The sequence below is a fragment of the Steroidobacter gossypii genome (genome assembly GCF_016801985.1).
Lineage (GTDB): Bacteria > Pseudomonadota > Gammaproteobacteria > Steroidobacterales > Steroidobacteraceae > Steroidobacter > Steroidobacter gossypii.
In genome coordinates, this window is sequence record NZ_JAEVLS010000001.1 from 342,628 (window position 1) to 400,298 (window position 57,671).

Sequence of the window (57,671 nt, forward strand, 5' to 3'; positions counted from 1 at the left end):
TTGCGCACCTCCAGCTCGCGCTGGCGACGCTTGCCATAAGGAACGTCTTCGAGAGTGATCAGACCGTCCACCATCGTGTGTTCCGGGTGGTACTCCCCCCGCCGACCATTGGTGAGCAACAAGGTGCAACAGCCGGCCGTCGCCGCGTGGGCCTGCAGTTCATGAATGAACTTCCGGAACTCTCGATCCGAGGTGCTGGTTTCCTCGACCGCGATCAGGCCGTCGAGAATCAGGATGGTCGCCTCGTGCGCGCGCATCTCTCGGCGCAGCAGATCCATCATTCCCTTCAGGCCGTTCTCTTCCAGCACCCGAAACGCGCTGATGTAGTACACGTACTTGGGAATCAGACGGCCATCGTAGAAGCTCATCTGTTCCAGATGCTGGAGCATGCGTGCGTGGTTCTCGGCCAGCAGCGTCACGAACAGCGCGCGCTTGCCCTGGCGGGCATGCTGAAAGCAGATCTGGTTGGCGAGAATGGTTTTGCCGGCGCCGGGCGTACCGCGCACGATGTAGACGGCGCCTTCGAAAAAGCCGCCCTTGAGCACCTCGTCCAGACCCGGCACGCCGGTGGCGATCCGCTCCAGTCCCGTGTCCTGATTCGTGTCTTTGTTATTCACGTGACCGTGAACCCTCCTGAGCCAAGCATGTCAGCCGAGTTTACCGTGTGGCGGTGACATCGCGGGGCAACCGCATGATGAACGTGGAGCCCACACCCGGCTCGCTCTCCAGCTCCAGCGTGCCGGCCTGCGCCTCCACCAGCTTGCGCGACAACCACAACCCAATGCCGAAACCGCCGCTGCGCGCTCCGGATGCCTGCTCGAAACGCTCGAAGATCCGCTCGCGATCGGCGGGCGCGACACCGATCCCGTGATCGACTACTCGCACCATCACCCATGCCGGATCGCTGGCCACGTGGACGGTGACCGGCTCGCCGTCGCCGTAGCGAATCGCGTTGGAGACCAGATTATCCAGAATCTGCTCGGTGGCGAGCCGATCCCAGGTGCCGGACACCGGCGGGTCGAGCTCACAGTGCAAAGTCGAGCCGGCCCGCGCGGCGAGCGGTTCGTATTTGCGCACGCAGTCGCTCACCAGCTCGCATAAGTCGAAGGTGCTGGGCTCGAGACGCACGGGCCCCGCATTGAGTCGCGTGATTTCGAGAAGCGCGGTGGCGCGCTGAACGTAGTGGTCGACGGCTTGCGATAACAGCTCCAGGCCATGGAGCAAAGCCGGCGAGACCTGCTCGCGGCGCGCGCGGGAGACCAGCAGCTGCACTTGCCCGACGATCGGCGTCATGGGATTGCGCAATTCGTGAGCTGCAATCGCAATGAACTCGTCCCGAGCCGCAATCGCCGCACGCAACTCTTCTACGAGGCGCTCGTTGTCCGCGGGGGGCAAGGGCGTGGTCATCCCATATGATCGTCCGGAAAATCGTGCGCGATTATAAGCAGCCCCTTCCGCAGCGCGCGCGATTTTGTGGGTAGTCATTCGCTGACAAACATCGGCTAAAACAGGAGACTTGTCGGCGCTCATAGATAAGAATCGCGCTTCGACCAGACGACTCGAGTACCGACGATGCTTTCATGGCGACTGTGGCTTCATGCCAGTCGGACCTTTTGGTGCCTGCTTCCGCTTCTACTGCCCAGCCTCGGCGTTGCTGCCGAAACATACGCTCGATGCGAACAGCAGTTTGCGCCGCGCAGTGGCGAACCCGGCAAAGACGTGATGTGGGTGGCGACCATCGACTCGGTCGTCGATGCGATGCTCCGCGCAGCCCGGGTCACCGACAAAGATCGCGTGATCGATCTGGGTTCGGGGGACGGCAAGATTCCGATCGCGGCGGCGAAACGATTCGGCGCCCATGCGCTGGGCATCGAATACAACCAGCAGCTCGTCGAGCTCGCCCGCTGTTATGCCCGCGTCGAAGGACTCACCGGCAAGGTGCAGTTCGAGCAAGGCGACATATTCTCGACCGACTTCAGCCACGCAACGGTGCTCACGCTATATCTCGGACCGACGGTCAATCTCAAACTGCGTCCGAAGCTGTTGAGCATGCGACCGGGCACACGCATCGTCTCAAACACCTTTGACATGGCGGACTGGCAGCCAGACGAGCTCATCGAAGCGGATGTCGGCAATACTCGCGCGTTCCTGTGGATCGTGCCGGCGCGCGTCGCAGGCGACTGGAAGTTCACCGAGGTCGGCGGCTCGGACTCGTTCACCGTCCGGCTGCAGCAGCGCTTTCAACAACTGGAGTCGTCGCCCGCCGCGCAATCGCGGCTGGCCGTGCAAGGCGGACGGCTGGTGGGCAATCGGATGGAGATGGTGGTGCAGGGACTGGAGTCCGATCCCACGACCCTGACGGGCGAAGTGAGCGGCGACCGCCTGCTGCTCGCGACCACCAAAGCCCGCACGCTGCGACGCTACGTGGGCGCGCCGATGTAACAAAATGTCACAGCTCGGTCGGAAGCGGGGGGCCGATGAGGGCCTCTCACCCAGTCTTGTCCGCCAAATACAAAAGCCCGCCTTCGAGGGCTTTTTGGATCTGGCGGAAAGTGAGGGACGACACGAAGTAGCTCCCTGTACTTCGCCCTTCGGGCGACCTGAAAGTCGTGCAAAACGACTGTCCTGCCCCACATGTATTTACATGGGTCGGACCCTCGGCGCGGGGTTGTCGATGCCTCACCGAGCCCGCCATACAAAAAAACCCTCTTACGAGGGTCCTTTGATATGGCGGAGAGTGAGGGATTCGAACCCTCGATGGGCTTTTGACCCATACACCCTTAGCAGGGGTGCGCCTTCGACCACTCGGCCAACTCTCCGGCGCGGGACTGCCAGGGCGTGACGCCCCAGGAATGCTATTCGCAAACGGGGGCTTCTGGCCCCAGGTCCGCGAAGGCCGGCAAGAATACTGGCCGTGGCCCGTGAGGTAAAGGGTCCGAGCGCGATGCAGTGCATCTGCTCATAGTCTCGCGGGAGTGGCGGGCCACGTCACCCCGCGAACAGAACGGTAACGAGCTACGAACTCAGGAGCCCGCGCCGGTGATGGGACGCTTTGCCGCGCCACCGCCCGCCGCCTGTTCCTCACGCTTGATGCGCTCGTAGATCTCTTCACGATGCACGGCAACCTCTTTCGGCGCGTTCACACCCACACGCACCTGATTGCCTTTGACGCCTAGGACGGTCACTGTGATGTCGTTACCTATCATCACGGTCTCACCGACGCGCCTTGTCAGAATCAACATGGTTCGCTCCTTGCTGTCAGCCGAATGATCAAGTTGCGTTTGCCGGCGGTGGAATCACCGCCCTCCCACAGCACTCGCACTTTTCATTCAAATCGAGAGTAGGTCAGCTGCTCGGGTAATGGGGATCGGGATTTCCCTGAATATCGAAATTACCCTCACAAGAGTGACAATATATTTTTTAATATGTTCGCACTATTTAAACTTGAGTGCGACCCGAATTTTCCCCAGTATCAAAAAAATCATACTCATGAGTTTTCAGCCGACATAGCGCGGCAGCCCGACGAGGCGCGGAGTAGACCAGCTTCCCTGCGGCCGTGCAGTTCGCGCAATCACTGTTGACAGTTTCAGGCGGATTTTGCCGCAACTTTGGACTCGATCCAGTTGGCGACGCCGGCCAAAGCGGTATCGAGTTGCGTGGGATCGTTGCCGCCGGCCTGCGCCATGTCGGCGCGGCCGCCACCTCGCCCGCCGACCTGTTGCGCGACAAAGTTAACTAAATCTCCCGCTTTCACCCTCGCCGTCTGATCCGCCGTCACACCCGCGATCAGCACGACTTTGTTCCCTTCCTGCACCGACGCAAGCACGATGGCCGCGGAGCGCAGTTTGTTCTTCAACTGATCCACGGCGTCACGCAGCGCCGGCGCATCGGCTCCGTCGACGCGCGTGGCAACTACTTTCAAACCACCGACGTCGACCGCAGTGCTCGACAGGTCGTTGCCTTGTCCACTGGCGAGTTTGGACTTGAGCGCGGCGACTTCTTTCTCCAGCTTGCGGCTGCGATCGAGTAGCTGCCGGACTTTGTCCTCGACGTCCTCGCGACCTGCTTTCACCAGCGAAGCCACGTCACGCAGCACGCGATCCGTCTGCGAGATCCATTCGTACGCGCCTTGACCGGTGACGGCCTCGATACGCCGAATGCCCGCGGCCACGCCACCTTCGCTGACGATCTTGAACAAACCGATTTCGCCTGTACGACTTACATGAGTGCCGCCGCACAGCTCGGTGGAGAAGCCGCCGAAGCTGAGCACGCGCACCTGGTCGTCATACTTCTCGCCGAACAATGCCATCGCGCCCGAAGCCACGGCATCGTCATACGCCATCAACTTCGTCTCCGCCGCCGAATTGGCACGGATCTCCGCGTTGACCATCTCTTCGATCTGCCTCGACTCTTCTGGCGTCAGCGCCGCGAAATGTGCGAAGTCGAAACGCAGTCGATCGGGCGCGACCAACGAGCCCTTCTGAGTCACGTGAGTACCGAGCACCTTACGCAAAGCCGCGTGCAGCAGGTGTGTGGCCGAATGATTGGCCATTGTCGCGCGACGCCGCTCTACGTCGACACGCGCCTCGATCCGCGCGCCGACGCGCAGTTCGCCAGAACTTACTCGACCGACGTGCGCGAATGCGCTACCGATCTTCAGAGTATCGAGCACCTCGAACTTAGCTCCGTCGCCGAGCAACTCACCAGTGTCGCCCACCTGCCCCCCGCTTTCTGCGTAGAAGGGCGTGTGGTCGAGAATGACTTGCCCTTCTTCGCCTGAGCGCAGCACGTCGACGCGCTCTTTGCCGCGGAGGATGGCGACGATCGTGCCGCTGCCCTGGACGCTGTCGTAGCCACTGAAGATGGTCTTGTCGTCCAACGAAATGCCGGCGCGCAGATCGACGCCGAACTTGCTGGCGGCACGGCCGCGCTCGCGCTGCGCTTCCATCGCGGCTTCGAATCCTGCTTCATCAATCGTGAAGCCGCGCTCACGCGCGATGTCCGCAGTGAGATCCAGCGGGAAGCCGAAGGTGTCGTAGAGCCGGAACACGGTTTCGCCGGGAATCTGCTTGCCCTGCAAAGAGCCGATCGCCTGATCCAGCAAAGCCATGCCTTGCGAGAGCGTTTCCGCGAAGCGTTCTTCTTCTTGCTTGAGCACGCGCTCGATCTGCGCTCGCTGCGTGCGCAGTTCGGGATAAGCCTCGCCCATCTCCTTTTCGAGCGCGCCCACCAACGTGTAGAAGAACGGCTGCGTTTGGCCGAGCTTGTAACCATGGCGCACGGCGCGGCGAATGATGCGACGGAGTACATAGCCGCGACCTTCGTTAGCGGGGTACACACCATCAGCCACGAGGAACGAACACGCGCGAATGTGATCCGCGATCACGCGCAGTGAGCTCGAGGACAGATCCTTGGTGTGAGTCGCTTCGGCGGCGGCCTTGATGAGGTTGACGAACAGATCGATCTCGTAGTTCGAGTGCACGCCCTGCATCACCGCGGCCGTGCGCTCGAGGCCCATACCGGTGTCGACCGAGGGCTTGGGCAGCGGAGTGAGCTTGCCCTCCTCCGAACGCTCGAACTGCATGAACACCAGATTCCAGATTTCGATCCAGCGATCGCCGTCCGCGTCCGCCGAGCCCGGCGGGCCGCCCGGAATGTGCGCGCCGTGATCGTAGAAGACCTCAGTGCACGGACCGCACGGGCCCGTCTCGCCCATTTGCCAGAAGTTGTCCGAGCCGCCGCCCGACTTGTCGCCGATGCGCACAATGCGATCCGCGGCCACGCCGACATCCTTGTGCCAGATGTCATAAGCCTCGTCGTCGGTGTGATACACCGTCACCATCAATCGCTGCGGATCGATGCCCAGGTACCGCTGGCCGGTGACGAACTCCCAGGCAAAGCGAATGGCGTCGCGCTTGAAGTAGTCGCCGAAGCTGAAGTTGCCCAGCATCTCGAAAAAGGTGTGATGCCGGGCCGTGTAGCCGACGTTCTCGAGATCGTTGTGCTTGCCGCCGGCACGCACGCAGCGCTGTGAGCTGGCGGCGCGGCTGTAGTTGCGCTTGTCCTTGCCTAAAAAGACGTCTTTGAACTGCACCATGCCGGCGTTGGTGAACAGCAGGGTCGGGTCGTTCCCCGGCACCAATGAGCTGGAGGCCACCACCTGGTGGCCACGCTCACGAAAAAAATCGAGGAACAGCGCGCGAAGTTCGGCGCTCGACAGGCGCTTGGCAGTCATGAGAAACCGTCAGGATTGATCCGGATCGAATCCTCCGCCCGGATCGAAGTCCTTTTCCGGCTCGTCGTCCACGTCAGGATCGAACTTCAGGGCGGCGCGGATCTGATCGCTGTGAAAACCGCGATATTGAAGGAACCGCGCCTGCTTTGCACGTTCAGCGGCGGTTTTCGGCAGCCCCTCGCCGAACTTGCGCCGCCGAACCTCGGCCGCCAGCCCGTTCCAGTTACGGTCGGTGGCGCCCATCTCCTGCTGGATCTGGTCGTCGGCGACGCCCTGCTGCCGCAGCTGCGCCCGGATGCGCACCGGGCCCTGGCCGCGGCGGGCATGGTGGTGAACATAATTGGCGGCGAAGCGCTCGTCGGAAACCCACTTTTTCTTGCCTAGCTTATCCAGCACGGCCTCTATGCTGGCCTCGGGGTAGCCCTTCGCGGCCAGCTTGCGCTTCAGCTCCTCGGTGGAATGCTCACGGCGCGAAAGCAAGCGCACCGCCGCAACTTCGACTTCCTTGTCCCGCTGCCTGGCGCGCTCGACTTGCTGTTCGGGGGTCAGCTCCGCTTCGACCTCGGGCAGGCCCGAGGCCTCGAACAACTCCCGCGTGCGGTTGCTCTTAGACCGCCTCACCCTTCTCGGCCTCGCCGCGCTTGGCCGGCAGCAGCTTCTCGCGGATCTTGCTCTCGATCTCGCGAGCGATGTCCGGGTTCTGCGCCAGGAAGGTGCGTGCGTTTTCCTTGCCCTGGCCGATGCGCTCGCCGTTATAGCTGTACCAGGAGCCCGATTTCTCGACCAGGCCCTGCGCCACGCCGATATCGATGATCTCGCCATTCCGCGAGATGCCCTGGCCGTACATGATTTCGAACTCGGCTTCGCGGAACGGCGGCGCCACCTTGTTCTTGACCACTTTGACGCGGGTCTGGTTGCCGACCACTTCCTCGCCATTCTTGATGGCGCCGATGCGACGGATGTCCAGACGCACCGAGGAATAGAACTTGAGCGCGTTACCGCCGGTGGTGGTTTCCGGATTGCCGAACATCACGCCGATCTTCATGCGGATCTGGTTGATGAAGATGACGATGGTGTTGGAGCGCTTGATGTTGCCGGTGAGCTTACGCAATGCCTGCGACATCAGGCGGGCCTGCAGACCGACATGCGCATCGCCCATTTCGCCTTCGATTTCCGCCTTGGGCGTCAACGCGGCGACCGAGTCCACCACGACCACGTCGACCGCGCTGGAGCGGACCAGCATGTCCGTGATTTCCAGAGCCTGCTCGCCCGTGTCGGGCTGCGAGACCAGCAGTTCCTGCACGTTCACGCCGAGCTTGCCGGCGTACACCGGATCCAGCGCGTGTTCCGCGTCGACGAACGCAGCGGTGCCGCCGGCGCGCTGCGCCTCTGCGATGACCTGCAAGGTCAGTGTGGTTTTGCCCGAGGATTCCGGACCGTAGATTTCGATGACTCGACCGCGGGGCAGGCCGCCCACGCCGAGCGCGATATCCAGACCCAGCGAGCCGGTGGAAACCGCCTCCACATCGTAAGTGGCGCTGGCGTCGCCGAGACGCATCACCGAGCCCTTGCCGAATTGCTTTTCGATCTGGCCGAGCGCGGCGACAAGCGCCTTCTTGCGATTTTCTTCCATCGGATGACCTGCCTGATTGATTGCTTCAGCTTCCAAGCCAGTATTTTACAAACCTGAAGCTCGAAACTGGGGAATATCTGTATATTTGCACAGTTATTCCTGTTATGCCACTGCCGGAGCGTGCTAGGCAGGAGTCAGCGGCTCATTCACGCTCGAGGGGCCAGCGGTTCAGCACCGAATACTGCGAGCCGCGGGCGTCGCGCACCGATTCGACCAGCGCGAAATCATTCACTTGCTGGCGGAGAACCTCGATCTTTTGAGTCGGGCGGCTGCGCGGCAGGTCGCGCGCGAGCGTGATGTGCGGTCGGAATTCCCGCTCGTCTTCGCGCACGAAGTTGCTCAGATGGGCACGTAATCTGGTGGCCAGATCGATCGCCGCAGCCGGCGGCGTGGACGAGGTGAGACACAACAATCTGCGCCCCCATGCCTCGACACCATCGAAGCTCAGCTCGAACGCGGGGCTGCCGGCGAGCGGCGCGGCCGCTTGCTGAACGACGTCGAAGTTCTCGGCCGGGACCTCGCCAAGAAACAGCAGCGTAACGTGCAGGTTCCTCGCCGGGATCAGCCGCCCGCCGCTGGCTAGGGCAATCGCGTGCGTGGCTGTCTCGATTTCAGCTCGAAACTGATCGGTGGGCCACAACGCGAAAAACAATCGACGGTGCCGGGCAGGGTCCACTTCATGGCTTCCGCTGCAGCTGGCTCAACTCGCGCAGTGCTCGCGCCACGGACTGACGGCGAATGGCTTCCCGATCCCCCGTGAATGTCTCCAGCGCGACGCGAGTTTCGATTTCGCCATTCTCCTTCCACGCCCAGGCGAACCAGACTGTGCCCACAGGCTTGCCCGGCTGCGCGCCCGCAGGACCGGCGATGCCCGTGACCGCGAGAGAGATGTGCCCGCCGAGCGCTTCGAGCGCGCCGATCGCCATTTCGCGGGCAGTCGCTTCGCTCACCGCGCCGTGCGAAGCCAGCGTCGAAGGGCGCACGCCGAGCAGGGACTGCTTGAGCACGTTGCTGTAGACAACCACACCGCCGTCGTACCATGCCGAGCTGCCGGCGATATCGGTCAACAACTTGGCCACCCAGCCGCCCGTGCACGACTCGGCCGTGACCAGGCGCCGCTCGGCGTCCAACAGGTCCGCGCCGGCCTGGGTGGCCAGGCGCATCAAATCCTCATCGTTGTTCATGCCATGCATGCTTCAAGCTCTCGGGGATCAACGTCAAGCTGGGCATATCCGGATTCGCGCAGGCACAATTCCGTTCTTAAGCGTCACGAGCCAAGCACCCCGCGATGTCCGCCGCCCTGGAAACACATACCCCGTCCATGCAGCAGTACCTGCGCCTCAAAGCGCAGTACCCGAACGAGTTGCTGTTCTATCGCATGGGCGACTTCTACGAGCTGTTCTTCGAGGATGCCAAGCGAGCCGCGCGCCTGCTGGATATCACCCTGACCGCCCGTGGGCAATCGGCCGGACAGCCCATTCCCATGGCCGGCGTGCCGTATCACAGCGCCGAGTCGTACCTGGCGCGGCTGGTCCGCCGCGGCGAGTCCGTCGCCATTTGCGAACAGATCGGCGACCCGGCCAAGTCGAAAGGACCCGTGGAGCGCGCGGTGGTGCGCGTGGTCACTCCCGGCACGGTCACCGATGACGCGTTTCTCGATGCGCGCCGGGACACGTTGCTCGCCGCTCTGTATCGGGAGGGTCAGCGTTTCGGAATCGCGTGGATGGAATTGTCGAGCGGCCGTTTCAGCGTGATGGAAGCCGCAGGCGAGGAAGCGCTCGCCGCCGAGATCGAGCGGTTGAAACCGGCGGAACTGCTGATTCCTGAATCATCCGCGCGCGACGGCATCAACATTTTCGTCCGCGAGCGGCCGCAGTGGCACTTCGATTTGGAAACATGCACTCGGCTGCTGTGTGAGCAATTCGCGACGCGCGATCTGTCTGGCTTCGGCTGCGCCGAATACTTCCTCGCGATTCGTGCGGCCGGCACGTTGCTTCAGTACGTTCGTGACACGCAAAAAGCCGCTCTGCCTCATCTTCGCGGGCTGCGCACTGAAGAGCGCAGCGAGGCCGTGCTGCTCGACGCCGCGACTCGTCGCAATCTCGAGTTGGATGTGAGCTTGACCGATCGGCCCGAGTGCACCGTCGCTGCCGTGCTGGATGAAACAGCCACTGCGATGGGCGGCCGTGAGCTGCGTCGTTGGCTGCATCGGCCGCTGCGGGACCGCGGCGCTGTCGAACTGCGCCTGCAGGCGATCTCGACGTTGATCGAACGCGCGTTGTACACGCCGCTCCACGATGTGCTCAATCACGTCGGCGACATCGAACGCGGCCTCGCACGAGTTGCGCTCAAGAGCGCTCGTCCGCGCGATCTGGCGCAGTTGCGCGACGCGCTCGGCAGACTGCCCGACTTGCAGCAACTGCTCGCGAACATCGATTCTCCGCTGCTGCGCGAGCTTGCTGCTCAAGCCGGTACTCATCCCGATCTTCATGACGTGCTCAAACGCGCCATCGTTGAGACCCCTCCCCCCATTCTGCGCGAAGGCGGCGTCATTGCGCCGGGCTACGACGCCGAGCTCGACGACCTGAAGCGCATCAGCGAGCACAGCGATCAATACCTGGTCGAGCTCGAAACGCGCGAACGCGAGCGCAGCGGCATCGCGAATCTGCGGCTTGGTTACAACCGGGTGCAGGGCTACTACATCGAGATCAATCGCAGCTTCGCCGACAAGGTGCCGCCGGATTATCACCGCCGCCAGACGGTGAAAAACGCCGAGCGCTACATCACGCCGGAGCTCAAGGAGTTCGAGGATAAAGTGCTCGGCGCACGCGATCGGGCGCTGGCCCGGGAGAAACAACTTTATGACGAGCTGCTGGATCTGCTGATATCTCGGCTTGCCGAGCTGCAAGCCTCGGCGGCGGCGTTGGCGGCGTTGGACGTGTTGTCCAATCTCGCCGAGCGAGCGGTGACTTTGCGATATGCGCAACCGGAGCTGTCGGACGATCCGGTGTTGCAGATCACCGAAGGTCGCCATCCCGTGGTCGAGCGCTTCATCGATCAACCGTTCGTGCCCAACGACCTCGACCTGCACAACTCGCGTCGTATGCTGGTCATCACCGGCCCGAACATGGGCGGTAAATCGACTTTCATGCGCCAGACTGCGCTCATCGTCATTCTCGCGCGCATCGGCAGCTATGTGCCCGCCAGGGCTGCACGAATCGGGCCCATCGATCGCGTGTTCACGCGCATCGGCGCGTCGGACGATCTTGCCGGCGGTCGGTCGACATTCATGGTCGAAATGACCGAGGCAGCCAACATTCTCAACAACGCCACCAACAATAGTTTGGTGTTGATGGATGAGATTGGCCGCGGCACCAGTACCTACGACGGCTTGTCCCTGGCGTGGGCTTGCGCGAATCACATCGCTCGTTCCGTGCGCGCGTTCACTTTGTTCGCCACGCACTACTTCGAGCTCACATCGCTGGCGCAGGACCTGGACAACTGCTCGAACGTGCATCTGGATGCTACCGAGCATGGAGAGAAACTCATCTTCCTGCATACGGTGAAGGAAGGTCCCGCGAATCAGAGCTACGGGCTGCAGGTCGCGGCGCTCGCCGGCGTGCCGCCGAAAGTGATCAACGCCGCGCGCAAGTATCTGCACGAACTGGAGCGTCGCTCCGCTGCGGCCGCTCAGCAGATGAAGCCTCAGCAGGAGTTGCTGCTCGAATTCCCCGAGGACGAGGAGGAAGAGGAACACGCCGCCATCGCCGCTCTCCGCAGCGCCGACCCGGACTCCATGACGCCTCGCGAAGCGCTCGACGCGCTGTACAGATTGAAGAAGTTGGCCATGGAAAAGGGGAACTGAGACAAAGATGGAGCGCTGCCGCTCTTATCCTGTGACGTCGAGCTGACGCATCGGCGTCGCCGGAGTGACCTACCGGGACGTCACCGCCGAAACATCCCGCTACGCAAGAAACATCGAGCCTGCTCAGCCACCTCAGTGGAAAACAGCATGCCGGTATGTGAGATCGACAGGACGATGTGATCCTTGGCTCCAGGCAGCTTGGTCTCCTCCACCAGCACCGTGCCGTCATGATCGGCGTTCAGGTCGGCGAACAAGCGCCCGAGGCCCAATCTCATGGACCCCGCGATCACGCCAATCTCACGATGGCCGCGCCATTCGCGCGGCGCGCAATTGATACATTCGGCATTCACCGCCGCGCCGAGGATCGCGCGCCCGAAGGGAACGACGCGCGCCACACCCTGCGCCGCTTTCGAGCCTTGTGACGGCGTCCCCAGCAAGACCGCCCGACCCGGCGGCAAATCGTCGGTGACCTCCAGGGCGCGCAGGATCACCAGCCCACCCAGACTGTGACCGACGAAGTGCAACTCCGGAACATGCTGCGCACGAGCGAAATCCAATAGCCCGCGCACGTGATCGTTCATCGAGCCGCTCACGGTCGGATACGAAAACGAAGCGACACGAAATTGACCGCCGGCCTCGAGCCGGTGTTGCAAGATCCGCAGCTGAAAGCCCGACATCCACAGTCCATGCACCAGTACGATGGTGGCAGGCTCGGCTGCCGCGCGCCGTTTGGGATCGTTGTTCAAGTCGCCATTGCCCTTGAAAGCCGTGACAAGCTATGGTCGCAGCGTGCGCCGACCGGGCGCAACACAACCGACAATGAACACGGGCACTCTGGGGGACTCATGCAGACAGCGATGACGCGAACGGGCAAAGCGAGCGCCGGGCTCGCGACCGCCTGCGCGCTGCTCGCAACGTCGACGGGTCTGGCGCAATCCACCCCTCCGGCTAAAGTCGAAGCGCCGGCCGAAGATTGGCTCCAGCTGTTCAACGGCCGCGACCTCACCGGCTGGACGCCGAAAATTTCGCAACACGCGCTCGGCGAGAATTTTGCCGATACCTTCCGGGTGCAAAACGGCGTGCTCCAGGTGCGCTATGACAAATACCAGAAGTTCGACGGGCAGTTCGGCCACCTGTTCTACCGGACGCCGTATAGCTATTACCGACTGGTGATCGAATATCGCTTCGTCGGCGAGCAAGCTCCGGGCAACCCCGGCGCCTGGGCGTTTCGCAACAGTGGCGTGATGCTCCATTCACAAGATCCGCGCACCATGACGCGCGATCAAGATTTCCCCATTTCCATCGAAGCGCAGTTCCTGGGCGGTAAGAGCGACGGCAAGCCGCGCACTACCCTGAACGTTTGCACGCCTGGCACCGAAATCGTGGTCGATGGCAGCCTGTATCCAGAGCACTGCCTGAACTCCACCTCCAAGACCTTCGATGGCGACCAATGGGTGCGGGCCGAGATGCTGGTGCTGGGCGCCGGCCAGATCACCCACATCATGGATGGCCAGAAAGTGCTCGAATACAGCCTGCCGCAGTTCGGCGGCGGTGTGGTGAACCGTCACGATCCCAAGGCCCAGCCCACCGGCGAACTGATCGAAGGCGGCTACATCGCGCTCCAGAGCGAATCGCATCCGATCGAGTTCCGCAAGGTCGCGCTGCTGAATCTGGCCGGTTGCATGGACAGGAATGCCAGCAACTATCGCCCCTACTACGTGAAATCCGAGCCGTCGACGTGCCAATATGCACGTCCGGCCGCCACCCCCTAACTCCCATCGAGCCTCGCAACGCCATGTCCAGACCTCTCCGCACGGCAGTTATTGGAACCGGTTTCATCGGCAGAGTTCATGTACGTTCTGCACGGCTGGCCGGCGCTGAAGTGGTGGGTGTCGCGGCCTCCTCGCCGGAGCGCTCGGCGCAAGCGGCGAAGGAGCTCGCCGTGCCTCGCAGCTTCGCCTCGGGCCTGGAAGCCGCGCGAGACAAGGACGTGGATGTGATCCACATCTGCACGCCCAACTCGCTGCACATGGAAGTCGCCAAAACGGCGTTGGAATCGGGCAAGCACGTCGTGTGCGAGAAGCCGCTCGCGACTTCGCTGCAAGACGCGCAGATGCTCACCGAGCTCGCCAACAGCAAGGGCCTGATCGGCACCGTGCCTTTCATCAATCGCTATCACCCCATGGTGCGTGAGGCGCGTGCGCGGGTGCAGGGCGATGAGACCGGCAAGTTGTACCTGATCCAGGGCTCGTATCTGCAGGACTGGCTCATGCAGGCCGGCGACACTAACTGGCGTGTGGATGCTACGGCGGGAGGCAAATCACGCGCCTTCGCGGACATCGGATCGCACCTGTGCGACCTGCTGGAGTGGATCACGGGCGAACGCTTCACCTCGCTGATAGCGACGCTCGGCACACCCATCGCGCAGCGCTCTGCCGCCGCAAGCCGTGTCGCATTCCAGGCCGCCGGCGAAGTGAAAGAAACAAAGTCGGTGGATACCGAAGATGTCGCCTGTCTGATCCTGCGCACGGATCGCGGCACGCTCGCATCCCTGACCATCAGCCAGGTTTCCGCGGGCCGCAAGAACCGTCTCTGGTTCGAGCTCGACGGCGCCCAGCAAAGCGTCATGTTCGATCTGGAAAGCCCCGAGCAGTTGTGGATTGGCCGCCGCGAAGGCATGACGCTGCTGGTGCGCGATCCGTCGCAAGGTTCGCCCGAGCATCGCCGGCTCGCATGGCTGCCAGCGGGACACGCGCAGGGCTGGGGCGATTGTTTTGAAGCATTCGTGCGCGATTCGTACGCCGCCATTCGTGGCGAATCTCACGTTGGCTTGCCCACGTTCGCGGACGGCGCCCGCTCCATGAGCATCGTCGAAGCCGTGCTGCGTTCCTCGGCCAGCAATCAATGGACGCCGGTTAACTAATAAACAGGTCACGAACAGGAGAGATGAGCATGATCACCCGTCGCAGCTTTCTCGAGGGCAGCTCGCTTGCTGCATTGGCCGCCATGACCGCCGGCCGCAGTTTTGCCGCGGGCTCCGGCACTGGCCCGCTGGGTCGCCCCATCGGCCTGCAGCTGTACACCGTGAAAGAAGAAGCCAATCGGGATCTGCTCGGCACGCTCAAGAAGCTGCAGGCCATCGGCTACCGCGAAGTCGAGACCGCGGGCTTCTATGGCAAGTCTGGCAAAGAGATGCGCAAGATCCTCGCCGATCACGGCATGACCGCGCCGTCCGCGCACTCCAGCATGGGCGAGATCCAGAAGAACATGCAGCAGTTGGTCGATGGCGCGGCCGAAGTCGGCGCCAAGTATTTCATCTGCGCGTTTCCGGCACGGCCGGGCGCAGCGCCGTCCGCCTCCATCGCCAAGGACATCACCCTGGATGACTGGAAGTGGAACGCCGAGCAGCTCAACAAACTCGGCGAGGCCGCGAAAAAAGTCGGGCTGCAGGCCGGTTATCACAATCACAACATGGAATTCCGTTCCTACGACGGCGTGATCGCATTCGACGAGTTGCTCAAGTGGACCGATCCGAAGCTCGTCACCATCGAGCTGGATCTCGCCTGGGTGGTGACGGCCGGCCTCGATCCGACCCGCTATCTCAAGCAACACGCCGACCGCATCTCGCTGCTGCACGTCAAGGACGTGCGCAAGGACGCGGTCACTACGGCGGACGAGCTCAAGTCGCAGACCGTCGAAGTCGGCCGCGGCAAGATCGACTGGAAGCGCATCTTCGCCGCCTGCGATCCGCAACATCTCAAGCACTACTTCGTCGAACAGGAAAACTTCACGGGCCCGACCATCGACGCCGTGCGCGCGAGCTTCGAGTACCTGAGCACGCTCAAGGCGTAACGTAGTCGTGGAATCATCGGCCAGGTGATCAAAGGAGCATCCTTATGTTGTTCAAGAATCCGACTTCGCGTCGGCTCGCAGCAGCGTGCGCCGTTACCCTGGGAGCGGCTTGTCTCATGACCGCCAACGCCGATGAATCCGCGAGCGGCAGCGGCGAATGGCAGCCGCTGTTCAACGGCAAGAACCTCGATGGCTGGAAGCACGTCGGCCCGGGCGAGATCGTGGTGGAGAACGGCGTCCTGAAGACCGTCGGCGGCATGGGCCTGCTGTGGTACACGCGCGAGAAGATCGGCAACGCCGTGGTGCGCATCGTGTACAAGGCGCCGGATGACAACGGCGGCGGCAACTCGGGCGTCTTCATTCGCATTCCCGAGCCGCCCACCGAGCCGTGGATGCCCGTGAACAAGGGCTACGAAGTGCAGATCGACGATAGCGACGACGACTGGCATCGCACTGGCGTGCTGTATTCGTTCACCAAGACCCTGGCGCAGCCCCAAGTGCACGAATGGAACACGATGGAAATCACCATCGAGGACGAGCGTACCGTGGTGACGGTCAACGGCACCAAGGTGACCGACTTTCGCGAAGGCGCGCCCGTGCCGGAGAAGAAACAGAAGCACGAGCCGGATCGGGGCAAGCGTCCGGCCAGCGGCTACATCGGGCTGCAGAATCACGGCGACAAGGACACGGTGTACTTCAAGGAAGTCAGCGTGAAGAAGTTGAAGTAACGTCAGCTTGGCTATGTAATCCATTAGCTTCGAACTCCAAGCCATGGCAAAGCGCGACCCGGCGCCGCAGCGGCGGCGCTCGGGTCATAAGGGGGACTTTTGAATCCGATCACTGCTCGGCTCAGCGTCATGATGTTCCTGCAGTTCTTCATCTGGGGCGGCTGGTTCGTCACATTGGGCACCTTTCTCGGCGCCGCCTTCTCTGCATCGGGCGGAGAGATCGGGCAAGCGTTTTCCACGCAAAGCTGGGGCGCGATTCTCGCGCCGTTCATCATCGGCCTGATCGCCGACCGCTACTTCAACGCCGAGCGCATCCTGGGCGTGCTGCATCTGATCGGCGCGCTATTGATGTACCTGATGTACAACTCCAGCGACTTCGCCTCGTTCTATCCCTATGTGCTCGGCTACATGATCATTTACATGCCGACCCTGGCGCTGGTGAATTCCGTGTCGTTCCGTCAGCTCAGCGATCCCGCCGCGCAATTCGGCAAGATCCGCGTTTGGGGCACGATCGGCTGGATCATTGCCGGCCTGTTCATCAGCACGGTCGGCTGGGATGCGCAGCAAGCCGTGGCAGCAGGCGCGCTCCGTAACACGTTCCTTCTGTGCAGCATCACCTCGCTGATCCTCGGCGTGTACAGCTTCACCCTGCCCGCCACGCCGCCCGTCCGCGTCGAGAATCAGAACGTGGTATCCCAGGCGCTGGGGCTGGATGCGCTGAGCTTGCTCAAGGACCGGAATTTCGCCGTGTTCGTGGTGTCGTCGGTGCTGATCTGCATTCCTTTGGCCTTCTATTATCAGAACACCAACCTGTTCCTCGCCGAAATCGGCGTGACCAACCCCACCGGCAAAATGACCATCGGTCAGATGTCCGAAGTGTTGTTCATGCTGCTGCTGCCGGTGTTTCTGAATCGCTATGGCATCAAGAAAACATTGCTCATCGGCATGGCCGCCTGGGTGCTGCGCTATGTGCTGTTCGCCTTCGGCGCGCAGGATTCGGTGCTGGTGCTGCTGATCGGCGGCATCGCTCTGCATGGCGTCTGCTATGACTTCTTTTTCGTGTCCGGGCAGATCTACACCGACTCCAAGGCGGGCGAGCAGTACAAGAGCTCGGCACAGGGGCTGATCACGCTGGCCACCTACGGCCTGGGCATGCTGATCGGCTTCAAAGTGGCCGGCCTGATCTACGATCAGTACACGCTGGCGAGCGGACACGACTGGAAGGCCATCTGGCTGATCCCGGCGGCGCTGGCCGCGGCCGTGTTTGGATTGTTCGCGCTTGCTTTCAAACCCGAGTCGATCCAGCGCAGCGGCGCATAATCGGCATTCGACATTATTCAAGAGCCCGCCGTGTCCTCCAGTCGCGCCACTTCGATCCGCCAGGTCGCCCGCCAGGCCGGCGTGTCGATTGCTACCGTCTCCCGCGCCTTGACGACGCCGGACAAGGTCTCCGACAAGACGCTGAAGAAGGTGCTCGCGCAGGTCGAGCGCAGTCGCTACAAGCCCAACTTGCTGGCGCGCAATTTCCGCAGCAAGCGGGCTTTCTCCGTGGTCGTGCTGGTGCCCAACATCGCCAACCCGTTCTTCGCTGAAATCATTCGCGGCATCGAACAGGTGGCGCAACAACACGGCTATGCGGTGTTGCTGGGTGACACCGAAGGTCGGGAAGATCGCGAGGCTTACTATGTCGGACTGGTCGAAACGCGACAGGCCGATGGTTTGATTCAATTGCATCCGCGCCTGCCCAAGGCGGCGCGCGGTGCGAACGGCGGGCTGGAGATTCCGCTGGTCAACGCTTGCGAATACATCGAAGACGCACCCTGCCCTCGCGTCGGCATCGATAACGCGGCGGCGGCTCGTGAGATGACCAAGTATCTGCTCGACCTCGGACATCGGCGCATCGGCGTCGTGCTCGGCCCGGATTCCAGCCCTCTGACCAGCGACCGACTTCGCGGCTACAAGCTCGCCTTGCGCGCGGCGAAGATCGCTGCAGACGACGCGCTGATCGCGCAGGGAGATTTCACGATGAGCTCGGGCAGCGCCGCCGCCGAACGGCTCTTCAAGGCCAAGCAGCCGCCCACCGCCGTCTTTTGCTTCAACGACGAAATGGCGCTGGGCGCGATTCGTTTCCTGAAAAGCACTGGCCGCTCGGTGCCGCAGGATGTGTCCGTGGTCGGCTTCGACGACATCGAGTTTGCGAGCTTCTGCGATCCGCCGCTCACCACCATCGAACAGCCCACCCGCGAGATCGGCAACAAAGCCATGTCGCTGCTGTTCGAGATGCTGAACGGCGGCAAGCTCGAACCGGCGATGCATACGTTGCCGATCAAGTTGATCGTTCGTGACAGCGCGGCGCCACCGCCGCGTCGCTGAAGAGTTCGAGGCAAAGCCAATGGGAAGTGAGCCATGCCGCTGATCGATACTGCAGGACTACAGAAGGAGTACGACGTCATCGTGGTCGGCTCCGGCGCCGCGGGTGGCCAAACCGCATACACACTGACGCTCGACGGCGCCAAAGTGCTAATGCTCGAAGCCGGCCGCAACTATGTGCCCGAGCTCGAGACGCCGATGTTTCAAACGCCGGACCAGGCGCCGCTGCGAGCTACGTCCACCCTCGACAAGGAGTTTGGCTTTTACGACGCCACGGTCGATGGCGGCTGGCAGATCCCCGGCGAGCCCTACTCCAGCGCCTCGACCGACGCCGACCGAACCTTCTGGTGGTGGCGCGCTCGCATGCTGGGTGGGCGCACCAATCACTGGGGTCGCATCTCGCTACGCAACGGCCCATACGATTTCAAACCCAGGACGCGCGACGGGTTGGGCTTCGACTGGCCGATCTCTTACGAGGACGTCGCGCCGTATTACGACAAGGTCGAAATGCTGATCGGTGTGTACGGCGACAACGATGGCTATGAAAACACCCCCAACTCCCCCGAGGGTTGTTTGCTGCCGCCGCCCAAGGCGCGCGCCGGCGAGCGGCTAATTCAGAAACACGCAAAGACGGTTGGTGTGCCAGTCATTGCCGCGCATCGCGCCGTCTTGACTCAGCAGCTCGATTACAAGCGAGCCCCTGCGCTACTGCATCCTGGCAACGCACGCGCACAGCAGATCGTGGCCGACAGTATGCGCAGCCGTGCGCCTTGTTTCTGGGCGACGGACTGCGGCCGCGGCTGTTCGATCAAGGCGAATTATCAATCGACTACGGTGCACCTGCCGCCCGCGATGGCCACGGGCAATCTGGACATTCTGCCGAACGCCATGGTGCGTGAAGTGGAGATGGGCAAGGACGGCCGCGCGACGGGCGTGCTCTTCATCGACAAGAGCACGGGCAAGGAACAACGCGCCAAGGGCCGCATCATCGTGCTCGCCGCGAGCGCGTGCGAAACAGTGCGCATCCTGCTCAACTCCAAGTCGCCGCAGTTCCCCCAGGGCCTCGCCAACTCCAGCGGCAAAGTCGGCAAATATTTGATGGACACGGTCGGGGCCAGCGTCACCGGCCAGATTCCGGCACTGGAGGATCTGCCTCCACACAACGAGGATGGCGCGGGCGGCATGCATGTGTACTCGCCGTGGTGGCTGTACAAGGAACAGCTCGCAGGCAAGCTCGACTTTGCACGCGGTTATCACATCGAAATCGGCGCGGGCCGCGACATGCCCAGCTTCGGCGCGACCGCCGGGTTGGCGAATTTCGTCGGCGGCTACGGCAGGAAATTCAAGCAGGACATGCGCCGTTACTACGGCTCGTTCGTGAGCCTGGTGTGTCGCGGCGAGATGATTCCCAACGAGGATTCGTATTGCGAGATCGATCCGGAGAAAAAAGATCAGTACGGCATTCCAACGCTTCGCTTCCACTGGAAGTGGTCCGAGCACGAGCGGCGCCAGGCGGTCCATTCGCACAAGGTCTTCACCGACATCATTCAGCAGATGGGCGGCCGAGTCACCGGCAAGCAGGACCTGCTGCCGGGCGGTTTCATCATTCACGAAGTCGGCGGCGCGATCATGGGCAGCAACCCGAAAAGCTCCGTGGTCAATCAGTGGGGCCAGAGCTGGGACGTGAAGAATCTGTTTCTCACCGACGGCGCACCGTTCCCGTCCAACGCCGACAAGAACCCGACGTTGACCATCATGGCGCTGGCCTGGCGCTCTGCCGATTACATGCTGGCCGCTATGAAGCGGCGGGAGCTGTGACATGGAAACGTTCAACGACACGATGCGCGTCGATCGCCGCACGGCACTCAAATGGGTGCTCGCAGCCAGCGCGGCCCTGCAGTTGCCCACGTCGAGTCTGGCTCAGGACACTGCCAAGAGCGTCACGGGCTATGGCAAAGATCCGAATCTGCTGAAGCTATACAAGATCGGCGAGCTGTGGCCGCTGACTTTGAACGACGCGCAGCGCGCGACCGCGACTGTGCTCAGCGATCTGATCATTCCCGCCGACGAGCAGTCACCCGCCGCGGCCAAAGTGGGCGTGGTGGATTTCATCGATGAGTGGATCAGCGCGCCCTATCCTGACAACCAGCGCGACAAGCCTGTCGTCGTGCAAGGTCTCGCCTGGCTCGATCAGGAATCTCAGCGGCGCTTCAAGAACAACTTCTCTGCTTTGACCGAGGAGGAGCGCGTAGTCATTTGCGACGACATCAGCGCCGCGAAGGCGGCTGCTCAGTTCGCCGAAGCTGCGAAGTTCTTCGCGCGCTATCGCGCGCTCACCGCTGGTGGTTACTACACGACTCCCCTGGGCATGAAAGACCTGAAGTACGTCGGTAACGTGGCAATGACCACGTTCGAAGGCCCGCCGCCCGAGGTACTGAAGAAGCTCGGACTGGCGTAGCAGCAAGGCGGTCTTTTCATTTCGCTCCGATGGCCTTCTGAGACGCGCGTTCTCGTGAACGCGCGGCCCGTACACTTCGCCATTTCCGGAAGCCAGACACCGACAATATCGCCAACAGCGAGCCAGTCATGGCGGTCGCGATGATCAATATCGTGATGCTGATAACGATTGCGCAGCCCGCCCGACAGTCCTCCTCTGCCTGCAAGTCCGCCCAAGTCTGATAGCCCAGCAACAAAGCGCCGGCGAAAACGCTAGCGAAATAGAACTTCAACCAGCCGCGCCGCATCGCCGCGACCACCAGCGGCACCGCATAGAACACCAACAACAGGACGGCGAGCGTTTGTGTGTTGCTCATGATTGTCGGGGCCAACGCCGGCCCCTACTGCATGACCGTCCGGCGATGAGCTCTATGGTTCCTTTACGACTGACGGAATCGCCACCGCAGCCGCGGGCGCGGGCGCCGTGCGGTTGGATTCGAAGAAGCGCTTCAATTTTAGGATGGGCGATTCGAACAAGCGATACGACACCGTCGCAACCGCCACAGCAACGGCGCCAGTGACCACCACCTGCATCACGGACTCCAGCAGGCCAGGACCGCCCAGTCCCGCGAACGCGAGCAAGGAAGATGTGAGCATGAGGCAGAACGGATGGAGCAGATAGATGCCATAGCTCACGGTGCCCATATGCACCAGCGGCTTCCATGTAAACGCCTTGGCGTTCATGCCCATGATGAGCCCGGCGCCAGCCACGAACGCGACCAGGCTATAGCCGATGGTCCCACCCAACATCGACTTGCGCGAGAAGTTGCCAGTCAGGATCAGGGTGAGCAGGACGGCGCCGCCGATCATGAGTACCGGAGCGGCGTACTTCCGCAGTTTCTCCTGAGGCAACATGATGAGCAGAGCGCCCACCGCGAACGCGTCGGCGCGCAGCGGCATCATCATGTGAATCCACATCCAGTTGGCTTCGGACCACAGCAAAGCCCGTCCAATCGGCGCCAGCACGATCAGCGCCAGACAGAATGCGATCATTTGCGACCTGGTGATGCGACGGACCAGCGCCGGCCACACCAGATAGAACTGCTCCTCCACCGCGAGCGACCAGGTCACGTCCGTCAGGAACAGCTGCCAGCCGGCCGTGGCCACCGCGAAGTTGCTCAGATACAGCCAATACATCCAGCTGGATTCTTCCAGCTTGGCCGGAATGTCGATGACCAGCGGCAGGACGAGAAACACCGTCGCCAGCACCAGATAGTAGAGCGGGAAGATGCGCAGCGAGCGGCGCGCATAGAAGTTCACGAAATAGCGCGAGCCTTCTCGTGCCCGCCACAGGATCTTGGTGATCAGAAAGCCGGAGAGCACGAAGGACAGCTGCACGCCCAGCCAGCCCGCCGCGGCGATCCTGTTGAGGAATGTATAGCCTTCCGGATAGGTCCAAAGATGCGTGACCAGCACCGCCGCAATCGATAACGCACGCAGCCCAGTCAACTGGACGACTCTCTCACCCATCTATCCCTCCGTACGTGCCGCTCTCCGTCGGCGCCCGCTGATGTTGTTGTTATCGGGCGTATCCCACTCGTCAGCGCAAATACGTGAAACTCGGGACCGATCCGCAAGCCAGCCACCGAGGCACGCCTCGGCATGCGAATCTGTCTACCTCTCGACAACGAAATTGGCACCGAACTCGCCGGGTTCGAAGAACGCCAGGCTTGTGCCGCGACTTTGCTAACGAATGATTAAACCCGCGGCGCGCTTCGCATCGCCAGTGACCTGAAGGACAATTCCCTCCAGCACTTTAGGCGCTTCCCGACATGGGCTTGTTATGTTCTGCTCAGCAGAGGGCTGAGGTTCGACGCGGGATGGCGCCGACGCACAAGCCGCGTCGGCGCGTTACAACCGGATCAGCCCTCGATTTTCAGCGGCAGCTTCACCCGGATATGCAGTTCCTTGAGCTGCTCTTCGCTCACCGCCGTCGGCGCGCTGGTCATCAGATCCGCCGCGGTCTGGGTCTTGGGGAAGGCGATGACGTCGCGGATCGAATCGGTGCCGGCCATGAACATCACGATGCGATCCAGACCGAAGGCGATGCCCCCGTGCGGAGGCGCGCCGAACTTGAGCGCCTCGAGCAGGAAGCCGAACTTGATCTGCGCTTCTTCCGGCGAGATGCCGAGCAGATCGAACACGGTGGACTGCATTTCCGTGCGGTGGATACGCACCGAGCCGCCGCCGATTTCGGAACCGTTCAGCACCATGTCATAACCTTTCGACAGGGCGTTCTTCGGGTCGGCGCGCAGCGCCGCGGCGTCTTCGATACGAGGCGCGGTGAATGGGTGGTGCAAGGCCGCCCAGCGCTTCGCATCCGGATCCCACTCGAACATCGGGAAGTCGACCACCCACAGCGGATGCCAGCCGGTCTTGGTGAGCTTCAGATCGTGGCCGACCTTGATTCGCAGCGCGCCGATGGAATCGTTCACGACCTTGGCGGTGTCCGCGCCGAAGAAAATCAGATCGCCATCCTGCGCACCGGTACGCGACATGATGCCGCTGATCGCAGCGTCGCTCAGGAATTTGAGAATGGGCGACTGCAGGCCGTCGCGACCTTTCGCCTTCTCGTTGACCTTCACGTACGCCAGACCCTTCGCGCCGTAACGGCCGACGAAGGTGGTGTAATCGTCGATCTCCTTGCGTGACAGCTTGGTCCCGCCTTCCGGCACGCGCAACGCCACCACGCGACCTTCCGGATTGGAAGCCGGGCCCGAGAACACTTTGAACTCCGAGCCCTGCACCAGATCCGCGACATCGACCAGCTCCAGCGGAATACGCAGGTCCGGCTTGTCCGACGCGTAACGGCGCATCGCCTCGGCGTACGTCATGCGCGGGAACGGGTTCGGCAGATCGTCACCGAGCACGACCTTGAAGATGTGACGAATCAGCTGCTCCATCAGCTGCATGATCTGCTCTTCGCTCAGGAACGACGTCTCGATATCGAGCTGAGTGAATTCGGGCTGACGCTCGGCGCGCAGGTCTTCGTCGCGGAAGCAGCGAACGATCTGATAGTAACGATCGTAGCCCGCCATCATCAGCAGCTGCTTGAACAGCTGCGGCGATTGCGGGAGCGCAAAGAACTGCCCGGGATGGGTGCGGCTCGGCACGAGATAGTCGCGCGCACCTTCCGGCGTCGCCTTGGTGAGCATCGGCGTTTCGATGTCGATGAAGCCGTTGTCGTCCAGATACTGGCGCATGGCGCGCGTCACCTGATGACGCAGGCGGACGCGCTTTTGCATGACATCGCGGCGCAGATCGAGATAGCGATATTTCAACCGCAGCTCTTCGTTGACCGGCTCGTCGTGATGGAACGGCGGGGTCTCGGAGCGGCTCAGAATCTCCAGCTCGCGGCACAGCAGCTCGACCTGACCGGACGCGAGATTGGCGTTCGCCGTACCGCCCGGGCGGGCCCGCACCAGCCCCTTGATCCGGATGCAGAACTCGCTGCGCAGGCGCTCGGCGTCGGCGAACACCTCCTTGGCGTCCGGGTCGAACACGATCTGCAACAGACCTTCCCGGTCGCGCAGGTCGACGAAAATGACCCCGCCATGGTCCCGCCGGCGGTGCACCCAGCCCGCGACGCTGACTTCCTTGCCGATGAGGGTTTCGTTGACCTGGCCGCAATAATGGGAGCGCATGGAAAAGGCTCGGGACGTAGGGAGCGCGCGATGTTACGGAGCCCCCCGAAGCGGCGCAAGGCACGCCCGCCGCCCCATCCCCAGGCGGGAACAGGGCAGCCGGGCGTAGGACTTTGGATTAGCGGCGCTTCGCCTTCTTCTTGGCCGGCGCGGCCTTCTTCGGCGGCGGGCGGCGGGCCGGCGCCTTGGCGGCCGGCTTCTTGCCCTTGGCCGGGGCGGCTTTGACCGGAGCCTTCTTGGCGGCGGCGGCGGTCCTGACTTCCGGCTTGGACTCGGCCTTTTTCTTGGCCGGGACTTCAGCCTTGGTCTCGGCCTTGGTGTCGCTCGAGGTCTTGTCCTCGGACTTCTCGGCCGGCTCGTCGCGATCGGCGAGATTGCGCTTGTCCTCGCCCTCGGACTTGAAGTCGGTCTCGTACCAGCCATCGCCCTTGAGGCGGAACACCGGCGCCGAGATCAGTTTCTTCAGTGTCTGCTTTTTGCAGCTGGGGCACTGCTTCAACGGCTCATCGGAAATCTTTTGCAGGGTCTCGACGTAGAACTTGCAGTGACTGCATTCGTATTCGTAAAACGGCATGGTTATTCTCGTAGGACCAGGGCGGCTCGGCGTCGCCGCATCATAGTGGCGAACGCCGATTGTTCAAGTTCTCTCGGATGGCTGCAGCGGCTACCAATCACCCGCGTTGAAACGCCAGCTGGCCATCCTTGACCGTGACCAGCACGCGAGCGCCGGGGCCGAACTCGCCACGCAGGATACGTTGCGCCAGCGGGTTCTCCAGCTGTTGCTGAATCGCTCGCTTCAAGGGCCGGGCGCCGTACACGGGATCGAAGCCGGCCTCGGCCAACCGATCGGTGGCAGCCTCGTCCAGCACCAGCTCGATGTCCCGCTCGCCCAGCCGGCGACGCAGATGACCCAGCTGGATGTCCACGATGGCACGCAGCTGATTCCGGCCCAGCGGATGGAACACCACCAGATCGTCGACGCGGTTGATGAATTCGGGCCGGAAGTGCTGCTGCACGATCTCCAGCACCGATTGTTTCATCCGGGCGTAGTTGGCCTCGCCCGCCAGCTCCTGAATCACATGCGAGCCCAGGTTCGACGTCATGATGATGACGGTGTTACGGAAGTCGACCGTGCGCCCCTGGCCGTCGGTCAGTCGCCCGTCGTCCAGCACCTGCAACAGCACGTTGAAAACATCCGGATGCGCCTTCTCGACTTCATCCAGCAACAGCACTGAATAGGGCCGACGCCGCACGGCTTCGGTCAGGTAGCCGCCTTCCTCGTAACCGACATAGCCGGGAGGCGCGCCGATCAACCGCGCCACCGAGTGCTTCTCCATGAACTCCGACATGTCGATGCGGACCATGGCTTCTTCGGTGTCGAACAGGAACTCGGCGAGCGCTTTGCTCAGCTCGGTCTTGCCGACACCGGTCGGGCCGAGGAACAGGAACGAGCCATTGGGGCGATTCGGATCGGACAAGCCGGCACGCGAGCGGCGGATCGCATCGGATACCGCGGACACCGCCTCGGCCTGGCCGACGACTCGCTTGCCGAGCTGTTCTTCCATACGCAACAGCTTTTCTTTTTCGCCTTCCAGCATCTTGGAAATGGGGATGCCGGTCCACTTGGAGACCACTTCGGCGATCTCCTCGTCGGTCACTTTGTTTCGCAGCAGCTTCTTCTGATCGGCCTGCTGCTCGGCCGCGGTGGCCTGCGCCAGGCGCCGCTCCAGCTCGGGGATGCGGCCGTACGCAAGCTCGGACATGCGCGCGAGATCCTGCGCGCGTCGCGCCGTTTCCAATTCGATCTTGGTGCGCTCCAGTTCTTCCTTGATGCCGGCGGCGCTTTGCACCGAGGCTTTCTCGGACTTCCACACCTCTTCCAGATCGGAATATTCCTTCTCGAGAGCGCCGAGCTGCTCGTCCAGCGCTCTCAGGCGTTTCTTGGAAGCCTCGTCGGTTTCCTTCTTCAAGGCCTCGCGCTCGATCTTCAGCTGGATGATGCGGCGTTCGAGGCGGTCCATAGCTTCCGGCTTGGAATCGATCTCCATGCGGATGCGCGAGCCGGCCTCGTCGACCAGGTCGATGGCCTTGTCCGGCAGCTGCCGATCGGTGATGTAACGATGCGACAGCGTGGCTGCGGCCACGATGGCCGGATCGGTGATCTCGACGCCGTGGTGAACTTCGTAACGTTCCTTCAAGCCGCGCAGGATGGCGATGGTGTCTTCCACCGATGGCTCGTTCACCAGCACCTTTTGGAAACGACGCTCGAGCGCCGCGTCCTTCTCGATGTACTTGCGATACTCATCGAGCGTCGTCGCGCCCACGCAATGCAGCTCACCGCGCGCCAGTGCGGGCTTGAGCATGTTGCCGGCGTCCATGGCGCCTTCGGCTTTGCCGGCGCCGACCATGGTGTGCAACTCGTCGATGAACAGGATGACGCGGCCTTCCTGCTTGGCGAGGTCGTTGAGCACCGCCTTCAAGCGCTCTTCGAATTCACCACGGAACTTCGCGCCCGCGATCAGCGCGCCCATGTCGAGCGCGAGGATGCGCTTGTTGCGCAGGCCTTCGGGCACCTCGCCGTTGACGATGCGCTGGGCCAGGCCTTCGACAATGGCCGTCTTACCCACGCCCGGCTCGCCGATCAGCACCGGATTGTTCTTGGTCCGCCGTTGCAGGACCTGCACGGTGCGCCGGATTTCATCGTCACGGCCGATGACCGGATCGAGCTTGCCCTGCTCGGCGCGCTCGGTGAGATCGACAGTGTATTTCTCCAGCGCCTGGCGGCTTTCCTCGGCATTGGCGTCGTTCACTTTCTCGCCGCCGCGCATCTCATCGATGGCCTGCTCGATGGAACCCTTCACCGCGCCGGCGTTCCGCAGCAGCGTGCCGAGCTGGCCTTTGTCTTCGAGGGCGGCGAGCACGAACAGCTCGCTGGCGATGAACTGGTCGCCGCGCTTCTGCGCGAGCTTGTCCATCACGTTCAGCAGCCGGCCCAGCTCGTTGGAAACATGCACGTCGCCGGCGTTGCCCTCGACTTTGGGCAGCCGATCCAGCGCCTCCCCCAACTGCGAGCGCAGCAGGTTGACCTTGACCCCGGCCTTGTCCAGCAGGTGGCGCACCGAGCCGCCCTGCTGATCGAGCAGCGCGACCAGCAGGTGCGCCGGGTCGATGTATTGATTGTCGCGGCCCACCGCCAACGACTGGGCGTCGGCCAGGGCCTGCTGGAATTTGCTGGTGAATTTATCCATTCGCATCTGAATGCTTCCCCGGCGCGCCTGTTGCATCGGCCGCCGTTTACCTGGCTGCGATCTGGGGCGAAAGGTCGGAAAATTCAACTGATTCCCGGGCCGAAAGATCCCGAGGATGGCGCTCCGGGCCGGACCCGGCCGGCTCAGTGGGCCAGGTTGTGGCTGACGTAGATCACCACCACGCCGAGCACGATATACACCAGCTGCCACACCCCCGAGCCGGGGTCCACCTTGCGGTGGAGGCCGGGAATGAGGTCGGCGACCGCGATGTAAAGAAAGCTCGATGCCGCGATCGCGATGGCGTATGGCAGCACCTGCTGCACCTCGGCCATGGCGAAGTAAGCCAGCACGCCGCCCAGCACGGAGGTCACGCTGGCGAGCAGGTTGAGCGTCAGCGCCTTGAGGCGGCTCATGCCGCCGTTGAGCAGGATGGCCAGGTCGCCCACTTCCTGCGGGATCTCGTGCGCGCAAACGGCGATCGCCGTGACCACGCCGAGATGGATGTCGGTCATGAAGGCGGCGGCGATCAGCACGCCGTCGAGCACGTTGTGAAAGCCGTCGCCGATCAGGATCAGCGTGGCCGAGGCCCGATCGCGGCCGTGCTCATGACTGTGATTGTTGGGATGGCGATGATGGTTGTGGCCGTGCGCATGCGCGTGCGGCTCGGGGCTTACGTGGACCTCGCACACGTCGGCATGACAGTGGCGCCAGAGCACCATCTTCTCCAGCACGAAGAACAGCAGCAGGCCGCCGAGCAGCGTCAGGCCGATGTCATGGCTGTCGGCCGCGCCGGCCGATTCGATGGCGTGCGGCAGCAGGCCCAGCAGCGCCGCACTGAGCAGCGCACCGGTCGCAAAGCTGACCAGATGCGGCAACACACGCGACCGGACGCGATCCGACACAGCCAGGAACAGCGAGGCAGCCAGCGCGCTCAGCACGCCGCCGATGGCTGTGAATAGAACGATCCAGCTGAGCAGATGCATCTTGGGAGAATTCGCGGGCCGTCCGTGGCCGGCTGCCGCCGGCACAGACTCGATGACTCATGAGCGCTGTTGGTATGACCGGCAGCGTAGCATGCGTGTCAAGAGCCAGTTGATGTTGACGGTCCAGCGGCCTTGCTCGCCCGTGATGCGCGGCATGCCACGCATGCTGGGCGCGAACGGTCCGGGCCCGACCGAGGTGGCTGCCGGTCAGTCAGCGAGCCAGACGAGGGTGGCCATCCGGCCGGTGCGGCTGTCGCGGCGGTACGAAAAGTAACGTTTGCTATCGGCGAAGCATTGAAAGCCGCCGCCATATACGGCGGTGACGCCGAGCCGAGCCAATTCGTTACGAGCCAGTCGATATAAATCGGCCTGCCAGCGGCCGCGAGCGTTGCTGTGAAACGCAGCCGCGTTGCGGGCATCGAGCTGCACGAATCGTTCGCGAACCTCGTCGCCAACCTCGAACGCTTGCTGCTCGATGGCCGGTCCGAGCCAGGCCATGAGCTGCGTTGATGGAACATCCAGCGCCTTGATGGTCGCCCCCAACACGCCACCTGCAAGACCACGCCAGCCGGCGTGCGCCGCTCCCACACGTGTGCCGCGTGTATCGCAAAAGAGAACGGGCAAACAATCGGCGGTCATGACCACACAGACCGCGCCGGGCTCCAACGCAACCGATGCATCAGCCGTCGGCGCGTCTGCGGGTTTCGCTTCAGCATTCTCCGAGCCGGCAGCGAAGGTCACATTGTCTACACGGCGGCGGTATGAGCCGAGGTCGATGACATCGATCCCGTGTACCTGATTCAACCAAACAGGCTCGGCGGGCAATGCAAGCGCGATTCGTAGCAAACGACGATTCTCGGCCACCGCGCCCGGATCGTCACCCACATGCGAGCCCAGATTCAGGCTGGCAAACGGCCCCTCACTCACTCCCCCAGTACGCAGCGTTGCAGCCGCTTTGACTTGCAAAGGCGCCGGCCAGTCGGGAGTGATCCATTCGATCATGTCTCAACTCTTTTTGCCTGTAGCAGCGTCGCGCGCCAACACGCCGAGCAACGCCTGCATGTCTTCAGGCAGCGCCGCTTCGTTCTCGATGGGCTTGCCGGTCACGGGATGTTCGAACACGAGCCGCGCCGCATGCAACGCCTGCCGCTTGAAAGCGCGCAGCGCTTCGATCGTTTCCGGGGCCGCGCCCTTCGGCAACAACATACGCCCGCCGTACACACGATCGCCCACCAAGGGATAGCGGATATGCATCATGTGCACGCGAATTTGATGAGTGCGCCCAGACTCGAGCTTCAGGCGTACATGCGTGTGTCCACGAAATCGCTCCACCACCCGGTAATGAGTGACGGCTTCGCGGCCATCTTCCCGTACGGCCATCTTCAAACGATCTACCGGATGGCGGCCAATGGGAGCGTCCACCGTGCCGCCGCCCGTCATCACTCCGACACAGACGGCTTCGTACTCACGTTCCACTTCGCGCGCCTCGATGGCGCGCACCAGCGCGGTGTGAGCCTCGACCGTGCGAGCCACAACCATCAGGCCGCTCGTATCCTTGTCGAGCCGATGGACGATGCCGGCGCGCGGCACCTGGGCCAACTTTGCGTCGAAATGTAACAGCGCGTTCTGCAACGTGCCGGCGGCATTGCCCGCCCCTGGATGCACCACCAGACCGGCCGGCTTGTTGATCACCAGCACATGCTTGTCCTGGTGCACGACATTCAGCCCGATCTGCTCCGGCGCCACGCTCACCGCATCCGGCAGGGTGGCCCGAATCTCGACGTGCTCCCCGCCCAGGACCTTGTCCTTGGGACGCAATCGGGCGCCGTTCACCAGCACCTGGCCGGCGTCGATCCACTCCTTGATCCGGGTACGTGAATAACCTTCGAGCAACTCGGCAAGCACCTGATCCAGGCGTTGTCCGGCGTGCTCGAAGGGAACGGTCAGCTGGTGATGGACGGCTTCGGACATATCGGGGGGAACTGTGGCTATACTCGCCGCCTCTAACAACGCCGGCGGGGGGCAGCGAAACTGTCCCGGGGCGCGCCTGACGCGCGGCATGAGTACTAGAATCGCTTGCAAAGGGCCTGAATTCTCGCATGCGGATCATCGTCTTGACCACGGCAGCGCTGCTTGCGCTGAATCTTTCCGGCTGCGGCAACAAGCCGCGCGAGCAGCTCGGTAACGCCGACAAGCTCTACGAGCTGGCCAAGCGCGCCTCGGACAACGGCAACTATCGCGACGCTACCCTCTATTACGAGCAGCTGGAGGCGCGTTTTCCGTTCACCAACGCCGCCCGCCAGGGCCAGCTGGACCTGATGTACGCCTACTACAAGAACCGCGAGCCGGAGGCAGCCATCGACCAGTGCGACCAGTTCATCCGCGAGAACCCGGCCCATCCACGCGTCGATTACGCGTACTACATCAAGGGCCTGACCCAGTTCGAGCGCAATCCAAACTTCCTGGAGCGCTGGTTCAGCGCCGATCTGTCGCAGCGGCCGCCGATCGACGCGCGCAAGTCGTTCCAGTCGTTCCAGACGCTGGTCCAGCGCTTTCCGAACAGCGAATACGCCGAGGACTCGCGCCAGCGCATGATCTTCCTGCGCAATCGGCTGGCGTCCTATGAGGTGTACGTGGCCGGCCACTACCTCGAGCGCGGCGCCTATGTCGGCGCGATCAACCGGGCCAAGTACACCATCGAGAACTACGACGGCTCACCGCAAATCCGCCAGGCCCTGCAGATCATGGCCGAGGCGTATCGCCGCCTGGGCATGCCCGATCTCGCCGCCGACACCGAGAAGGTGCTGAGCGAGAACTACGCGAACCTGAACGAGCCGCAGGTCGAGCCGGGACAGGGCAAGGATCATTGGTGGAAATTCTGGTAGTCCCCGCGATGGCGGGGATTACCGGTGGGCGCTCTTGTAACCCGACGTAATCGGATAGCGCCAGTCGCGGCCAAAGGCCCGGTCGCTGATGCGCACGCCCGGCGGGGCCTGGCGACGTTTGTATTCGTTGCGCTTCACCATTTCCAGCACCCGACCCACCGTGGCGCGATCGAAGCCACGGGCGGTGATTTCGTCCACCGACAGGTTGTCCTCGATGAACAGCTCGAGAATGGCGTCGAGCACGTCGTACTCGGGCAGCGAATCTGAATCCTTCTGATCGTGGCGCAACTCGGCCGAGGGCGGCCGCTCGATGACTCGCTCCGGAATCACCCGGCCGATCGAGTTGCGGTACTTCGCCAGCCGATACACCAGCATCTTGCTGCAGTCCTTGATGGGCGCGAAGCCGCCCGCCATGTCGCCATACAACGTGGCGTAGCCCACGGCCATCTCGCTCTTGTTGCCGGTGGTGAGCACCATGCGGCCGGTCTTGTTCGAGATCGCCATCAGCAACAGACCGCGACTGCGTGCCTGAATGTTTTCTTCGGTGGTGTCGGGCTTGCGGCCCGCGAACACATCCTTGAGCGCATCCAGCGCCGTGGCGAACATGCCCTCGATGGAAATCACGTCGTAGCGAACGTTCAGTGTGTTGGCTTCGGCGGCGGCGTCATCGAGACTCCATTGCGACGTAAAGCGTGACGGCATCATCACCGCGTGCACGCGATCTGCACCGAGTGCGTCAACCGCGATGGCGAGCGTCAGCGCCGAATCGATGCCGCCGGAGAGCCCCAGCACGATGCCCGGGAAGCCATGCTTGGCGACGTAATCGCGCACACCCAGGACGAGCGCGTTATAAACGCTGGCCTCTTCGGACAATGGCGGCTCGATGTGCGCCGGGCGCGGCACGGCGCGACCATCCACCAGATCCACGTCGACAGCAAACAAACCTTCCACGAAGGGCGCGACCCGCTGTACCACTTCGCCCTGCGCGTTCATGACGAACGAGCCGCCATCGAACACCAGCTCATCCTGACCGCCCAGCAGATTCACATAGACGACCGGCAACCCCGTTTCCTGCACGCGCGCTCGAACGACCTGTTCGCGACGGGCCTGATAGCCGAGCGAATACGGCGAACCATTGATCACGACGATGAGCTGCGCGCCACTGGCTTTGGCGGCGCGAGCGGGATTGGGCTCCCAGATGTCTTCGCAGATCAGCAGTGCGACGCGGATGCCCTTGAGCTCGAAGATACAGGTGTCGCGGCCGTGCTCGAAGTAGCGCTTCTCATCGAACACGCTGTAATTCGGCAGCTCCTGCTTTCGATAGTTCGCCACCGACATCCCGTCGCGTAGCACCGCCGCGGCGTTGTAGATGCATTCGTCGACGTACTCGGGATAGCCCGCCACCACGGTGATGCCGCTGGTCTCGCTGCGTACCCGTTCCAGCGCCGTCTTCACCTGGCGCCGCAAGCCGTTATGGAACAGCAGATCTTCCGGCGGGTAGCCGCTAAGGCTCAGCTCGGGAAACAACACCAGGTCGGCGTGCAACTCGTCGCGGGCACGTGCCGATGCTTCGATCACTCGCTGCGCGTTCCCTGCGACATCCCCGACGAACAGGTTGAGCTGAGCCAGCGCGATGCGGAGGGAGGCGGACATGGCCTTGATGATACCGCTTGCGGTAGAGGGACAATCGGCGGCCAGAACGTGCTCGCGGCGGATTAAACATCCGCCGCGAGCCTGACCTCGTTACTTCTTGCGAGCCGGCTTGGACTTCGCCTTGGCCGCCGCCTTTTTCACGGGCGCTTTCTTGGCCGGAGCTTTCTTGGACGCAGCCTTCTTGGTCGCCGGACCCTTCTTGGCGGCCGCGGCGGCCTTCACCGGCTTCCTGGCGGCAGGCGCTTTGCCGGCAGCCTTCTTGGCGGCGGGAGCGGCCTTGCCAGCAGGCTTCTTGGCAGCCGGAGCAGCCTTCTTGCCGGGCAGCGACACGACCTTGCTCTTGCGGCCGCTCTTGCCGAGCTGCTGCACGATGGCCGAGCCGAGATCGGCCGGGCTCTTCACGGTGCGCACGCCAGCGCGCTCCAGCGCGGCGAACTTGTCGGCCGCGGTGCCCTTGCCGCCGGAGACGATGGCGCCCGCATGGCCCATGCGCTTGCCCGGAGGCGCGGTCACACCGGCGATATAAGCAACCACCGGCTTGGAAACATTCTCACGGATGAATTCAGCAGCTGCCTCTTCGTCCGCGCCGCCGATCTCGCCGACCATGATGATGCCTTCGGTCTGCGGATCTTCTTCGAAGCGCGCCAGCACGTCGATGAAGTTCATGCCGCGCACCGGATCGCCGCCGATGCCCACGCAGGTGCTCTGGCCGAGGCCGGCATTGGTGGTCTGGAACACGGCTTCATAAGTCAGCGTGCCGGAGCGCGACACGATGCCGACCTTGCCTGGCTTGTGAATGAAGCCCGGCATGATGCCGATCTTGGCTTCGCCCGGGGTGATGATGCCGGGGCAGTTCGGGCCGATCAGCAGGCTGCCATAGGAAGCCAGTGAAGCCTTCACCTTCACCATGTCGTTCACCGGAATGCCCTCGGTGATGCACACGATGAGCTCGATGCCCGCGTCGGCCGCCTCGATGATCGCGTCGGCGGCGAACGGCGCCGGGACATAGATCATGCTGACAGTCGCGCCGGTCTCCTGCACCGCTTCACGGGCGGTGTTGAACACCGGCAGATCGAGGTGCGTTTCGCCACCGCGGCCCGGCGTCACGCCGCCGACCACCTTGGTGCCGTATGCGATGCACTGCTCGGAATGGAACGTGCCCTGCTTGCCAGTGAAACCTTGGCAAATCACGCGCGTGTTCTTGTTGACGAGAATAGACATGGTAGTGCTGATATCTGTTGGCGGTTGAACGTAAGCGCGCGGTTAACCCTTGGCGGCGGCCACGACCTTCTTGGCCGCGTCCGTCAGGTCGCTGGCCGGGGTGATCGCCAGGCCGCTGTCGGCCAGGATCTTGCGACCCAGCTCGGCATTGGTGCCTTCGATGCGCACCACCACCGGCACGCTCACGCCCACGTCCTGCACCGCGTGGATGATGCCTTCGGCGATCATGTCGCAGCGGACGATGCCGCCGAAAATGTTCACCAGAATGGCACGCACGTTCTTGTTCGAAAGAATCAGATTGAAGGCTTCGGTGACGCGCTCGCGCGTCGCGCCGCCGCCCACGTCGAGGAAGTTGGCCGGCGAACCGCCGTGCAGCTGAATCAGGTCCATGGTCGCCATGGCCAGGCCGGCGCCGTTCACCATGCATGCGATGTCGCCATCCAGCGAGACGTAGTTCAGCTCGTGCTCGGCGGCGGCGCGCTCCATCGCATCTTCCTGGCTGGCGTCACGCCACTTGGCAAGCTCCTTCTGCCGGAACAGCGCGTTGTCCTCGATGTTGATCTTGGCATCGAGCGCGACCAGCTTGCCTTCGTCGGTGACGATCAGCGGATTGACCTCGAGCAGGCTGCAGTCCTTTTCGAGGTACAGCTTGTAGAGCGCCTGCGCGATCTTGGCGAACTCGCCCAGCTGATCGCCCTCGAGCCCGAGCCCGTAGGCGAGCACACGACACTGCGAAGGCTGCAGGCCGGTGGCGGGATTGATGTTCACGCGGATGATTTTTTCCGGCGTGTGGGCCGCGACTTCCTCGATGTCCATGCCGCCGGCGGCGGAGGCAATGAAGGCGATGTGGCCCTTGTCACGATTCAGCACCAGGCTCAGGTACAGCTCGCGTGCAATCTTCGAGCCCTGCTCGACGAACACCTGGCGGATCGGCAGACCTTCCGGACCGGTCTGGTGGGTGACCAGACGCTGACCGATCATGGCCTCGGCCGCCTGGTCGGCCGCTTCCGGCGAGTCCACCAGCTTGACGCCGCCGGCCTTGCCGCGACCGCCGGCGTGGACCTGCGCTTTGACCACCCATTTCGCTCCGCCAAGTTTGCGGGCCGCTGCGGCCGCCTCGCTGCCGTTGGCTGCCACCAGGCCTTTCGGGACCGGAATGCCGTAACTGGCGAACAATTCTTTCGACTGGTATTCGTGCAGGTTCATGGGCGCTTGAGATTACGACTGGCTGAATCTGGGGCTGAATCTTCGGACCGGGTAAAATCGCGTGCTGTCCAAAATAACGACAGTCAAAGGCCGCGTATTCTGGAGGAATTCGGCCGCGATGCAAAGGCGAACGCCGGAATTGACGGAGAACTTTTGTTGAAAGCCGCTGAATCGGCCCCGGAATCCTCATCTTCGACGGAGCGGCACGCAGCCGTCGAGCCGCCGCCTGCGCTACCGTGGGGCTCCTCCACGGAGCTCGCCTGGCGCGTGCTGGCGCTCGTCAATCTGTTTCGGCTGCTGATCCCGCTGCTGCTGATGGTGCTGTATTGGACGCTCGAGCCGCGCCTGGTCGGGCAAGCCAATTCGCAGATGTTTTTCGTTACCAGCATCGCGTATTTCCTGTTTGCCGCGCTGTCCATCCCCAGCGTCAAGCGGCGCTGGCCCGATCGCCTGGTGCAGACCGCGTTCAACGTCGGCATCGACGTGCTGGCGATTTCGCTGCTCACGTATTCCAGCGGCGGCATGAACAGCGGCCTCGGCGCATTGCTCGTGCTGCCTATTGGTGCAGCGAGCTTTGTCGTCGGGCAGCGACTGGCGTTGATGTTCGCGGCCGTGGCGGCGCTCGCGTTGTTGTTACAGCAAGCTTTCACCACGCTGGCCGCGACCAGCGATCCAGGTGATTTCGCCTCTGCCGGCATCGTCGGCGCGTTGATGTTCATCGTCACGCTCGGTGTGGCGCCGCTGGCGCGCAACTTGCGTGAGAGCGAAGAGCGAGTGCGTCAGCGCGAAGTCGACGTGGCCAATCTCGCCGAGCTGAACCAATTCATCGTGCAACATCTGCGTGAGAGTATTTTGGTCGTGGATGACCACGACACGATCCGGCTGATCAACGAGTCCGCCGCATCCATGCTGTACGGCAACCCGGTGCCCGCCGGCGTGCCGCTGAGCGAAGTCTCACCGCGGCTGCTGTATCTGCTCGACACCTGGCGTCGTCACTCTTACGACTGGCAGCTGAGCTCGCTGTCGCTGATGACCTTCGATGGCAGCAGCCTGGTGCAGCCGCATTTCGTGTCCCTGCGCAGCGGCGGCGGTGGCGGCCCGACCTTGATCTTTCTCGAAGACACCACGTTGATCGCCGAGCGCGTTCAGCAATCCAAGCTCGCGGCGCTCGGTCGATTGAGCGCCAGCATCGCGCACGAGATTCGCAACCCGGTTGGCGCCATGAGCCATGCCGCTCAATTGCTGGCCGAGGCGCCGCAGCTGACCCCGCAGGAACGGCGCCTCACCGACATCATCACCAAGAACGGCGAGCGGGTCAGCAGCATCATCAACAACGTCCTGCAATTGTCCCGGCGCGACTCCACGCGCCAGGAACGCATCGAACTCAATGGCTGGCTGGAGGACTTCGTGGGTGAATTCCGGCAAACCGCGCAGGTCGACGCCAGCAAGCTGTACATCACCACCTCGGCGCCGGAGCTGGAAGTGCGGGTCGACCCTTCGCACCTGCACCAACTTATGTGGAATTTGTGCGAGAACGCACTGAAGTACGGTCGCAAATTCGATTCCAATGACGCCATCGAGATCCGCACCGGCCGCATCGCGACCTCGGAGCGGCCGATGCTGGAGATCCTGGATCGCGGCCCGGGCATTTCGCAGCCCGACGCCGAACGCATCTTCGAGCCGTTTTTCACGGCCGGCAAGGGCGGCACCGGGCTGGGCTTGTTCATCGCAAGAGAGCTGGCCCAGTGCAATCGCGCCGTGCTGATTTATGAGCCCCGCCAGGGGGGTGGTAGTATTTTTCGTCTCGTGTTCGCCGATCCACAACGTTGGGAAACACAGTGAAGAAGCCCCGGGCGCTCGTCGTGGATGACGAGCCGGATATCCGCGAGTTGCTGAGCATTACGCTCGAGAGAATGAATCTCGATGTGACCGCGGCCGACACGATTGGCGCAGCCACGCGTGAGCTGCGCGCCAATCATTTCGATCTTTGCCTCACCGACATGCGCCTGCCAGATGGCGACGGGCTGAGCCTGGTCGAGTGGATTCAAACCCAGAAGCCGCAAACGCCCGTCGCGGTCATCACCGCGCATGGCAATGTCGAAACGGCCGTGCGCGCGCTGAAGCTCGGCGCGTTCGATTTCATTTCCAAGCCGGTCGATGTGGTGGCGCTGCGCAAGCTGATCTCCGCGACTTTGAGGTTGGGCGAATCCATCGAAAGCACCATGCAGCTGCCGCAAGTGAAGCTGCTCGGCGCCTCGCGCGTGATGGAACAATTGCGCGAGATGATCGAGCGCGTCGCTCGCAGCCAGGCGCCAGTGCATATCTATGGCGAGTCCGGCACCGGCAAGGAACTGGTCGCGCACCTGATTCATGAAGCCGGTCCTCGGCGCGACGGCCCGTTCGTGCCCGTGAACTGCGGCGCCATTCCCACCGAGTTGATGGAAAGCGAGCTGTTCGGTCATCGCAAAGGCAGCTTCACCGGCGCCGTCAGCGACAAACAGGGTCTGATCCAGTCCGCCGAGGGCGGCACCTTGTTCCTGGACGAAATCGCCGACCTGCCCTTGCACATGCAGGTGAAGCTGTTGCGCGTGATTCAGGAAAAGAGCGTGCGCCCGGTCGGCGAGTCGCGCGAACAACCCATCGACGTGCGCATCCTTTCCGCGACTCACAAGAACCTCGCTGCGCTGGTCGCCGAAGGCAAGTTCCGCGAGGACTTGTTCTATCGCGTGAACGTCATCGAAATCCGCGTGCCGCCGTTGCGTGAACGCCTCGAAGACATCGACGAACTGGTCGATTCCATCGTCAACAAACTCGGCCGCCAGATCGGCAATCGCTCGTTGCGCATCACCGATGCCGCCTCGAAGGCGCTGAGCGAATATCACTTTCCCGGCAACGTGCGCGAACTGGAGAATGTACTGGAGCGCGCCGCCACGCTGTGCGCGAACGGCGTGATCGATATCGGCGACCTGCAGCTGCGACCGAAGGTCGCCGCCAGCTCCGATATGCCCATGCCTACCAGCGTCGCCCCCGGCGAGCGACTCGGCGATGCGCTGGAAGACATCGAACGCGACGCCATCGTGCGCGCGCTGGAACAGACGCGCTACAACAAGACCAAGGCGGCGCAGTTGCTGGGCATGACGTTCCGCTCGCTGCGCTATCGGATCAAGAAGCTCGGCATCGAGTGATCGGCGACAGCCAAGTCATGACCTCCACCCCCGCCTCGTTCAATCCCGATGTGACGCAACGAACCGCGGCAGCAAACATTGCCGCGCTCGCGCCGCGCATCGCGGTGCTGATTCCCTGTTACAACGAAGCGGAAGCGATCGAAGGCGTGGTGAAGGATTTCGCGGCCGCCTTACCAACGGCCACGATCTACGTTTACGACAACAACTCGAAGGACGACACCAAGGCCCGCGCCGCCCGCGCCGGCGCCATCGTCCGCACAGAAACATTTCAGGGCAAGGGCAACGTGGTCCGCCGCATGTTCGCCGACATCGAAGCGGAAGCGTATGTACTCGTCGACGGCGACGGCACCTACGACGCAGCGAGCGCCGCGATGATGGTCGATACATTGCTCGCCAATTCGCTCGACATGGTGAACGGCGCGCGCGTACCGGTTTCCTCGGCGGCGTTTCGTCCCGGTCACGTGTTCGGCAACAAATTGCTGACCGGCACGGTCGCGGCGATTTTCGGCAACCGCCTGAAAGACATGCTCTCGGGCTATCGAGTGTTCTCGCGCCGCTTCGTGAAATCGTTTCCTGCACTGGCCAGCGGCTTCGAAACCGAAACCGAGCTCACTGTGCATGCCCTGGAGCTGCGCCTGCCGCTGGCCGAGATTCAAACGCCGTATCGCGACCGCCCGCCCGGATCCAAGAGCAAGCTGAATACGTTCCGCGATGGCTTCCGCATCCTGCGCACCATCGTTTATCTGGTGAAGGAAGAGCGGCCCATGCAGTTCTTCTCGTTGCTCGCGTTGGCGTTGTTCACCGCGTCGCTGCTCCTGGGTTGGCCTGTCGTGGCCACCTACCTCGAGACTGGCCTAGTGCCTCGCCTGCCGACCGCGATATTGGCGGTGGGCACAATGATTCTGGCCGCGGTCAGCTTCGTCGCCGGCCTGATCCTGGAAACCGTGACTCTCAGCCGGCGTGAAATGAAACGTCTGCACTACCTCGGACTGCAGGGCCCGACTTTCCGCGAGCGGCGTCGATCGCCATCGAACTGATCGACATGCAACAACAAGCCTATACCGGCGTCGACAACCTTGAAGTCATGCAGGAAGCGGTGAACTACAACCGCTATCTGCTCGACACCGTCCGTAAGCACGCGCCCGCGCGTGGCAAGGTGCTCGATTTCGGCGCCGGCAGCGGCCAGTTCGCGGCGCCGCTGAGCCAACATGGCATGGACATCACGGCGCTCGAGCCAGATCAGTTGCTTCAACAGCGACTGCGCGCGCAGGGCCTTCGTGTCGTATCGTCCACGCAGGAGATCCCGGACGCATCCCTCGATTACATCTATACGCTGAACGTGCTGGAGCACATCGATGACGATGCCGGCGCGCTCCGGATTCTGCATGCGAAGTTGACTGCAAAAGGCAAACTTCTGATCTACGTCCCCGCGTTTCAGCTGCTGTACACGAGCATGGACGCCAAAGTCGGGCACGTGCGCCGCTACACCCGCGGCATGCTCATGACTCGTGTGCGCGACGCCGGCTTCAAAATCGAACACGTGGCGTACGCGGATTCCATCGGTTTCTTCGCCACGCTGGCGTTCAAGGCCATCGGCAACAAGGATGGCAATGTGAGCCTGGGCGCGCTGAAGCTCTACGACCGTGCGGTGTTTCCGCTGAGCCGGGGGCTCGACTCGGTGGCGAAACGCTGGTTCGGCAAAAATCTGTTGCTGGTTGCCAGCAAGCCATAACGAGACTTTCACCGGCCAATCGAGTCTGCGCACCGATGCCCGCACTTGCGAATCGATGGATTCTCCCGGTCATCTGGCTGGCGGTGAGCGTGTTCGCGGCATTGACGTGCAGCGTGCAGTACTCCAGCGCCCGCCTCCACGATGAGTTCATCCCGGTAGGCAATGACTCCTTCTATCACGCTCGTCGCATCGTCGACGCCGTGCATGCACCGGCAGATTTCTACCAGTTCGATGACAAGATCCATGCACCCGAAGGCAGCCTGCTGGTCTGGCCCTGGGGTTATGACTACTTGATGGCAGGCATCGTGCGAGCCGGCCTGGCGTTGGGACTCAGCGCCGATCCCATGGCCATCCTGGTGTGGATTCCAGTCGTGGCACTGTTCCTTTCCATTGGATTCACGGTCGCGATCGGCCGGCAGCTCGCGCTCTCCGCCCCGTTCATCGCTTTGGCCGCACTTTGCATGGCATGTGCGCCATCGACGCGCCTGCTGCACGGGGTCGGCGAGATCGATCATCACTTCGCCGAGCTGATCTTCTTGCTCGGCTCGCTAGCTGCAGGGCTTGCCTGGTTCTCGCGGCCGACCGTGCTATTCGCCGTGCTGCTTGGAGCGACGCTCGGCATCGCGCCCGCCATTCACAATGGTTTGTTTGTACTGCAGATCCCTTTGCTCGCAACGTTTCTGGTGCGATGGCTGCAAGGGCACAGCACCCCGCCCCGCGCCACGCTGGTACTCGCGTTGACGTTGTTACTCACAACGTTCGCGGTGCTGGCACCCTCGCTTGCGTTCCAAACAGGTCGGTTTGAGTTCTACACACTATCGTGGTTCCACGCGTATATCGCCGCCGCAACAGCAGTGCTGATCGTCTTACTGAACCGCGTTCCGGTGACGCGCAACTCCATGCTCATGCTAGCGGCCATTGGCGCGGGGCTGCTCTATGGGGTTGTCAGTCAACTGGACACCGCCGCGGGTTTTCTCGGCGGCACCTTCGAACGGCTGAAGCTGATTCAGGAAATGCGTTCGCCCCTGTCCCGGGCTGCGCAGGACTGGATCGGGTTGACGAAGTTCTACTCCTTCCTCATCTGGCTCGCGCCGATCACACTGATCGTGTGCGCCGTACAGTGCTGGCGACAACGCAGTTCGTCGCAGCTGATCTTCTGGGTCACTGCGACATTCGGGCTGGTGCTGCTTTCCACGCAGATGCGCATGCACTATTTCGGCAGCTTCGCGTTGTATCTGCCTTGGTTGGTGCTGGCTCAGGATCTCGCGAACAAGCGTCCGGAACATCGCCGAAACATAGTGCTAGGCACTTCGCTGGCGCTATTGCTGGCGTACGTTCCGCCAGTGCGCTATGAACTGCTCAACAAGCCACCCAAGGCAGCCGATGTCTGGTACGAGCGCATGGCGCCGCTGCTGCCGATCTTGCGGGATGCTTGCGCCAAGGATCCGGGCATCGTGCTGGCCGACACCAACGCGGGGCATTACATCCGCTACGGCACCGATTGCTCGGTGATCGCGAACAACTTCCTGCTGACACCGCAGCACTTCGCGAAAGCGGACCGGGTCGATCAGCTGTTCTCGATGTCAGCCAGCGAACTGTTGACCGTGGCTCCCTATGCCAAATACGTCCTGGTGCGTGCCTCCAGCATCTCGCGCGCCGAGGGCGGCGGATATCGTCTCAACTTCTTCGGTCCCAGTCCGCACCGGCTGGCGCCGGAGCTACTGTCCGCTCCTGCGGACACGCTGCCTGCGCAGTATCAGCTGCTAGGAACGATTCCGCTGCCCATGGCCCCGCATGTGGCTTATGCGAAGCTTTATAAAATCGACCAGACTGACAACCGCAGTCGCCGTGAGCACGAAGAACAGCGGCTCGATCAGGAACCGATAGCGATAGTTCTCCGCTAGCTCGAGCGTGGTGCCGACCACATATAGATAGGCGGCGGTCACCACGATGAAGCCGAGCACGATGGCCCTCGGCTTGGCTTCGACCGGCCTTTTCAGCACGCCCTGACGCGCCTGCCAATAGCCGTAAGGCAGCACCAGCAGCCAAAGCGCGATCAACGCTTTGGAGGTGTTGATTTCCAGCGTCCATCTGCTGTTGAAACCGAAATGCGGCTGATCTACCACCTTCGGCGCGGTGCTCACGCCATACCAGAGTGGATTGAACCACCGCTGCATCGGCGCTGCGGCCGAACGATTGTGCTCGCTGAAGTAGCGGTTCATGTCCGACGGCGAGAAGAACAGTCCATCGGCAAGCACCAGGCCGTACACGTAGTTGAATGGATAGGTACGGATCAACGTCACCGCATCCTGCGTGTAATAGCGATTGATGTCGACGATCTGTCGGTTGTTGAAATTGTAGGGACCGTTCGACTTGCGGACCTGGTCCAGGACCGGGATTCCAGACGGTGGCAGTAGTTGGGATGCAAACAGCTTGTCCGTCTCGCGATAACGCGAGACCAGCGCGAACGGCGTCAGTCGCCCATCCGCCACGAGCGGCTGCAATTCCTTTTGCGTCGCCACCAGGGTGGAAATGTTCGATAGCCCCAGCCCCATCCAGGTGCTGCTCGAGAACACGCCGAAGTAGTAATAGTTCTTGCCATACCAGGCAGCCACCACCAGGAGCGGCACGAGCGCCGCAAGCAACACTGGTTTGCGACGCTCGCGCAGACAGGCAAACAGCACCACCGCGATCAAGATCATCCACGCGAGATGAAACAAGCTGCGCGTCAGTAACAACATGGCCAGCACAGTGAAGAAGGCCGCGCACCACTTTGTCTGGCGCGTCTCGACGTAGCGATACAGCAGCCAGGCCGACACCGTCAACATGACCGCGGCAGGAAAGCTGTACATCAGCCAATTCTCGTAGAGCACGAAGGACGGGCTGAACACCATCAACGCCGTGGCAACGACAGCCGCCACCCTCGAGCCACTCAGCCGGAGCGTGAGCAGGTACACAGTCACGGCAGCCAGCAGTCCAAGCACATGAAACACGACACTGAAGAAAATGTCCGCCCGCGAGCCAAATAACTTCAGGCCAACACCGGCAAACAAGTTCAGCAACGGCGGATCGGCGTGGTATACCATATCGATTCGAGCAGCCGAGTCTTCAGCAGCTCCACGTCGATGAACTGCATGTATCTGGGCAGTGTGGACGCATCGAACTCCACCCCGAGCCAGGCATACAGCAGGCGCGAACTCGCGAACAACGCGGCGATCATCCACAGATCGCCCGGAGTCAGGCCTAGGGAGGCGATAACGCGAGAGCGCATGGCTTGAATCACGGGGAGCTGGTTCATCAGCTGAGAGGCTCACGCCGTATCTGTTGTGCGTGCAATGTCAACGCGGCCAGCCCGATGATCAGCAGCACGGGCGAGATCGGCAGGTTCGAACGTCCCAGATTCATAACGCAGGGTGCCAGGGCGGCGATGACGCTTACCATGATCAACGCGAAGCGACTCAATGGTTGCGAACCCACCAGTAGTGCAGCGATGACGGCAAGCGCTCCCATGTCGTAGTTGAACGCGTAGGGCGAGATCACGAAGGTGCCGCATGCCAGCGTGAATATCCTTTGCAGCGGATCGGTTTGCCAGCGCCAGGCCCAGAGCACCACGGCGGCGCCGAGGATCGAGAACGGCCATTGCACCACGTATGCCGTGTCGGGCGTGTATCCGAGCGTGCGCATGCTCGCAAACATGGTCGGCATCATGCGCAGGAAGATGCCGGACCAGTCCGTCATGACCGAACGCTGGTAGGCCAGGGTCTCGGTCAGATAAGCCGTCCAGCTCTGGGTTCCATAGCAGGCGGCCGACAATGCGACCAGCCCCACTGTGAAGGCAGCCGACCAGCCTATCGCGCGCCAGTTGCGATCCAACAGCAGCAGCACCGGAATGAGCAGACCCAGCTGCGGCTTGATGGTCAGCAATGCGAACGCCAAACCCGCGGCCACCGGTCGCGACTTCATCCACGCCAATCCAAACAACAACAGGGCGCCCGTGAGGAAGCCGTTCTGAGTGGTGAAAACCATCATCAGCGAGTAACCGAAGATGGCTAGCACCAGCAGCGTCACGGACGACTGCGGAGCATAGACACGTCGAAACACGAACGCGGCCAACACGAACAGCGCGAAGGTCACGGTCAGGAACACGACCAGCGCGGGCTTGTAGCTCAGCAGACCCAACGGCCACAGCAACAACAGGAAGTGCGGCGGGTAACCCCAATTGTGAATGGGATAGTTCGCGCCGAACGTGGCTTCCAGATGGCCGTAGTAGACAGGAAAGGAGAACAAGTCCTGCTGCATGCCGGCCATGGTCATCTGGCCCGCCATCCAGTAGTTGGCGAAATCGACGCTGATGACGTTCAGCGGATAGCCGTCGCCGAGCATGCCCACCGTGAAATCGATCAGCAGCGGCGCATGAATGACCAGCGCCAGCAAGGTGAGTACGCCGATGCACAACAGGGCGGGATGGCCGGCGAGGCCTGTGCGTGTGCTTACGGCGTTTTCGACTGCGTCCATGTGTTTCGGCGAGCATCGCCGTGACGAGCGGCAGCGCATTCTATCGACTCATCGGCAAAACAATGAGAGCCAGCGCACTATCTGCGGCGCCGGTCGGCGGCTATCCTCCGCGCCGAGCCGGCCAGGAACCTCGAATGCGACTTCAGATTCGCCCCACCCCGCTGCTGTTATGGCTGGCGGTTAGCTGTATTGCCGTGGTGTCGTGCAGCCTGGGCATGTCGGCAGCACGCATCGGCGATGTGTACTTCCCTTTCGGCGTGGACGGCTTCTATCACGCAGTCCGGATTCTCGACACCGTCGAGGATCCGGGCGCCTTCTACGAATTCGATCCGAAGATCCACGCTCCCGAAGGCAGTCAGCTGGTCTGGCCGTGGGGCTACGACTACTTCATGGCCAAGCTGGTCAGCGCCGCGCTGGCGCTCGGCCTGGGCGCCGACCCGCTGATGATTCTGCTGTGGATTCCAGTGGCCGCGGTGCTCGTGGGCACGGGATTGTTGATGCTGGTCGCGCGGCGTATCGGGCTGGGCGACTGGGCCATGGCGCTTGCCGGACTGTGCATGGCCCTGAGCTCGAGCACACAACTGCTGTACATGTTCGGCCAGATCGACCATCACTTCGCCGAGCACATCTGCATTCTCGCCGCGCTCGCCGCCGGCCTTTCATGGTTCAAATCGCCTAGCACGGCATCGGGCGTCGCGCTGGGAGTCACTTTCGGCGTCGCCATGGCGGTTCACAATGCGCTGTTCATTCTTCAGGCGCCATTCCTGGCGACGGCACTGGTGCACTGGCTGCACAGCCAGCGCGCGCCACTGCGTCCGACGCTCGCATTCGTCGCGGCATTGCTAATCTCGGCGCTCGCGGTCCTGCTGCCGTCGGAACCGTTCAGAAACTTCAGCTTCGAGTTCTACCTCCTGTCCTGGTTTCATCTTTACGTGGTGTGCGGCACGGCCACCGTGATGGTGCTGCTGTCCCTATTGCAGCCGACGCGTCGTAACTTCGGCGTGCTGGTGGCCGTCGCGGCTGTGTTGCTCGCACCGCTGCTCAATCAAATCAGCTACGCGCGATCCTTTGTCGATGGCAGTCTGGGCATGCTCGACCAGATCCTGGAGATGCGCTCGCCGCTGCAAATGTTCAGTGACGGTCAGTTTGCCCGCCTCACAGCGTTCTATTCGGCGCTGTTTTTCCTCGCGCCCATCACTTTCGTGTTCTGCGCCGTGCGGCTGTGGCGGGAACGAACGGGCCCGCGGCTGCTGTTCTGGGTGTGGTGCGTGTTCGGGTTGGCGCTGATGATGACGCAGATCCGCATGCACTACTTCGGCACCTTCGCCTTGTATCTGCCCTGGCTGCTGGTCGCCCAAGAAATCGGTTCACAGCATCCCGAAAGGCACAAGCAGGGTTTGCTCGCTGCTTCGCTGCTGCTCGTGCTGGCCTACGCTCCAGCGCTGCGCTACGAGCTGATCGCCCCTGCGCCAAAAGCCGGCGAGCGTCGCTTCCTGCCTCTGTATCCGATGTTCGAGCCGCTGCGCAAAGCGTGTGCTGAAGATCCGGGGGTGGTGCTCGCCGACACCAACGCCGGGCACTACATTCGCTACTTCACCGATTGCTCGGTCATCGCCAACAACTTTCTGTTGACCGAGCAGCATTTCCGGAAGGCCGACCAGGTCAATCGGTTGTTTTCGGTGCCCCAGGAGCACTTCACCGAGCGTGCGCCGTTCGTGAAATACATTCTGGTGCGCGCCGGCGACATCAAGCCAAAGGGAAACGGCGGCTTCGATTACTCCTTTTACGGTCCGCTCGAGCCAACGCTCTCCAATCCGCTGTTGCTCGCCCCCGCCGCATCGATCTCGCCGGACTTCGAGCTTCTGTACGAGGTCTCGGTGAAGATCCCGACGCCTGACGGCGAACCTCAAGAGGTCCCATACGCCAAGCTGTACAAGGTCGTCGCGGCGCCGGCGTCGCCACAAACGACGTCGGTGTACGACGTCAGCCAGTGACGCGAATTGTCAGTAACTGTCATGGCCGAGCATCGAGCACTGCAGATCGGCTGTCATAACCTGCACTGCTTCTCAGAAAAGAGCTCGACAGGACAGTAACTTAGCCACCTTCGGAGCGCCTGGCACGCGGCTTGCTCTAGTACAGCTGCCGACGCACCAGTCGCTGCTGAGTTTGTTCCTTACCGAGGAGAGTTTGAAAATGTCGAAGGCTCAAAAGGGTTTTACCCTGATCGAATTGATGATCGTGGTCGCGATCATCGGCATCCTGGCCGCGATTGCGTTGCCGGCCTACCAGGACTACACCATCCGTTCGAAGGTGTCTGAAGGTCTGATCGGCGCGTCGTCCGCGAAGGCGGCGGTGAGCGAAGCCTTCCAGACCGATGCTCTGCAGGGCGTCGAGGCCGCTGCTACGGCTTGGAACAACCAGGTCGATGGCACCGCCACCAAGTACGTCGGCGCCGTCAACATTGACGAAACCACCGGCGACATCTACGTCACCTTCCGCACTGGCAATGGCAACGGTCTGCCAGAAGGCGCCACCGGCATGACCAACAAGCAGCTGCGCTTCTCGCCGCGAGTCGCCGGCGCCGCGTTGGACGAAGAGTCGGTGGGCTCGGTCGATTGGGCCTGCGTCTCTGAGACGAACCAGACTGCGACCAACCGCAACCTGGATGCCGCTGCGCTCGGTGACACCGGCGTGCCGTCCAAGTGGGCCCCGTCCGAGTGCCGTTAATTCGGTAACGCGGATGCAGCCTTGAGCTGACCGGAGGGGCGCCATGGCGCCCCTCTTTTTTTAGGCGTGAGTCTTAGGGTAGAAAGTACAAAAGGAAGGTTCTTGCCCATGCGCCCACAGTCCGGTTTCACCTTGATCGAACTGATGATCGTGGTGGCCATCATCGGCATCCTCGCCGCCATCGCGGTGCCGGCTTACCAGAACTACACCGTACGAGCCAAGGTCTCCGAAGGCCTGCTCGGAGCGACGGCAGCGAAGATGCACATCAGCGAGTCTTACCAGGCCAACTTCGTGGCGGGCCTCGAAAGCGCGGTAGCGTCATGGAATATCGACAGTACGCGCACCAAGTACGTCAACAGCGTCACGCTCGACGAGACTGGGGTGGTGATCACGACGTTCATCGCCGGCAATGGCAACGGCCTGCCGATGGAAGTGAACGGTACGCGCCTGGTGCTGACCCCGTCCATGAACGGCCAGCCACTCACCTCCATGATGAACGGCACGCTGGAGTGGGCGTGCACGTCCGAGACGAGCAGCACCGCCGACAACCGGAATCTCTATATCAGCCCCGACATCCAGGGCACCTTGCCCGCCAAGTACGCGCCCTCGGAGTGTCGCTGAGTTTCCTTACGCTCGCAGCGGGGGAGCACTGCTGCCCCGCCGTGACCGATTGGGGTATCTTCCCGGCCGTCTCCTCCCCGGATTCGGTCGGGTTGTTCAGGCGACCGCTGTGAGATATGTCACGCAGCCTTTGTCGCCGGATGTGAGACCATCCGTCCAATTTGACAAATGCCGTTCCTTAGGACGGCGCCCGTTACCACGGCACGCATTCAATGGCTGAGAACGTCTCGACAATCCAACAGCGCATGGTGCTGCAGGGACTGCCCCAGCGGTTGATCCAGGACGGCCTGGTCGACGAGCTGACCATGACTCAGGCCATGACTGCCGCCAAGGAGGCGGACAGCAACCTGGTCTCGCATTTGGTCACCAACGGCATCGCCGACGCCAAGGAGATCGCGATCGCCGCGTCTCAGGAATTCGGCGTGCCGCTGCTGGATCTGGACTCCGTTCAGCTCGACCTCGACGTGGTCAAGCTGGTCTCCGACAAGCTGCTCGCCAAGCACCGTGTGCTGCCGCTGCTCAAGCGCGGCAAGCGCCTGTTCGTCGCGGTCTCCGATCCCACCAACCTGCACGCGCTGGACGAGATCAAGTTCCAGACCGGCCTGTCGGTCGAGGCCGTGGTCGTCGAAGACGACAAGCTCCAGAAGCACGCCAGCAAGACCATGGAGCAGGTCGACACGCAGATGCCGGCGCTCACCGACGACGACCTGGATCTCGAGAACCTCGAGGTGACGGGCGGCGACGAGGACGAGAACGCGCTGGCGGCCGCGGGCCGCGACGATGTCGAAGACGCGCCCATCGTGCGCTTCGTCAACAAGGTGCTGCTCGACGCGATCAAGCGCGGCGCCTCCGACATTCACTTCGAGCCGTACGAGAAGTCGTATCGCATCCGCCTGCGCCTCGACGGCTTCCTGAAAGAAATCGCCAGCCCGCCGGTGCAACTGGCAGTGAAGCTGGCCGCGCGTATCAAGGTCATGTCGCGTCTGGATATCGCCGAGCGCCGCATCCCGCAGGACGGCCGCATCAAGATGCGCATTTCGAAGAATCGCGCTATCGACTTCCGCGTGAGCACCTGCCCCACGCTGTTCGGCGAAAAGATCGTCGCGCGTATTCTCGATCCTTCCAGCGCGATGCTCGGCATCGACGCGCTCGGCTACGAGCCCGAGCAGAAAGACCTGTACATGCATGCGTTGTCGCAGCCGCACGGCATGATCCTCGTCACCGGTCCGACCGGTAGCGGTAAGACCGTGTCTCTGTACACCGGCTTGAACATCCTCAACAAAGAGGACACGAACATTTCCACCGCCGAGGATCCGGCGGAAATCAATTTGCCGGGCGTCAACCAGGTCAACGTCAATCCCAAGGTGGGTCTGACGTTCGCCTCGGCGCTGCGTGCGTTCCTGCGTCAAGACCCGGACGTGATCATGGTCGGCGAAATCCGAGACCTGGAAACGGCCGAAATAGCCATCAAGGCCGCGCAGACCGGCCACCTGGTCTTGTCCACATTGCATACCAACGACGCGCCAAAGACGCTGACCCGTCTGATCGACATGGGTGTGAAGCCGTACGCGATCGCGACCTCGGTGTCGCTGATCATCGCGCAACGCCTGGCGCGCAGGTTGTGCAACAACTGCAAGGTGCCCCTCGACATGCCTGCCGAAGCCCTGCTCAAGGAAGGCTTCACCGAAGAGGAAGTGGCCGAGGGCATCAAGATCTACAAGCCGGTCGGCTGCAGCTCCTGCACCGACGGCTACAAGGGCCGTACCGGTTTGTATCAGGTGATGCCGGTGTCCGAAGAGATTCAGCGCATCATCCTGCAGGGAGGCAATGCGGTGGATATCGCCGCCCAGTCCGCCAAAGAAGGCATCTGGGACCTGCGCAAGTCGGGTCTTGCCAAGGTCAAGGCTGGCATCACCAGCCTCGAAGAAGTGAATCAGTGTACGGTCGAGTGATTGCAAGGACTTAGACCATGGCTCAAGTAGCATCCAGCCAGCAATTCCCATTCGTCTGGGAAGGCACGGACAAGAAAGGCAAGCGCATCAAGGGGAAGATGCTGGCCGTGTCCGAAGCCGCCGTGAAAGCGGACCTGCGCCGCCAGGGCGTGCTCGCCAAGAGCGTGCGCAAGGAAGTGCAGCTGTTCAAGAGCGGCAAGGCGATCACCACCGAGGACATCGCGCTGTTCGCCCGTCAGCTCGCCACCATGCTGCAGGCGGGTATTCCGATGGTGCAATGTTTCGACATCATCGGTAACGGCCATGACAAGCCGTCGATGCAGAAGCTGGTGCTGGCCATCAAGGCGGACATCGAGTCGGGCACCTCGCTGCACGAGGCGCTCGCCAAGCACCCGTTGTATTTCGACGATCTGTTCGTGAACCTGGTGGAAGCCGGCGAACAGGCCGGCGCGCTCGAAACGCTGCTCGACAAGATCGCCACCTACAAGGAAAAGACCGAGGCGTTGAAAAAGAAGATCAAGAAGGCGCTGTTCTATCCGACCGCGGTGCTGGGCGTCGCCGTGATCGTCACGGCCATTCTGCTGATCTTCGTGATCCCGCAATTCGAGTCGTTGTTCCAGAGCTTCGGCGCCGATCTGCCGGCGTTCACGGCCATGGTCATCAGTCTGTCCAAGTTCGTGCAGGAAAGCGGTATATACATCGCGCTTGCGGCCGGCGCCGCCGGTTACGCGTTCTTCTATTTCAAGAAACGCTCGCGGCCCATGCGTCGTTTCCTGGACCGCTTGCTGCTCAAGATGCCCATCATCGGCCCGATCATGGTGAAGGCCGCCATCGCCCGTTATGCGCGTACGCTGTCGACCATGTTCGCTGCCGGCGTGCCGCTGGTGGAAGCGCTGACTTCCGTGGCCGGCGCAACCGGCAACATCGTGTACGAAGAAGCCACGTTGAAGATTCGCGACGAAGTCGCGACCGGCCAGCGCCTGCAGCGCTCCATGGAGCAGACCGAGCTGTTCCCGAACATGGTCATCCAGATGATCGCGGTCGGTGAAGAGTCCGGCTCGCTCGACTCCATGGCCGCCAAAGTCGCCGACTTCTACGAAGCCGACGTGGACGCGGCGGTGGACGCGATGAGCTCGCTGATCGAGCCGTTGATCATGGCCATCCTGGGCGTACTGGTCGGCGGCCTGGTCATCGCCATGTATCTGCCGATCTTCAAGCTCGGCGCGGTGGTGTAAGCTCGAAGCGAAGCGCCTTTCGTTTCAACGACAATCGGACGCCGCGCCCCTGGGCACCAGTGGGCGCGGCGTTTTTTTACGCTTTATGCAGGAAGTCTTCGGCACATTGCAGTACCTGCTGGCGGCCTCACCGACCGCCTGGATCGTTTCGATGCTGGTGCTCGGGCTGCTGGTGGGTAGCTTCCTGAACGTCGTCATCCATCGCCTGCCCATCATGATGGAGCGCGAGTGGCAAGCTCAGGCGCACGAGATCCTCGGCCCGAACGCTTATGACCCGCCGCGGGCGGAGCCGATCGAACGCAAGCCATACAACCTGCTCGTGCCCCGCTCCGCCTGCCCCAAGTGCGGCGCATTGATCACCGCGCTCCAGAACGTCCCGGTGATCAGCTATCTCTTCCTGCGTGGCGCGTGCGCCAATTGCGGCACGAAGATTTCGATCCGCTATCCATTGATCGAACTGTTCACCGGTGTGCTGTCGGCGGCCGTGGCGTGGAAGTTCGGCGTGAGCTGGTACTGCGGAGCGGCCCTGTTGCTCACCTGGGCACTGGTCGCCTTGAGCGCCATCGACTTCGATCATCAGCTGTTGCCCGACCAGATCACCCTGCCGCTGCTATGGCTCGGTCTGCTGCTCAGCCTCGCGCCGACCTTGCCTTCGTCCTGGCTGCCGGCCGACAGCGTCTCCAGCATCGTCGGTGCGGCGGCCGGCTATCTCATCCTCTGGAGCATCTATCACCTGTTCAAACTGCTCACCGGCAAAGAAGGCATGGGCTACGGCGATTTCAAGTTGCTGGGCGCGCTCGGCGCCTGGCTGGGCTGGCAATCGCTGCTGGACATCGTGCTGGTGTCCGCATCGGTCGGCTCAGCGGTAGGCATCACCCTGATGCTTCGTGGGCGCGATCGGAACGTTCCCATTCCCTTCGGGCCGTTTCTCGCGGCGGCGGGCTGGATCGCGCTGATGTGGGGCGACCGCTTACCCGCGCGGCTGATGCTCGCCGGTACTCTCTAGTAAATATTGCGACGGCAGTATTTGCCCCACCCGCCATGGGCTCCTAAACTTCCGGGCGATGTTTTCGTCCACCAAACGACCTTTTCGGCCACTGCTGATCGCGCTGACCGGCGGGATCGCCAGCGGCAAAAGCGCCGTCGCCGAAATCTTTGCGGAGCTCGGCGCGCCGGTGCTGGATACCGATCAGATCGCGCGCGACGTGGTCGAGCCCGGCACGCCTGCCCTGGCCCAGCTGGTTGCCGAATTCGGTAGCGACATTCTCGACACCAGTGGCCGGCTCGATCGCGTCCGCATGCGCGAGCGCGTGTTTGCCGATCCGGCCCAACGCAAGAAACTCGAGGCCATCACGCATCCGGCGATTCGGGAAGAGCTGGCCGCGCGAGCTCAACGAGCGCAGGGGCCGTATCAGATTCACGTGATTCCGCTGCTCATCGAGAGCGGCCGCGCCGATCTCTACGACCGGGTGCTGCTGGTGGACACCAGCGAGGAAGAGCAGCTGAAACGCCTGATGGCCCGTGACGGTTCGAATGAAGCGCTGGCTCGGCAGATCCTCGCGGCGCAGGCCTCACGCGAAGACCGGCTGGACGCCGCCGACGATGTCATCGTCAATACCGGCACGCTGCAGGATCTGCAGCGGTTCGTGCAGACCCTGCATCGCAACTACAAGCTGCTGGCCGAGCGCATCAACGCTCAATAGCCGATCTCGCAGGTCAGAACCTGTAAGAGACCTGCGCGCTGACGATATCGACCGACGATTCCTGCTCACCGATCAAGAAGCCTCGCGCGGCCGCGTTCCCATCATCCTGATTCATCCGGGCGTCGTCCGCGAACAAGTGCGCGTAGCCGACGTCGACCACCCACGAGTTGCCAGGATTCCACTGCGCGCCCACGGCAACCCAGTTGCGTTCCGAGTCGGGCAGTCGAGCGGTGCGGGTGCTGTTAGGAACATTCGTCCCGTCATGCGCGATACCGCCCCGCAACTTCCACTGATCGTTGAGCTGATACGTCGCTCCGATGGCGTAGCGCCAGGTATCTTCCCAACGCTCCGGCGTCACGGAGAGCACATCCCCAGAATTACGCACGATGCGCAGCTCCTGAATGCTGCTCCAGCCGGTCCAGGCCACGTCGGCCATCAACTCGACTTTGCCCATGCGGTGATACAACGAGGCCGTCGCGATGTCGGGCAGCTTCAAATCCACCCTCGCCGGTCCAGTCGCAAGCTGCCCGCCAGGTGCTGAAGCGGCCGTGATGATGCCGGCGCCAATCGGATTCGCCGTAGTCGCAGGACGGAAGCGCACGCTCCCCTCCAACGTGTAATCGATGGTGGAGCGATACGATAGTCCCACGCGCGTGTCATCGGAGAATTCATAGAGCAAGCCGGCGTTGAAGCCCCACGCGCTGTCGTCTCCTCGCACCGCCGTGTGCCCCTCGAGACCCGCATTGGCCAGTATCAGCCCCGGCACCGCGGTGGGGGACAACTGTCCAGCCGCCACCAGGTTCTGCAACCCTTGCGCGACGACGGCGGTGTAATTCACGGAGTTGGTCAACTCTGCCTGAATGCGCTGATAGTTCACGCCCACGCCAAGACTGAGCTGCTCGTTCAAGCGCCACGACAGCGAGGGATTGAAGTTATAAGTCTGGATTTCAGAATTGAGCGCCTGGAAGCGGCCCATCCAGCCGTCGCCGTATTCCAGCTTCAGACCGAACGGCGCATTCACCCCGAAGCCGAACGCGAAGCGCTCGTTCAACGGCATCGCGAAGTAGCCCGCTGGCACTGCATTCCAGTCGCCGGCATCGCCACCATCGCCGCCGAGCGGTTGCCCGAGCGCCGCTTGTGAATTGCTGTTCTTGAACTCCGAACTGATGAGCACGCCGCTTGCGACCACCATGAACTCACGCTCGGTGAGCTTGGCCATACCGGCGGGATTGTAAAAGATGGTGCTGGCGTCATCGGCTGCGGCCGCCGTGCCGGAAAACGCTGTACCCAGACGGCTCGCGCTTTGCTCCAGCAAAGCGAAGCCCGAGCCGAAGGCGCTGCCGGATGCGCAACAGAACAGCAGACCTACCGGCAATGCATATCGACGCATTCTGCAATGGCTGGCTACGGATGACATTGGTTCACTCATGTTAGCTACCGACCACGACAAAACTTACAAATGCAAGAAAAATCAACGCGCGCTCACAGCGTTAGTTCCGCAGCGTCGGCCGTCTCGATCGGGCGTGCGCGGAGATTGCGAAAAGCGAAGCACGCGACGGGCACTGGAGCCCCTCGTAAAACATTCTCTGAACATGGGATCACTGCAGCATCAAGCCCGCATTCGCATCGGCATTTCCGGCTGGCGATACACACCATGGCGCGGCGTGTTCTATCCGAAGGATCTGCCGCAGCGCCTGGAACTGCACCACGCCTCGCGCGTGCTGCCGACCATAGAGATCAACGGCTCGTTCTACTCGCTGCAACGTCCGGAAAGCTATCGGCGCTGGCATGACGACACGCCGGCAGACTTCGTGTTCGCGGTCAAGGGACCGCGTTTCATCACGCACATGAAAAAACTGCGCGACGTGGAGACACCGCTGGCGAATTTCTTCGCCTCGGGCGTGTTCAATCTGCACCGCAAGCTCGGACCCATTCTCTGGCAATTTCCACCCAACTTCAGATATGACCGGCAAAAGCTCACAAAGTTCTTCGAGCTCTTGCCACGCGACACCGAAGCGGCGCTGAAGCTGGCGCGTCGGCGCGACGCACGCATGAAAGGACGCTGCAAGCTCGCCATCGATGCGTGTCTTCCGCTACGCCATGCGTTCGAGGTTCGTCACGAAAGTTTCTGCGACCCCGAGTTCGTCGAACTGCTGCGCGAGCATCACATTGGGCTGGTGATTGCAGAGACCGCCAAGCGCTTTCCAATGATGCATGACATTACGGCGGACTTTGTCTATATGCGCCTGCACGGCGACAAGACGCTTTACCAAAGCGGCTACAGCGAGCGCGCGCTGGAGAAATGGGCAAGGCGCATCAGGGCCTGGCAACGTGGCGGCGAACCGCGGGATGCGGAGAAGATCTGCAAGAGCAAGCCGCCCACCTCGAAGCCGCGGGACGTCTATTGTTATTTCGACAATACCGATGTGAAGTTGCGCGCGCCGGTCGACGCTCAATCCTTGATGCGCAAGCTGAACGTTACTTGGCCGTCACCCAACGTCGTTCGATCCAGCCGAACAGCCATTGCACGAGCAGCGCGAGCACCGCGGCCGGCACCGCTCCTTCCAGGATTAACTTAGTGTCATCCAATCGGATGCCGGTAAGTATGGGCTGACCATAACCACCGGCGCCGATGAGCGCGCCGAGCGTTGCCGTGCCCACGTTGATCACGGCTGCTGTCCTTATTCCTGCGAGCATGGAGCGAGCCGCCAGCGGCAGTTCGACATAGCGTAGGCGTGCAATGCGCGGTAGGCCGAGCGCTTCCGCGGATTCGCGCAGATCGCGAGGAATATCGGCCAGGCCCGTGTGCGTATTTCTCAGGATGGGCAGCACGCTGTACAGGAACAGCGCCATGATGGCCGGCGCGTAACCGATGCCGAGCCAGGGAATGAGGAATACCAGCAGCGCAAGCGCCGGCATGGTTTGCAAGATGTCAGCGATGGCGAAAACGACGCGACCGATGCCGCGGCGATGGAAGGCAACGATGCCCAGCGGCACCGCCACCAGCATCGCCAGGCCGAGCGAGATCCCGACCATCGCCAGATGCTCCCTGGTCCGCCGCCAGATGCGGGCCGACCTGGACTCCACTTTGACATCCGACGCAAGGCCCAGCTCTTCGCGCAAAAAGCTGGCTGCGATCTGCGATTCCGGCTCGCGATCCAATGCAGCGCGCGCATTCATCTTCGTCATGGTCATCTCGTCGATGCGACCGCCGAGTCGATCGAGCGATTCGCGCACGGCGCTCGCGACATCCTCGCGACACACCAGGATGGCGTCGTAGGCTGGAAAAAATTCGCGATCGTCCACCAGCGTCGTCAGGTCGTAGTGCACGATCTCGGCGTCCGTGGAATACAGATCGGTCAGATCCAAGGAGCGAGCGGCGAGCCCGCGATACGCCAGATCATGCGACAACCCCACCACATTTTGTTGGGGCAGACCGTAGTGCTGGCGGATTCCAGGCCAGCCATCGCCCCGCTGCATGAACTCGTTGCTGAAGCCGAAGCGCAGCGTCGGATGACTTGCGAGCTGCGACATTCGAGTGATGCCCAACTCGGCCGCCCGGTCGCGCCGCATGCCAAGCACATAGGTGTTGTTGAAGCCGAGTGGCTTCGAAGTCCACATCGATTCACGCGCCAGAAGCGCGCGCAACTCATCGTCGTTGCGCACGCTTTGACTGGCGAAGATTTCAGTTCGCAGGGTGCCGGTGTATTCCGGATAGCACTGAATGTCGCCGCGAACCAGCGCGCTCCACAGCACTCTCGTGCCGCCCAACTGGCGTCGATGCTCGACATCGTAGCCGGCTTCTTTGGTCAGCTGTGCCGCGAGCTCACCGAGGATGACCGACTCGGTGAATGCCTTGGAGCCGATGACAGTCTTGGCTGCAAGCACGCTCGGGCTTGTCACCAGCGCCAGGATCGTCAGCGCGGCACCGAGCAGACACCGACGATATTCAACCATCGAGCGCCTCGGCATGCAGGCCTCG

General features: G+C 62.4%; 48 protein-coding genes, 1 tRNA gene and 1 pseudogene (2 of these 50 only partly in view). 23 read left to right on the top strand and 27 right to left on the bottom strand.

The window, feature by feature from the left end:
* Positions 1 to 617 carry the 5' end (the start) of an ATPase domain-containing protein gene (locus JM946_RS01600; RefSeq protein ID WP_203165390.1) on the bottom strand. 934 nt of this gene lie to the left of the window's left edge, so the window shows 617 of its 1,551 coding nt (coding positions 1–617); it begins with the start codon at positions 615 to 617; its stop codon lies off the left edge, out of view.
* A 40-nt stretch (positions 618 to 657) separates the two neighbouring features.
* The gene (locus tag JM946_RS01605; RefSeq protein ID WP_203165391.1) at positions 658 to 1,407 is read right to left on the bottom strand and encodes a sensor histidine kinase; all 750 of its coding nucleotides are present in this window, start codon (positions 1,405 to 1,407) and stop codon (positions 658 to 660) included.
* 315 nt (positions 1,408 to 1,722) lie between these two features.
* On the opposite strand from JM946_RS01605, the gene JM946_RS01610 reads away from it, so the two are divergent.
* The gene (locus JM946_RS01610; protein ID WP_218042546.1) at positions 1,723 to 2,442 is read left to right on the top strand and encodes an SAM-dependent methyltransferase; all 720 of its coding nucleotides are present in this window, start codon (positions 1,723 to 1,725) and stop codon (positions 2,440 to 2,442) included.
* Positions 2,443 to 2,728: 286 nt separating this feature from the next.
* Here the strand turns inward: JM946_RS01610 and JM946_RS01615 are convergent.
* From JM946_RS01615 to JM946_RS01645, 7 genes are all read right to left on the bottom strand, one after another.
* Positions 2,729 to 2,819: transfer RNA gene (locus tag JM946_RS01615), tRNA-Ser, on the bottom strand.
* 204 nt (positions 2,820 to 3,023) lie between these two features.
* The gene (gene csrA, locus JM946_RS01620; protein WP_116808221.1) at positions 3,024 to 3,242 is read right to left on the bottom strand and encodes a carbon storage regulator CsrA; all 219 of its coding nucleotides are present in this window, start codon (positions 3,240 to 3,242) and stop codon (positions 3,024 to 3,026) included.
* A gap of 344 nt (positions 3,243 to 3,586) precedes the next feature.
* Positions 3,587 to 6,235: an alanine--tRNA ligase gene (alaS, locus tag JM946_RS01625; protein WP_203165393.1), complete on the bottom strand. Its 2,649-nt coding sequence runs from the start codon at positions 6,233 to 6,235 to the stop codon at positions 3,587 to 3,589.
* A 9-nt stretch (positions 6,236 to 6,244) separates the two neighbouring features.
* The gene (locus JM946_RS01630; protein ID WP_203165394.1) at positions 6,245 to 6,823 is read right to left on the bottom strand and encodes a regulatory protein RecX; all 579 of its coding nucleotides are present in this window, start codon (positions 6,821 to 6,823) and stop codon (positions 6,245 to 6,247) included.
* 19 nt (positions 6,824 to 6,842) lie between these two features.
* Entirely contained in the window at positions 6,843 to 7,868 is a 1,026-nt protein-coding gene (gene recA / locus JM946_RS01635) for a recombinase RecA (protein ID WP_203166528.1), read from the bottom strand.
* A gap of 142 nt (positions 7,869 to 8,010) precedes the next feature.
* On the bottom strand, positions 8,011 to 8,544 hold the full coding sequence (gene thpR / locus JM946_RS01640) for an RNA 2',3'-cyclic phosphodiesterase (RefSeq protein WP_203165395.1): 534 nt from the start codon (positions 8,542 to 8,544) through the stop codon (positions 8,011 to 8,013).
* Between the two features lies 1 nt (position 8,545).
* Positions 8,546 to 9,052 carry a CinA family protein gene (locus JM946_RS01645; RefSeq protein ID WP_203165396.1) on the bottom strand — a complete coding sequence of 169 codons (507 nt, stop codon included), beginning with the start codon at positions 9,050 to 9,052 and terminating at the stop codon, positions 8,546 to 8,548.
* A 104-nt stretch (positions 9,053 to 9,156) separates the two neighbouring features.
* Between JM946_RS01645 and mutS the strand changes: the two genes are divergently transcribed.
* Positions 9,157 to 11,733: a DNA mismatch repair protein MutS gene (mutS, locus tag JM946_RS01650; protein WP_203165397.1), complete on the top strand. Its 2,577-nt coding sequence runs from the start codon at positions 9,157 to 9,159 to the stop codon at positions 11,731 to 11,733.
* An 80-nt stretch (positions 11,734 to 11,813) separates the two neighbouring features.
* On the opposite strand, the gene JM946_RS01655 is transcribed toward mutS, so the two are convergent.
* A complete protein-coding gene (locus tag JM946_RS01655; RefSeq protein WP_203165398.1) occupies positions 11,814 to 12,479 on the bottom strand; it encodes an esterase/lipase family protein in 666 nt (221 codons plus the stop codon).
* 99 nt (positions 12,480 to 12,578) lie between these two features.
* Here JM946_RS01655 and JM946_RS01660 point away from each other — a divergent pair, with 99 nt between their 5' ends.
* From JM946_RS01660 to JM946_RS01695, 8 genes are all read left to right on the top strand, one after another.
* Positions 12,579 to 13,505 (top strand): 3-keto-disaccharide hydrolase, encoded by a 927-nt coding sequence (locus JM946_RS01660; protein ID WP_203165399.1) that lies wholly within the window; start codon positions 12,579 to 12,581, stop codon positions 13,503 to 13,505.
* A gap of 23 nt (positions 13,506 to 13,528) precedes the next feature.
* The gene (locus JM946_RS01665) at positions 13,529 to 14,656 is read left to right on the top strand and encodes a Gfo/Idh/MocA family protein (protein WP_203165400.1); all 1,128 of its coding nucleotides are present in this window, start codon (positions 13,529 to 13,531) and stop codon (positions 14,654 to 14,656) included.
* 29 nt (positions 14,657 to 14,685) lie between these two features.
* Positions 14,686 to 15,585 carry a sugar phosphate isomerase/epimerase family protein gene (locus JM946_RS01670; RefSeq protein ID WP_203165401.1) on the top strand — a complete coding sequence of 300 codons (900 nt, stop codon included), beginning with the start codon at positions 14,686 to 14,688 and terminating at the stop codon, positions 15,583 to 15,585.
* Between the two features lie 116 nt (positions 15,586 to 15,701).
* The gene (locus tag JM946_RS01675) at positions 15,702 to 16,313 is read left to right on the top strand and encodes a 3-keto-disaccharide hydrolase (RefSeq protein WP_203165402.1); all 612 of its coding nucleotides are present in this window, start codon (positions 15,702 to 15,704) and stop codon (positions 16,311 to 16,313) included.
* 99 nt (positions 16,314 to 16,412) lie between these two features.
* Complete coding sequence (locus JM946_RS01680; RefSeq protein ID WP_203165403.1) at positions 16,413 to 17,633, top strand: nucleoside permease; 1,221 nt, start codon at positions 16,413 to 16,415, stop codon at positions 17,631 to 17,633.
* A 30-nt stretch (positions 17,634 to 17,663) separates the two neighbouring features.
* Positions 17,664 to 18,686: a LacI family DNA-binding transcriptional regulator gene (locus JM946_RS01685; protein WP_203165404.1), complete on the top strand. Its 1,023-nt coding sequence runs from the start codon at positions 17,664 to 17,666 to the stop codon at positions 18,684 to 18,686.
* 33 nt (positions 18,687 to 18,719) lie between these two features.
* The gene (locus JM946_RS01690; protein WP_203165405.1) at positions 18,720 to 20,501 is read left to right on the top strand and encodes a GMC family oxidoreductase; all 1,782 of its coding nucleotides are present in this window, start codon (positions 18,720 to 18,722) and stop codon (positions 20,499 to 20,501) included.
* A 1-nt stretch (position 20,502) separates the two neighbouring features.
* On the top strand, positions 20,503 to 21,141 hold the full coding sequence (locus JM946_RS01695; protein WP_203165406.1) for a gluconate 2-dehydrogenase subunit 3 family protein: 639 nt from the start codon (positions 20,503 to 20,505) through the stop codon (positions 21,139 to 21,141).
* Positions 21,142 to 21,157: 16 nt separating this feature from the next.
* On the opposite strand, the gene JM946_RS01700 is transcribed toward JM946_RS01695, so the two are convergent.
* From JM946_RS01700 to rluD, 8 genes are all read right to left on the bottom strand, one after another.
* The gene (locus JM946_RS01700) at positions 21,158 to 21,496 is read right to left on the bottom strand and encodes a hypothetical protein (protein ID WP_203165407.1); all 339 of its coding nucleotides are present in this window, start codon (positions 21,494 to 21,496) and stop codon (positions 21,158 to 21,160) included.
* Between the two features lie 52 nt (positions 21,497 to 21,548).
* Positions 21,549 to 22,649: an acyltransferase family protein gene (locus tag JM946_RS01705; RefSeq protein WP_203165408.1), complete on the bottom strand. Its 1,101-nt coding sequence runs from the start codon at positions 22,647 to 22,649 to the stop codon at positions 21,549 to 21,551.
* Between the two features lie 392 nt (positions 22,650 to 23,041).
* Positions 23,042 to 24,823 (bottom strand): aspartate--tRNA ligase, encoded by a 1,782-nt coding sequence (gene aspS, locus JM946_RS01710; protein ID WP_203165409.1) that lies wholly within the window; start codon positions 24,821 to 24,823, stop codon positions 23,042 to 23,044.
* Positions 24,824 to 24,941: 118 nt separating this feature from the next.
* Positions 24,942 to 25,397, bottom strand: a complete 456-nt coding sequence (locus tag JM946_RS01715; RefSeq protein WP_203165410.1) for an FmdB family zinc ribbon protein — start codon at positions 25,395 to 25,397, stop codon at positions 24,942 to 24,944.
* Between the two features lie 97 nt (positions 25,398 to 25,494).
* Positions 25,495 to 28,071, bottom strand: a complete 2,577-nt coding sequence (gene clpB / locus JM946_RS01720) for an ATP-dependent chaperone ClpB (RefSeq protein WP_407700500.1) — start codon at positions 28,069 to 28,071, stop codon at positions 25,495 to 25,497.
* Positions 28,072 to 28,214: 143 nt separating this feature from the next.
* Complete coding sequence (locus tag JM946_RS01725) at positions 28,215 to 29,054, bottom strand: ZIP family metal transporter (RefSeq protein WP_269140864.1); 840 nt, start codon at positions 29,052 to 29,054, stop codon at positions 28,215 to 28,217.
* 207 nt (positions 29,055 to 29,261) lie between these two features.
* A complete protein-coding gene (pgeF, locus tag JM946_RS01730) occupies positions 29,262 to 30,056 on the bottom strand; it encodes a peptidoglycan editing factor PgeF (RefSeq protein ID WP_203165413.1) in 795 nt (264 codons plus the stop codon).
* A 3-nt stretch (positions 30,057 to 30,059) separates the two neighbouring features.
* Positions 30,060 to 31,025, bottom strand: coding sequence for a 23S rRNA pseudouridine(1911/1915/1917) synthase RluD (rluD, locus tag JM946_RS01735; protein WP_203165414.1), 966 nt, complete (start codon positions 31,023 to 31,025; stop codon positions 30,060 to 30,062).
* 128 nt (positions 31,026 to 31,153) lie between these two features.
* Between rluD and JM946_RS01740 the strand changes: the two genes are divergently transcribed.
* Positions 31,154 to 31,939: an outer membrane protein assembly factor BamD gene (locus JM946_RS01740; protein ID WP_203165415.1), complete on the top strand. Its 786-nt coding sequence runs from the start codon at positions 31,154 to 31,156 to the stop codon at positions 31,937 to 31,939.
* 18 nt (positions 31,940 to 31,957) lie between these two features.
* Here the strand turns inward: JM946_RS01740 and JM946_RS01745 are convergent, their stop codons facing one another.
* From JM946_RS01745 to sucC, 3 genes and pseudogenes are all read right to left on the bottom strand, one after another.
* Positions 31,958 to 33,592: an NAD+ synthase gene (locus JM946_RS01745; protein ID WP_203165416.1), complete on the bottom strand. Its 1,635-nt coding sequence runs from the start codon at positions 33,590 to 33,592 to the stop codon at positions 31,958 to 31,960.
* 354 nt (positions 33,593 to 33,946) lie between these two features.
* Positions 33,947 to 34,813 (bottom strand): annotated as a pseudogene (gene sucD / locus JM946_RS01750) (succinate--CoA ligase subunit alpha); the annotation flags it as partial.
* A gap of 42 nt (positions 34,814 to 34,855) precedes the next feature.
* Positions 34,856 to 36,019 carry an ADP-forming succinate--CoA ligase subunit beta gene (gene sucC / locus JM946_RS01755; protein ID WP_203165418.1) on the bottom strand — a complete coding sequence of 388 codons (1,164 nt, stop codon included), beginning with the start codon at positions 36,017 to 36,019 and terminating at the stop codon, positions 34,856 to 34,858.
* A gap of 156 nt (positions 36,020 to 36,175) precedes the next feature.
* Between sucC and JM946_RS01760 the strand changes: the two genes are divergently transcribed.
* Genes JM946_RS01760 through JM946_RS01775 form a run of 4 tightly spaced genes read left to right on the top strand, consistent with a single transcriptional unit; the run spans position 36,176 to position 40,936 of the window.
* Positions 36,176 to 37,861, top strand: a complete 1,686-nt coding sequence (locus tag JM946_RS01760) for a sensor histidine kinase (protein WP_203165419.1) — start codon at positions 36,176 to 36,178, stop codon at positions 37,859 to 37,861.
* Positions 37,858 to 39,204: a sigma-54-dependent transcriptional regulator gene (locus JM946_RS01765; protein WP_322110880.1), complete on the top strand. Its 1,347-nt coding sequence runs from the start codon at positions 37,858 to 37,860 to the stop codon at positions 39,202 to 39,204. The genes JM946_RS01760 and JM946_RS01765 overlap by 4 nt, the downstream gene beginning before the upstream one ends.
* 17 nt (positions 39,205 to 39,221) lie before the next feature.
* Complete coding sequence (locus JM946_RS01770) at positions 39,222 to 40,241, top strand: glycosyltransferase (protein WP_203165420.1); 1,020 nt, start codon at positions 39,222 to 39,224, stop codon at positions 40,239 to 40,241.
* A gap of 5 nt (positions 40,242 to 40,246) precedes the next feature.
* Positions 40,247 to 40,936 (top strand): class I SAM-dependent methyltransferase, encoded by a 690-nt coding sequence (locus tag JM946_RS01775; protein ID WP_203165421.1) that lies wholly within the window; start codon positions 40,247 to 40,249, stop codon positions 40,934 to 40,936.
* Between the two features lie 1,763 nt (positions 40,937 to 42,699).
* On the opposite strand, the gene JM946_RS01780 is transcribed toward JM946_RS01775, so the two are convergent.
* Genes JM946_RS01780 through JM946_RS01790 form a run of 3 tightly spaced genes read right to left on the bottom strand, consistent with a single transcriptional unit; the run spans position 42,700 to position 45,451 of the window.
* A complete protein-coding gene (locus JM946_RS01780; protein WP_203165422.1) occupies positions 42,700 to 44,022 on the bottom strand; it encodes an ArnT family glycosyltransferase in 1,323 nt (440 codons plus the stop codon).
* A complete protein-coding gene (locus tag JM946_RS01785) occupies positions 43,992 to 44,234 on the bottom strand; it encodes a hypothetical protein (RefSeq protein WP_203165423.1) in 243 nt (80 codons plus the stop codon). Before JM946_RS01785 ends, JM946_RS01780 begins: the two co-directional genes overlap by 31 nt.
* Positions 44,234 to 45,451, bottom strand: a complete 1,218-nt coding sequence (locus tag JM946_RS01790) for a glycosyltransferase family 87 protein (protein ID WP_203165424.1) — start codon at positions 45,449 to 45,451, stop codon at positions 44,234 to 44,236. The genes JM946_RS01785 and JM946_RS01790 overlap by 1 nt, the downstream gene beginning before the upstream one ends.
* Positions 45,452 to 45,585: 134 nt before the next feature.
* Here JM946_RS01790 and JM946_RS01795 point away from each other — a divergent pair, with 134 nt between their 5' ends.
* The 7 genes from JM946_RS01795 (at position 45,586) to coaE (ending at position 53,689) form a co-directional block, all read left to right on the top strand.
* A complete protein-coding gene (locus tag JM946_RS01795) occupies positions 45,586 to 47,445 on the top strand; it encodes a hypothetical protein (protein WP_203165425.1) in 1,860 nt (619 codons plus the stop codon).
* A 199-nt stretch (positions 47,446 to 47,644) separates the two neighbouring features.
* Entirely contained in the window at positions 47,645 to 48,178 is a 534-nt protein-coding gene (locus tag JM946_RS01800) for a pilin (protein ID WP_203165426.1), read from the top strand.
* 108 nt (positions 48,179 to 48,286) lie between these two features.
* On the top strand, positions 48,287 to 48,799 hold the full coding sequence (locus JM946_RS01805; protein WP_203165427.1) for a pilin: 513 nt from the start codon (positions 48,287 to 48,289) through the stop codon (positions 48,797 to 48,799).
* A gap of 212 nt (positions 48,800 to 49,011) precedes the next feature.
* Positions 49,012 to 50,751 carry a type IV-A pilus assembly ATPase PilB gene (pilB, locus tag JM946_RS01810; RefSeq protein WP_230979427.1) on the top strand — a complete coding sequence of 580 codons (1,740 nt, stop codon included), beginning with the start codon at positions 49,012 to 49,014 and terminating at the stop codon, positions 50,749 to 50,751.
* Positions 50,752 to 50,768: 17 nt separating this feature from the next.
* Complete coding sequence (locus tag JM946_RS01815) at positions 50,769 to 51,986, top strand: type II secretion system F family protein (RefSeq protein ID WP_203165428.1); 1,218 nt, start codon at positions 50,769 to 50,771, stop codon at positions 51,984 to 51,986.
* A gap of 85 nt (positions 51,987 to 52,071) precedes the next feature.
* A complete protein-coding gene (locus tag JM946_RS01820) occupies positions 52,072 to 52,992 on the top strand; it encodes a prepilin peptidase (RefSeq protein WP_203165429.1) in 921 nt (306 codons plus the stop codon).
* A gap of 58 nt (positions 52,993 to 53,050) precedes the next feature.
* On the top strand, positions 53,051 to 53,689 hold the full coding sequence (gene coaE, locus JM946_RS01825) for a dephospho-CoA kinase (protein WP_203165430.1): 639 nt from the start codon (positions 53,051 to 53,053) through the stop codon (positions 53,687 to 53,689).
* 13 nt (positions 53,690 to 53,702) lie between these two features.
* Here the strand turns inward: coaE and JM946_RS01830 are convergent, their stop codons facing one another.
* Positions 53,703 to 55,106, bottom strand: coding sequence for an OmpP1/FadL family transporter (locus tag JM946_RS01830; protein ID WP_203165431.1), 1,404 nt, complete (start codon positions 55,104 to 55,106; stop codon positions 53,703 to 53,705).
* 175 nt (positions 55,107 to 55,281) lie between these two features.
* Here JM946_RS01830 and JM946_RS01835 point away from each other — a divergent pair, with 175 nt between their 5' ends.
* Positions 55,282 to 56,268 carry a DUF72 domain-containing protein gene (locus JM946_RS01835; protein ID WP_203165432.1) on the top strand — a complete coding sequence of 329 codons (987 nt, stop codon included), beginning with the start codon at positions 55,282 to 55,284 and terminating at the stop codon, positions 56,266 to 56,268.
* Here JM946_RS01835 and JM946_RS01840 read toward each other — a convergent pair.
* Together JM946_RS01840 and JM946_RS01845 are read right to left on the bottom strand one after the other, a co-directional pair.
* Positions 56,168 to 57,661, bottom strand: coding sequence for an ABC transporter permease/substrate-binding protein (locus JM946_RS01840; protein WP_203165433.1), 1,494 nt, complete (start codon positions 57,659 to 57,661; stop codon positions 56,168 to 56,170). The two genes, JM946_RS01835 and JM946_RS01840, sit on opposite strands and share 101 nt — an antisense overlap.
* Positions 57,639 to 57,671, bottom strand: the 3' portion of a protein-coding gene (locus JM946_RS01845) for an ATP-binding cassette domain-containing protein (protein WP_203165434.1). Its footprint extends 723 nt past the window's final position; 33 of the gene's 756 nt are visible here — the last part of the coding sequence; its start codon lies off the right edge, out of view — the gene reads right to left on this strand; the stop codon is at positions 57,639 to 57,641. Before JM946_RS01845 ends, JM946_RS01840 begins: the two co-directional genes overlap by 23 nt.

What these genes read in the sequence shown, in the direction of transcription:
- JM946_RS01605 (WP_203165391.1), bottom strand. Translation starts at nt 1,407, where the DNA reads ATGACCACGCCCTTGCCCCCCGCGGACAACGAGCGCCTCGTAGAAGAG.
- JM946_RS01610 (WP_218042546.1), top strand. Translation starts at nt 1,723, where the DNA reads ATGTGGGTGGCGACCATCGACTCGGTCGTCGATGCGATGCTCCGCGCA.
- csrA (WP_116808221.1), bottom strand. Translation starts at nt 3,242, where the DNA reads ATGTTGATTCTGACAAGGCGCGTCGGTGAGACCGTGATGATAGGTAAC.
- alaS (WP_203165393.1), bottom strand. Translation starts at nt 6,235, where the DNA reads ATGACTGCCAAGCGCCTGTCGAGCGCCGAACTTCGCGCGCTGTTCCTC.
- recA (WP_203166528.1), bottom strand. Translation starts at nt 7,868, where the DNA reads ATGGAAGAAAATCGCAAGAAGGCGCTTGTCGCCGCGCTCGGCCAGATC.
- JM946_RS01645 (WP_203165396.1), bottom strand. Translation starts at nt 9,052, where the DNA reads ATGAACAACGATGAGGATTTGATGCGCCTGGCCACCCAGGCCGGCGCG.
- mutS (WP_203165397.1), top strand. Translation starts at nt 9,157, where the DNA reads ATGTCCGCCGCCCTGGAAACACATACCCCGTCCATGCAGCAGTACCTG.
- JM946_RS01660 (WP_203165399.1), top strand. Translation starts at nt 12,579, where the DNA reads ATGCAGACAGCGATGACGCGAACGGGCAAAGCGAGCGCCGGGCTCGCG.
- JM946_RS01665 (WP_203165400.1), top strand. Translation starts at nt 13,529, where the DNA reads ATGTCCAGACCTCTCCGCACGGCAGTTATTGGAACCGGTTTCATCGGC.
- JM946_RS01670 (WP_203165401.1), top strand. Translation starts at nt 14,686, where the DNA reads ATGATCACCCGTCGCAGCTTTCTCGAGGGCAGCTCGCTTGCTGCATTG.
- JM946_RS01675 (WP_203165402.1), top strand. Translation starts at nt 15,702, where the DNA reads ATGACCGCCAACGCCGATGAATCCGCGAGCGGCAGCGGCGAATGGCAG.
- JM946_RS01690 (WP_203165405.1), top strand. Translation starts at nt 18,720, where the DNA reads ATGCCGCTGATCGATACTGCAGGACTACAGAAGGAGTACGACGTCATC.
- JM946_RS01695 (WP_203165406.1), top strand. Translation starts at nt 20,503, where the DNA reads ATGGAAACGTTCAACGACACGATGCGCGTCGATCGCCGCACGGCACTC.
- JM946_RS01700 (WP_203165407.1), bottom strand. Translation starts at nt 21,496, where the DNA reads ATGAGCAACACACAAACGCTCGCCGTCCTGTTGTTGGTGTTCTATGCG.
- JM946_RS01705 (WP_203165408.1), bottom strand. Translation starts at nt 22,649, where the DNA reads ATGGGTGAGAGAGTCGTCCAGTTGACTGGGCTGCGTGCGTTATCGATT.
- aspS (WP_203165409.1), bottom strand. Translation starts at nt 24,823, where the DNA reads ATGCGCTCCCATTATTGCGGCCAGGTCAACGAAACCCTCATCGGCAAG.
- JM946_RS01715 (WP_203165410.1), bottom strand. Translation starts at nt 25,397, where the DNA reads ATGCCGTTTTACGAATACGAATGCAGTCACTGCAAGTTCTACGTCGAG.
- clpB (WP_407700500.1), bottom strand. Translation starts at nt 28,071, where the DNA reads ATGGATAAATTCACCAGCAAATTCCAGCAGGCCCTGGCCGACGCCCAG.
- JM946_RS01725 (WP_269140864.1), bottom strand. Translation starts at nt 29,054, where the DNA reads ATGCATCTGCTCAGCTGGATCGTTCTATTCACAGCCATCGGCGGCGTG.
- pgeF (WP_203165413.1), bottom strand. Translation starts at nt 30,056, where the DNA reads ATGATCGAATGGATCACTCCCGACTGGCCGGCGCCTTTGCAAGTCAAA.
- rluD (WP_203165414.1), bottom strand. Translation starts at nt 31,025, where the DNA reads ATGTCCGAAGCCGTCCATCACCAGCTGACCGTTCCCTTCGAGCACGCC.
- JM946_RS01740 (WP_203165415.1), top strand. Translation starts at nt 31,154, where the DNA reads ATGCGGATCATCGTCTTGACCACGGCAGCGCTGCTTGCGCTGAATCTT.
- JM946_RS01745 (WP_203165416.1), bottom strand. Translation starts at nt 33,592, where the DNA reads ATGTCCGCCTCCCTCCGCATCGCGCTGGCTCAGCTCAACCTGTTCGTC.
- sucC (WP_203165418.1), bottom strand. Translation starts at nt 36,019, where the DNA reads ATGAACCTGCACGAATACCAGTCGAAAGAATTGTTCGCCAGTTACGGC.
- JM946_RS01770 (WP_203165420.1), top strand. Translation starts at nt 39,222, where the DNA reads ATGACCTCCACCCCCGCCTCGTTCAATCCCGATGTGACGCAACGAACC.
- JM946_RS01775 (WP_203165421.1), top strand. Translation starts at nt 40,247, where the DNA reads ATGCAACAACAAGCCTATACCGGCGTCGACAACCTTGAAGTCATGCAG.
- JM946_RS01780 (WP_203165422.1), bottom strand. Translation starts at nt 44,022, where the DNA reads ATGGTATACCACGCCGATCCGCCGTTGCTGAACTTGTTTGCCGGTGTT.
- JM946_RS01785 (WP_203165423.1), bottom strand. Translation starts at nt 44,234, where the DNA reads ATGAACCAGCTCCCCGTGATTCAAGCCATGCGCTCTCGCGTTATCGCC.
- JM946_RS01790 (WP_203165424.1), bottom strand. Translation starts at nt 45,451, where the DNA reads ATGGACGCAGTCGAAAACGCCGTAAGCACACGCACAGGCCTCGCCGGC.
- JM946_RS01795 (WP_203165425.1), top strand. Translation starts at nt 45,586, where the DNA reads ATGCGACTTCAGATTCGCCCCACCCCGCTGCTGTTATGGCTGGCGGTT.
- JM946_RS01800 (WP_203165426.1), top strand. Translation starts at nt 47,645, where the DNA reads ATGTCGAAGGCTCAAAAGGGTTTTACCCTGATCGAATTGATGATCGTG.
- JM946_RS01805 (WP_203165427.1), top strand. Translation starts at nt 48,287, where the DNA reads ATGCGCCCACAGTCCGGTTTCACCTTGATCGAACTGATGATCGTGGTG.
- pilB (WP_230979427.1), top strand. Translation starts at nt 49,012, where the DNA reads ATGGCTGAGAACGTCTCGACAATCCAACAGCGCATGGTGCTGCAGGGA.
- JM946_RS01815 (WP_203165428.1), top strand. Translation starts at nt 50,769, where the DNA reads ATGGCTCAAGTAGCATCCAGCCAGCAATTCCCATTCGTCTGGGAAGGC.
- JM946_RS01820 (WP_203165429.1), top strand. Translation starts at nt 52,072, where the DNA reads ATGCAGGAAGTCTTCGGCACATTGCAGTACCTGCTGGCGGCCTCACCG.
- coaE (WP_203165430.1), top strand. Translation starts at nt 53,051, where the DNA reads ATGTTTTCGTCCACCAAACGACCTTTTCGGCCACTGCTGATCGCGCTG.
- JM946_RS01830 (WP_203165431.1), bottom strand. Translation starts at nt 55,106, where the DNA reads ATGTCATCCGTAGCCAGCCATTGCAGAATGCGTCGATATGCATTGCCG.
- JM946_RS01835 (WP_203165432.1), top strand. Translation starts at nt 55,282, where the DNA reads ATGGGATCACTGCAGCATCAAGCCCGCATTCGCATCGGCATTTCCGGC.
- JM946_RS01840 (WP_203165433.1), bottom strand. Translation starts at nt 57,661, where the DNA reads ATGCCGAGGCGCTCGATGGTTGAATATCGTCGGTGTCTGCTCGGTGCC.